A 55827-nucleotide genomic window follows, 5' to 3' on the forward strand; every position below is an offset into this window, starting at 1 on the left:
CACCAGCCTGCCGATACGGCAGAATAAAAACCACAACCCCCGGTGGCCCTATTTTCAGTTGGCAAAAGTGGCCCTGTTTTCAGTCGGCGTCAACACAAGTACCACGATTGCGTCTACGGACCCGCAGACCTTGCCAGGATGATCATCCACCGCGTCAACCTCTGCACCATCACCACCGCGAGCAAGTAGGAGCCGACACCATGAGCACAATCACCATTGACACCGTTACAGCCGCACACTCGTAGACGTATTCGCGGCTGAGGAATTCGCGTAAGACGTAGCATCCCGAATGAACTGCGCCGAGGTCGAGGCGGTTATCTCGATGCTCCGCGCAGTCGGCGGAGATGCGGCCGCCGCCACCTGGCTCGACGCCCACGCAGCCCAGGACGAGGACGGCGACGCCCACTATCAGCCCACGGCGTACGTTGTGCCCACCGATCCGATGGACGACCTACAGTGCGACAGCTGCCAGTAAACCCTACGGCCCATAGCTCTAGTCCCCCCTTGACTTTACCATCTAGTGGGGGCTAGACTATAGTTATGCCGAAGCCGCAGAAGTACCGGGACGTCACAAAGTTCCTCCGCTCTCGCGGGTGGGTCTTTCTCCGCAATGGGAAGGGTAGTCACGAAATCTGGGGAACCGAAGACGGAACAATGACGATCAGCATTCCGGCCCATAAAGAGGTTTCCGCTGGTGTAGTCAAGCAAATCATTGGGGCGTTCCCGGACGCACCGGAGAACTGGAAGAGGTAGGGAAACGATCATGGCAAATACATCGCGAACGCTCGCAGCTCGTGCGTACCGTGACGGCAAATGGTGGACCATCGAGTTCCCCGAGTTGTCGTCTCCTTCACCCGGAGGGGGAGAGCACCGCATCATGGCCGTAGGTCAGGCGCGGAATGTGAAAGAGATTCAGGCGGCAGCCGTTGACCTCGCTGCGGTCTGGCTCGATGTCGCCGAAAGCGAGGTCGACGTGCACGTGACGATCGAAATTCCCGGAGCCGCGGCCGAACTCTTCGCCCAGGCCAAGAAGAACGAAGAGACGGCCCGCCAAGCTGTCAGCGAGGCCGCACGTCAGTGGCGTGAGGCTGTGCGAGCGCTCACCGTTGACGGAGTCACGCAAGCCGACGCCGCCCGGATCCTCGATCTCTCCCCACAGCGAATTAGCCAGCTCACACACTGAGACGATGAAAGTGCGACAGCTGCCAATGATTCCGACAACACGCCCCTGTATACCTGCGCATACAGGTTTACAGGTCACGCGCATGGCGGGCGACTAGACGTCGTTCCTGTCACCGGAATTATCACCGGAACGGGGCTAACGAGAGCCGACGAACCGCGGGAAACCGCGGATCGCGATTTGCTGCGATCGCAGCCGGTGGACGATCCCGCGCTTTCGGACTTGGCGCTTTACTTTGTGATGATCCCCGCGGTGGTTATCTCGATGGCGCTCCTCACCATCACATTGCGCGTCGGTCAACGAGCGCACGGTAGATTTAACGCGCGACCGCTAGCCTCACCTGCACTTCCGTATTTCATCGCGTGTGTGTGTTTTCTGGTGGGGACTTTGGTCGGAACGGTGGTGTTTCTGACGACTGGGGGAGTGGAGTGACAAAATCGCGGCGCGCTTGGATTTACCCTATTCTTGGCGGGCTCTGCGTGGGCATTGGCGGCGTACTTCTGGGAGGCAGAACAGCTGCGATCTGCGGTGTACTGAGCGGGATTCTGGTTCTAGGGGGCTTCCTCTGGGGAATCACGACTCGGTGGCGCTAAAGCCGGAGATCACTGTCCTCCCCAAGCCTTAGAGACCTCGTCTGTCCGAATCTTTCAGATGAGGAGCAACCTTCGGATGCATCGCAGGGTTGTTTGAATCGCCCTGGATTTCGTTCCTAGGGTTTGTCTTGGGAAACGATCGTTTGCGGCACCCGACGGTGCGCAGCCGATCAGGTCCGAACTAGGTTCAACCCATGAGACTTAAGCCACCGCCCGCGGCCGCGAGCTGGAATCACCAAGACGCGCGGGTGGGTTTCGAGGTCGCCTTCTTCGACGGTCTGAAAGCAGGTCATCGTCTGACAGGTCACACGACCGCAAGCGAACCGTCTTCGCTGTGGTCAGTCGGCTACGACGTGACGGTAGATGACGCATGGAGAACCCTCGCGGTGCACGCAATGAACGTGACCACCGCTGGGATGCGCGAAGTGACGTTGAACCGCGGCGCGGGAGACAGGTGGACCGTTAACGGCGACCCGCGCCCGGTGCTTGACGGGTGCGTCGACGTCGACTTCGAGTCGTCCGCCGTCACAAACACTCTCCCCATTCACCGACTCGAATTCATCGTCGGCAAGGGAATCGATGTGCCTGCGGCATTCGTTCAAGCTGAAGACCTTCGCATTGAACGTCTTGAGCAGCGATACACCCTCACGGAGGTCACCCCGGAACGGTTGGTGTTTCACTATGAGTCGTCGACTTTTGATTTCGCATGCAAGCTGGAATACGACATGGCCGGGCTCGTCGTGAGATATCCGGGCATCGCCACCAGAGACGTGTAGACCTAACTGTCCGAAATTGATCGTTATGAGCAGGTCGACGAGCCCGCTTGAGAACCCTGATTTTCCGGTTGCCTCCACCTGTTGAGTTGGTCGATAAGTGGCGGGGTTCTGTGATCGCTCAGTGTCGCGGTCAGAGTCGGATCCGTCTTGAATCCCATGGGTGGCGAGGCACTTTGGCTAAGAGACAGCGGGAGGCCTCAACTCGAGTCGGCCGACGGCAATAGCGCCCGTAAGTGGACGTTTACCGCGACATTCTGTCCTTTTCGGCACGCGAGCGTCCGGCGGGTCAACAAGTCGCGGTCAACCGACAGAGTCCTGCCTTTGTCAGACGCTCAAAAAGGGATAGGTCCATACTTTGGTCGAGTCGTAGTTTCGAAACCAGAGGCCCGTGTCGTCCGCCGTCAGTAGACACAGAAATCGCAACCCGATGAGGGCACCTTGACGACACCCTTCCGCAACGGTGTTGAGCAGGTCATCAGCGGACGTGGGATTTTTCCGCGTGAACTCGTCGAAATTCTCGAGAACGAAAACTATTCCCGCGTGAGGCGAGACCCACTGCTCGTATCCATCGATCAGCCATTCGTCGAAGAATTCGCTGAGACCCTCCATCCCAGGCCAGGATGCGATTCCGAATGTGCTGTTGATGGTCTCGGTCAGCCCTCCATCGTCGACCCACAAGCGGGCATCGCTCACGACCAACCTGTAGCCCTGATTCGTGAGCCGACCGCACACTTCGGTTCGCACGCCTTCGTTGCGCAGGACCGTGACAAAACTGAACCTAGCCAATTTGTATGCGAGATCTTCTGAGTCGGAAATGTCGTAGGCCGCCATAGCGAGTGACGATACCCGAAGTCGAAGGAGGGGCCAGCGGCCGTTCAGCCTGCACAACTCCTAATGCGAAAGCGGAACGGTCCCCGGGACATCGCAACTCTCCAGTAGTGGATTCCTCATTGGCCGCCGAGAACCACAGAGTCTCAAGGAAGGCTCTGATGTCGTCGGCGAGTAAGTCAGGCTGTTCGTGCGGCGCGAAGTGGCCGCCTCGGGGCATGACCGTGTATCTCTTCACGTTGTAGGTGCGCTCGGCCCAGCTGCGGGGCGGGCTCGAAAGGTCGTGCGGGAAGAGAGCGACTGCCGTAGGAACCCGCACCCGATCGACGCGGGTGGAGAACCCTGCGGTGAACTCATAGTAAGGACGGAAGGAGGTGCCGATCGAGTTCGTGAACCAGTAGACGGAGGCGAGGGTGACGAGGTAGTCGTCGCTGAACGTCGTTGAGACATCCCCTCCGCAGTCGCTCCAGGCGCGATGCTTCTCGAGGATCCACGACAACAACCCTGTCGGCGAATCCGACAGCGCCGGGGCGAGAGTGAGGGGTCGAGTTTGTTGCTGGTGCTGATATGCGCCCTCTGTTGCGCCCCACGCGTTCACTCGGTTGAGATGCTGGCGCTCATCCGCGGTGATCGTCGCCTCGTCGACATGCAAAGGAGCGGCGACGGCCAAGAGATGGATGCCTGCGACCTCCTGGGGATGAGCCTGCGCGAGCCGTGAGGTGATCCCGGCTCCTAGGTCGCCGCCGTGCGCCGCGTATCGGCCGAAACCGAGGTGATCGCTCATCAGTTGGTGCCAAAGCTCGTGTGTCTGCTCGTCTAGGGTCGGCCGCGCGGGAGAGAATGGCAGCCCTGGAAGAGCCGGGATGACCACCGTTATGGCGCTGCTCGGGTTGCCACCGAAATGAGAAGGCGTTGCCAAGCGCTGGGCCAAATCAACCAGTTCAAGCGCGCTGCTCGGCCACCCATTCGTGAGCACGATGGGGAGGCCGCCCGGAACTTCTGCGTCGAACTTTAGATAGCTCACGGGGGCGGCTCCAACGTCGGCTTCGTGCCAGGGCAGTGCCTCAATCTGAAGGCGTTGTGAGTCCCAGTCAAACTCCTCGGCCCAATACGTGACCAGGCGACGCAGCTCCCTTTGGTCGGTGCCGGCTTCCCACGCCGGAAACGGCCACGGGGCAGGCCAACGTGCATCCCGGAGCCTTCGTCGCAGATCGTCGACGTCTTCGCTGCTGACATCCAAAGCAAAAGGGCTAGTCAAGATACTCGTCTCTGGCCGGTCGGGAGATTCGATTCATAGCCCAAATTCTGGCAGACCCGCTCGGCAGCACTGGCGCTCATCGCCAGCGCGGTAGGCCTCATTGCCTACGCGAGCGAAAGTCCGCGAAGCGATGAAAGCCCATCAAGGTTCTCGGAGTCAGTTCATATGACGAACGCCAAAGGACGTCGGGGAATTCAAACAGTCTTAGTGTGATTATTGGAATGGGTTGCTCAGATCGTTAATTACTTCGTACTGCTCGGTGCGATTTTATCGTGCTTATCGTGCTGGTGGTTATGCGAATCCGGCAAACACCGTCGGTCGATCTGTACCGCGGAACTGGCATGTAAGCGAACTCGAAACGGTTGATAATCGCTACAGTCGCGCTCCTATGCGCATCAGGCGCGATTGCTCTCCGCCTGACGAATGGGAAGTCTTAGACAGCTGTGGAGTGGCAGACCGCAAGCCGGGACCCCGTTCAGACACCTCTGCACTATGGCGATGACTTCAGAAAGATGGATGACGTGTACCGTCTGGATCGTGGCCAAATTTCGGTGGGAACGCTTCAAAACGTGGCAGGGAATTCTTGTCACGATCGGGGTACTGATGGTCACTGGAGGTTTCATTCTCTTTCTCCTGAACGTGCCCGGCGCAGGCTGGGTGGAGTTCGTTGGAGTGGTTCTCGCACTCGGGTTCAACCCGGAAGCCAGAAAGGCAATTCGAGATCTCTTCACCAGGTCAGACGCCCCAAAATGACGCGTTCCCCGTCACGGTAGGTCCAGTGGGGGTTTGGCAAACTTCGGCGATGGGTGTTGGATCCCTGGTGGAGTGAATACGTTCAGTCCTTTGTGTTCTGAGCTGCCGGCGATACCCACCGAGGGCCGAACATCGAGTTCGACGAATGCCCGCAAGTGGGACGGTGAGGGGATGCATCCCCACTCTCACAGAGATCGAGCGCCGACTTCAGAGACACACGGCTTGACGGCACTGACCTCTCTAAAGCGTTCTACGTGACTCAACCGCAAGTCAGCGCCGCACAAGGGAACCACGCAACCCTTCTGCCCTCGGATCTGGAAGTGCCCTCGCACTGGCAAAACGCATGAGCGGGCCAGCTGGCGCTTCGCTCGGTGTCGCATAACCTCAGTGCCTCAACTCCCATGGGATCCGAGCCACCCGACACCGCAGCAGCATCCTTCGGCTCGTTCGTAACACACCGATCATCGGGCTTCCGGTCGGACGGGTCGAACGCACGACCACATGTCCACGGACGGGCGACCAGGCCATGCGGCACGTCAGAGACGTCGACCAAACCGACAGCAGTCCCACCCGTCTCGACTGTCACCTATCGGTGCAGCAGGCCACTTTATTCACCATATATAAACGACCTGTTTCCGTGTCTTTAAACCAGGTTTCGTTCAGCTCTTGCGGTAGACGCCCCTCTTAGGGTCTACTTAACCGGACAAGCGGTTGAGTGGACAACAAGGAACTATCGACTATGCGAGTAGACCTGGAACATGGGCGGGGAGAACAGCCCCTGTATGTGCAGCTTGCGAACGCGCTGCAAGATTTCATCACCCTGGAGAAGCTCAAACCTGGTGACATCCTCCCGAGTGAAACGGTTCTCGCTAGCGACAACCGGCTGAGCCGTGCCACGGTCATCAAAGCTTTCGACACGCTCATCGACCGCGGTATCGTCACCCGCCAGCAGGGCAAGGGAACATTCGTCAACGCTCGGCCAATGGAACGACAGCTTCCTCAGCTCAACAGCTTCTCGGAGCACGTGCACGGACTTGGACTGGCTCCCGGAAGCACGCTTCTTACGTTGGAGAGATACGACGAGGGGATGCCTGGCCGACCGACCTCGCAGTTCGAAGATGACATGCCTCTGGTAGTGATCGAGCGTCTGCGTACCGTTGGCGAAAGCGCGGTCGGTATCCACCGCACGCTGGTGCCGGCAGATGTGGCCGATCTGATCGGTCTCACCGAGCACGCTGCAGCGCGCTCTGACTTTTCGTTCTATGAGGCGCTGAGCAAAGCCGGCGTGCACCTCAACTCGGGCGACGAATCGTTACGCGCGATCAATGCAGACGCGCGTGACTCAGAGATTTTAGGAGTAGACGAAGGCGTCGCGCTTATCGAAATCGTTCGCGCATCACGCGACACGACCGGTCGCCTCGTTGAGGTTGTCCGAGCCCGGTACCTCGGGACGCAGTACCTGTACCACATCACATTCGCGCCTACATCACCCGGAGGACTTCATGAAGAAACGACTAGCTTTGGTACTCGTACCGGTGGCGGCCTCGCTGCTGCTTCTGACCGCATGTTCGAATAGCGCCACCCCAAGCAGCACCACGGGATCATCGAAGCTCGGGCGGGCAGCGCTCGTGGTGGCCCAGGGCGGTCTCGGAGACGAGTCCTATAACGACCTCGCGTACAGCGGGTTCAAAAAAGCACTCGCTAGCAACAACCTCAAAGGATCCCCGATCGAATCGGCTGATGTCGTGGCGCAGGGTGAACAGATTCTTCGACGCGCCGGGGACGCGAACTTCGGCGTCGTGGTCGATCTTGAGTATTCCCATGCCGAGGTGCTCCCCAAAGTCGCAACCGCGTATCCGAAGACAAAGTGGGTGTTGGTCAATGCGGAGGCCAAAGGCTCGAATGTTGCTTCGGTCCTGTTCCAGGAACAGGAAGGGTCTTATCTCGCAGGGGCGCTCGCTGCAATCCAAACACAAAACACCAGTGACCCCAAGATCAACGCTCAGAACACGATCGGAGTAATCGGCGGGACTCAATCGGTTGGTATCGACAAGTTCATCGTCGGCTACATTCAGGGCGCGAAGGCCGTCGATCCAGACGTCAAGGTGCTTTCGGCCTACTCCAACGACTTCGCAGACCCTACGAAGGGCGCTCAACTGGCCAAGTCGATGTTCGACAAGGGCGCTGACATCGTCTACGCAGTGGCAGGGGGCACCGGCACCGGTGTTATCCAGGCCGCGAAAGATGCAAACCACTACGCGATCGGTGTCGATGCAGACCAGGACGCACTGGCTCCGGGCTTCGTTCTGACAACCATGGAGAAGAAGACGGATGTCGCCGTGCAGACGCTCATCGCCGACTACGCAAAGGGAAAGTTTCCCGGTGGAACGACGCTGAGCCTCGGTCTGAAGCAAGACGGGGTTGGCCTCTCGGACTTCAAATACACGAAAGACGCGATCGGTCAGGCCACGATCGACAAACTCGCAAAGATGAAGCAGGACATCATCGACGGAAAGATCAAAGTGTGGAACGTCGTAAATCAGGGCTACCCGACCTACTACCCCGGTAAGTAACCTCACTACCGGCCCCCCAGGTCAAGCGTTCGCCCAGATCACAGCCATCAGAAAGCACGGAGACATGAGCGCAATCGTGACCAAGCGCTCGTCGGGGTCCGGTCCGGCAGGGGTATCCTGCCGGATCGGAGCGCGGGGAGTGAGCCGTTCGTTCGGTACCGTGCGCGCCAACGTCGACGTCACCCTGCAGGTGCGACCGTCGACCATCCACGCTGTAGTCGGAGAGAACGGTGCAGGCAAAAGCACCCTGATGCGGATGCTCTACGGGCTCGACTTCCCTGACCAGGGTTCGATCATCGTGAATGATGAGCCAGTTAGTCTGGCGTCGCCACGGGAGGCGATCGCGCGAGGGATCGGGCTAGTGCAGCAAGAGCTTGCGATCATTCCCGAATTGACCCTGCTCGAGAACCTCGTTTTGGGAGACGAGCCTAAATCCGGCGTGAGAATAGATTGGAAAAAAGCAGCAGCTCGAGCCGCCGAATTGTCTGCTTCGGTGGGCGTCAACATCGAATGGGGAGCGAACGCGGCACACACCTCAATCGCCGTGCAACAGCAGGTAGAAATCCTTCGTCTGGTCTATCGCGGCGCGGACGTTCTCATTCTCGACGAACCCACCGCGGTCCTGGCTCCCGCCCAGGCTGACGAGTTACTTCGTTTGCTGTCCTCTCTCCGCGACGCTGGTCGCACCGTCATCTTCATTAGCCACAAACTCGACGAGGTAATTGGCGTCGCCGATTACATCACGGTGCTCAGATCTGGTCGGACTGTTGCGGAAAACGTTCGGGGTGAGATCGACAGGGACGGACTGGCTGCTCTCATCATCGGCGATTCCGACCTTCCAATCACCACTGTTAGTCACGGAATACCGGGTGACGTCGTACTGGTCGCCGCCGGTCTCTCGGCGAACGATGACCGAGGTATTCGACGCGTAGAAAACGTGGGATTCCGCGTGCGAGCGGGAGAGATTCTCGGAATCGCCGCCGTTGCGGGAAACGGACAGGAGGAGCTGGCCGAGCTGCTCATTGGCGTGCGTCGAGCCGCCACGGGAGCAATTCGAGTCGGCGAAAGAAACGTCGAAAGAGCAGGTGTGCGCGCTCGTCGACGCTCAGGAATCGCCTACGTAAGCGCTGATCGAAAGCACGAGGGTCTCGCTCTCGGCCTTTCGCTACGCGATAACGTGATCGCCACTCCTGGTATCTCCACTCTCGCGTCGGCGGGCTGGCTGCGAAAGTCGGCAGTGATGACGCGCGTTCGAGACATCCTTACTCGCGCCGCTGTCCGATTCGGTTCGGCCGCAGACCTGGCTTCCAGCCTCTCTGGGGGAAACCAGCAACGGCTCGTCATCGGTAGGGAAACTGCGAGTCGACCTCTCGTTTTGATTGCGAGTCAGCCAACCCGGGGGGTGGACGTTCGGGGTATCTCGTACATTCACGAACTCCTTCGACAGGCGCGAGACAACGGAGCCGCCATCGTCTTGTTCAGCGAAGAACTAGACGAACTTCGAGAGCTCTCCGACCGCGTGCTCGTGATGCATCGCGGCCGCGTAGCGGGCGAGTTGCCTGCCGGTGCCAGCCGCGCCGAAATCGGCCAACTCATGCTCGGCGACAGTGACGAGAGTGGATGATGACATCAACAACGAGCCATACGGCGCCTGTTTCTCCTGACGCCCCCAATGTGCGGGACTCCCTTACCGGTCGACTTCTCGTGACCTTTGTTCGCGTCGCCCGTCACGCGGGGCTTCCCGTCGTCATCGCTCTTATCGTCGGAGCGATCGTGTTGAGCGTCACGGGATACGACGCCTTCAACGTTTACGGCAGTCTCACCACCGAGGCCTTCGGTTCAGCGAGCAGAATCAATGCCACGCTCGCAGCCGCGACCCCGCTTCTCTTTACCGGCATAGCTGCAGCCTTCGCGTATCGCGCTGGTGTGTTCACCGTCGGGGTGGAAGGCAGCTTCGTGCTCGGCGGCCTCACTGCTGCTGTTCTCGGCGCAAACATGGGCGGCCTGCCGCCAGCGCTTGCCATTACCATCCCGCTACTGGGGGCTGCCGTCGCTGGCACTCTGGTTGCGCTGATCCCCGCCATCCTCCGAGCCTTCTGGGCCGTCGATGAGGTGGTGACGACCCTGATGTTCAACTTCATCGTCATCGGGCTAGCGGGCTGGAGCGTGCAAGCATTCTTCCAGCAGCGCGGTCAGGCCAACTCAGCCACCGCCTATGTCTCAGACAGCGCGGTGCTGCCGGCGCTTGCGCCGCCCGGTCAGGTCAACTGGGCACTCGTAATCGGATTGGCGTTGCTTATTGGGTACGCGGTGTGGATGAGATACTCGACCCTCGGGTTCGAGTTCCGTGCTGTGGGAAGCGCCCCGCGATTCTCCATCGCCCAGGGGCTTCGAGTAAGGAACGTACTTCTTTTAGCGCTTCTCGGAGCCGGGTTGATCGGCGGACTGGGCGGCGGCACTCACGCGCTTGGCATCGTAGGGCGCTACAGCGCTGGCTTCTCGGCGAGTTTCGGCTTCACGGGAATCGCTATCGCGCTTCTTGCCAGGTTCAATCCGATCGGGATTCTGGTCGGTGCAATCCTCTTCGGCGCGCTCAACTCTGCCGGGGCGACCGTGCAACTGTTCATCAACCTTCCGGTTCAGCTCATCGACATCCTGGAAGGCACCGTGATGGTGCTCGCCGTTGCCACCTTTATCGTTCCCGCGTGGTGGAAACGACGCGCAACCCGTTCGCGAGGGGGCAAAGCATGATTGACGATTTGATCGCATCGGCACTCGCCCTGACGGTGCCGATCGCGCTCGCCGCCCTCGGCGGTGCGATTCACCGGCGTTCCGGGATCGTCAACATCGGGCTCGACTCTCATATGCTTACCGGCGCATTCATCGGGGCGTTGATCAGCGGACTGTTCGGAAGCTGGATACTCGGCGCGATCGCGGGGATGCTGGCTGGGGGAGTCACCGGCCTCATCATGAGCCTCCTCATCACCCGCCTCAAAGGTAACGAAATCATTGTCGGGCTTGGCTTCAATATTGTTACTCTCGGAGCGATCGGCTACCTCCTTCGTGCTGTCTTCGGTGTCTCCGGAACCCTCCAGGTGCCTGGTCTCCAGCGACTACCGGCTCTGGATATTCCGGGCATTGACAAGGTCCCCGTGCTCGGCGCGATCCTCTCGGGCCAAACTCCGCTCTTCTGGGTCTGTGTGCTGCTCGTTCCCGTACTCGCGTGGAGCCTGCGCAACACCGCGTGGGGAATCCGGCTCCGAGCGACCGGAGCCTCGGAACCCGCAGCGACCTCACTGGGTTTACGAACCCTGCGGATCAGAGACAGCGCCGGAATCCTCGCGGGAGCATTGGCGGGCCTCGGTGGGGTTGCTCTCAGCCTCGGCGCCGTCGGACTTTTCAACGAGAACATGACAGCTGGACGCGGGTATGTTGCGCTCGCAGCCTTCTATTTCGGTCGATCTCGACCGCTTCCGACGGCGCTCGCCTGCGTTCTCTTCGGGTTCTTCGATGCCCTGCAAATCCAGCTTCAGACCGTCGGCGGCTTCTCTCCCGACATCATCGGAACCCTGCCTTACATCGCGGTCGTACTAGTTCTCGCCCTCACGGGCGTCCGTGAATATCGTCGATCCGCACGAAAGGTGAGCTGAGATGACAGAGCCAACACCAAGACCAACCGCACTAGTCCTCGTAGACGTAATTGCGTCGTTCTTCGATGAGCGGGAGGCGAACTTCTACCCGGCGGCGTCGAGCGTGCTCGAGCCGATCGCCCAGCTACTCGCTCAGGCTCGCGCCAACGGAACGCTCATCGTGCACGCCGTCGAGCGCCACTATCCAGGGCTCGACGATTTCGAATTCGCGAAACTGCCGCGCCATCACGAGATCGGCGCAAGTGACGCCGAGTTCGTGCCCGGATTCGAGCCCATCAATTCCGGCCGAGAGATAGTGGTGCCGAAGCGACGCTTCTCCGCCTTCTATGCGACCGACCTAGACCTGGTACTCAGAGAGCAGGGCATCCGTCGTGTTCTGATCGTCGGCGTGAAAACCAATGTTTGTATTCGTGCTTCGGCGCAAGATGCCTTCGCCGGTGGGTTCGAGGTCTGGGTACCGAGGGAGACAACCAACTCGAACCGTCCGCACCTCGCTGATGCCAGTCTTGAAGATATTGATCGATACATCGGCTATGTGCCGACGTTTGCCGAAGCGTTGGCGACGCTGTGAGAGCACTGGTTCCGACCGTCGCGGTGATCGGATACGCGAGCCTCGACTCGAGCACCTCTACTGCAGCGTTTCGAGGAATCGATGCGACGAGCATCCTCGACCGTCCAATTTACTCGACCACGCCGGGCCTCGGCGGAATCGCCCACCTCGCTCGAGCCGTCGTCGCAGCAGGTGTGCGCGCTGAAGCTGTCAGCTGGGTCGGAGCTGACAGCTCGGGTTCGCTCTGGAAAACAGGCCTCGACACGGACGGATCCGGAACTGGCGCGGTTGCCATATCGGGAACTCGAACGCCCGCTGCGACTCTTATCGAGGTCGCAAGCGGGGGCACCATCTGTCTTTTCGATCCGGGGGACTGCCATTCAGGCCAGCTCGCCGAACGACAGTTGGAGGTGATCGCAGAAAGCGACTGGGTTCTTCTCACTGTCGCGCCGCGCCAGATCACCGCCGAACTGCTCAGCGTTCTCCCTCACAATGCCTCTCTCGCCTGGGCGGTTAAACATGACGACGATGCCTACACGCCTGCCATGGTTTGTCAGCTCCTCGAGCGCGCTGACGTGGTCAGCTTCAGCAGAGGAGAACGCTCCTACCTCACTATTGACGACATCGATCCCGAGGGTCGAACCAGGCCAGGGGCGCTCGTGGTGGAAACGCGTGGGGCTGACGGAGTGTCTTGGTCGTTTTCGTCTCATGCGGGACCGACACGTCAGGGAACACTCCCCGTAGAGCGTATTGACGCCGCTGACCCAACCGGGGCCGGAGATACGTTCGTCGGCGACCTCATCGGACGAATTGCCGCTCTCGACACTCTCGAAGCGCTATCCGACGAACAAACCACCCAGATTGTCGCCCACGCCTCGAGAGCGGCAACCACGTTGCTTCGGGACAGAACGAACCCGGGCCAGAGGGCCACCGCACCACCGAAGGAGATTCACTGATGTCGAGTAACACTGCCTGGTACCTGCGTTGCGGACCAGATGACGTCGGCGAATCGGCGGTTCTCGTCGGCGACCGCGGACGCGTGCTGCTCGCGGCTGAATTGCTCGATGACGCGGTCATCCTGAATGAAGACCGCGGACTAACCACCGCCACCGGGTACTTCGCGGGTGAGCGGATCACCGTGAGTGCCTTCGGCATGGGCGCACCCATCGCCACCGTGGTGATGCACGAGCTCGCAGCCCTTGGCGTGCTGAGATTTGTTCGCCTCGGCACAGTGATGACAATAGGTGACACCCGACTCGGCGAACTTGTGGTCGCTCACGGCGCAGTGCGTAACGAGTCGACCTCGACGAGCTACCTGCCGATCGAATTCCCTGCTGTTCCTGACTTCGCCCTCACCCGAGAGGTCGAAAGGGCGGTCGAATCGAGTGGTGCACCGACCCGAGCTGGCATTTTCGCCACCTTCGACGGGTTCTACACGGAGATGTTCGAAACTGGGCACGGCTCTCAGCGAGTGTCTGACCGCTATGCCGAACTTGCCAAAGTGGGCGTGGTCGCTGCCGACATGGAAACCAGCGCCCTCTTCGTTGCAGCGCGCGCACTCGGCGTTGCCTCAGCGTCGCTGTGTCTCGCCAGTGTCTCTGGCGTCACGAACGAAAAGATGACCCACAGCGACCGACTGACCGCTGAGGCACTACTGCTTCGAACGGGGTTCGACGCGCTTGCCGCATCGATTCCGTCAGTCAAAATCACGAATCGATGAAAGGTACGACAATGACCATCGCACAGACCTACCTTGATGACGTCATCACCAAAATGACCTGGGTTCGAGATAACCAAGCCGGAAATATCACCGCAGCAGGAACGATCTGCGCCGACGCCATAGCCGGAGACGGGCTCGTCTTCACCTTCGGCACCGGACACGGAGCGTTCGCCGCGCTGGAGTCATTCCCTCGGACGGGCGGCGTAACGGGGTTCCGCCCGATCGTCGAGAGCTCTATCGCGATGATGCACCACGTACTCGGCGACCAAGGAACCGCGCAATACCGCTTTCTGCACACCCAAGAGGGATACGGCAAGGCGATCCTTCGTTCGCACCAGCTCAAAGACGGCGATGCCCTGATCCTCTTCAGCCACTCCGGCATCAACCCCGTCATCCTCGATATGGCCGTCGAGTTCAAAGAGCGCGGTCTGAAAGTGATCGGGGTTACGAGCATCCCGCACTCCTCGCAGGTGGCGAGCCGGCACTCCAGCGGGAGTCGACTATTCGAGATCGCCGATGTCACCATCGACACCGGTATCCCTCTCGAAGACGCCTCGCAGTTCATCGACGGACTCGAATATCCCGTCGGCCCCACCTCCACGTCGATCGCAGTCGCGGTATCCCACGCAATCAATGCGTCAACGACCGCAGAGCTCGTCACGCGCGGAATCACGCCGATGATCATGGTCAACACCAATTCGAATCGGACCACAGAGGCCCACCAGCAGAACGATCGGAACTACGCCGAGCTGTGGCGCCGCCTTCGCAGCCGCGAATTCTCGGCGCCGGTAGTCAAATGAACGACCGCGACCTTTATCTTGGCGGAGCGTGGACGAAGGCGATCGCAGGCGATGTAATCGACGTACGAGACCCAGCAACCTCGGAGCTGATCGGGCGTTCCGCGATCGCTTCGGCTGCGGATGTTGATTCCGCCGTTGAATTCGCCAAAGTGGCCCAGCCTGGCTGGGCCGCGCTTCCCTCGGCAGAGCGTGCGCGGATTATGCACCGGGCGGCAGATCTCATCGTGGAACGCATCGAAGACATTGCCGACCTCCTCACCCGGGAGCAGGGCAAGCCGACTCCGGACAGCGTCAAGGAGATCGCGTTCGCGGCTGAGGTTCTGCACTACTACGCCGAGGAGGGCCTTCGAGTCACTGGCAGCATCAGGGCCGTTCAACGAGCAGACATCCGCTCCCTCGTCGAATGGCTCCCGATCGGAGTCGTTGGAGCAATAGTTCCATGGAACTACCCGGTCGACCTCTACGCCTGGAAAGTCGCACCAGCGCTAGCCGCAGGAAATGCCATCATCGTCAAGCCGCCGCTCGAGGCGCCGCTCGCGGTCGGGCTCATGGTGCAGTGCCTGCACGACGCGGGCATTCCGGCCGGGGTCTTGGCCGACCTTCCGGGTGGGATCGAAGCGGGCGAGCGACTTTCTTCTCACCCCGGAATCGGGATGATCACGGCGACGGCATCGACTCGCACCGGGCAGGCGATCATGCGCTCGGCCGCAACGACGATGAAGCGGGTATCCCTAGAACTCGGCGGACAGAGCCCGTTTATCGTGCTCGATGACGCCGATATCGCTGAAGCGGCCGTCGCGGCTGCTCGCCGATCGTTCTCGAACGCAGGCCAGATCTGCATTGCCGTCAATCGCATCCTGGTCGCGGATTCGGTGGCCGAGGAGTTTGTCGAGGCCGTTTCTGAGCAAGCCCGCGCTATTCGGTTGGGCCACGGGGTGGATGCCGGAGTCACCGGCGGGCCGACGACCACACACGCTGTGATCGAAACCGCTCAGGCGCATATTGCGGATGCCCTCTCGCTCGGCGCGACCGTCGTTTCCGGAGGCCGACGACTCACGGGAAGTGCTTTCGACCAGGGATCGTTCTTCGAGCCCACGGTGCTGGATAACGTTCCGCTCGGAGCAAAATCGATGAATGAGGAAACATTTGGCCCCGTCGTAGCCGTGCATCGCTACGCCGCTGGTGCAGACGTCGCGGCAATCGCAAATGACAGCCCGGCCGGGCTCGCAGCATACGTCTACGGCGGCGACCTCGACCGTGCCTGGTCGGTAGCCGAACATATCGAAGCCGGGGGTGTCGGGGTGAATGTCAACGACATCACCGAGTTGCAGGCTCCGTTCGGCGGCTGGAAAATGTCTGGATTCGGTCGTGAACTAGGGCCGGAAGGGTTGCACGGGTTCATGCAGCAGCGACACATCCGACTTCGTCGGAGGTACTGAGTAATGACCACGCCGCTTCAGCAGCTGATTGGTGGTGCGTGGCTTCCCGGGTCCGGGGATCTGATCGAAAGTCGAAGCCCCTCGAGACCGGGTGATGTCGTCGCGAGTGGTCTAGGAGCTGCTTCTGTTGACGTCGACAAGGCCGTGAGCGCCGCTCGCGATGCTCGGACATCATGGGCGTCAACCACCGCTCATGATCGCGGGGCCGTACTCGCGCGTGCGGCGGAGATCGTCGCAGCATCAGCATTGGAATGGGGCGCCGAACTGGCATGGGAAGAGGGAAAGACCCGCGCGGAGGGTATCGGTGAGGTGCGGCGAGCCGGCCAGATACTCTCGTTCTTCGCCCACGACGCCGACCGTGAATCTGGCGAGCTCTACAACTCACCGCGGAACGGCGAGCGAATCATGGTTCTGAGAAGGCCGGTCGGAACCGTCGCAATAATCACTCCTTTCAACTTTCCGATCGCTATCCCCGCCTGGAAAATTGCGCCTGCTTTGGCCTACGGCAACACGATCGTGTGGAAGCCGGCGGGGCCGGTGCCGCTCCTCGCTCTGCGATTGGCAAGCGCCCTCGTTGATGCCGGGCTTCCGGCGGGAGTTCTCAACCTCCTCATCGGAGACGCTGCTCTCGGCGCAGAGATTGCCGAGCATTCCGGTATCGAGGCGATCAGTTTCACCGGGTCGACCGTCGTCGGACGCCAGCTTGCCTCTCGGGCGGCCCTTCGCGGCATTCCCGTTCAGGCCGAAATGGGCGGTAAGAACGCTGCCATCGTGCTCGAGGACGCCGATGTCGAGCGCGCCGTCAACCAGATTATGGCGGGAGCCTTCAACTCCGCGGGTCAAAAATGCACGGCTACCTCTCGCCTCGTAGTTGCAGAGCCGATAGCGGATGAACTGATCGCCCGCTTGATCGAGGCAGCCGACCAGCTCGTCATTGGAGACCCGCTCGGTGACGGTGTGCAGCTTGGTCCCGTCATCAGCGCGGCGGCAGAATCGACGATCCTCGAGGGGATTGCTGAAGCAATCGATGAAGGAGCGGTCTCGCTCGGCGTCTCCGCGTTCACGCTCAATGTTGATTTGCGCGAAGGCCATTTTGTCGCTCCCGCCATCCTCGACTGCACCGGAACCCAGGCGACGCTGTGGAACCGCGAACTGTTCGGGCCGGTACTCGCCGTGAAACGAGTCCACTCCGCGGGCGAAGCGTTCGCGGCAGCAAACGAGGGCGACCTCGGTCTTTCTGCAGCGGTGTTCACGGGCAGCCTTTCCCACGCCATGGAAGCGATGGATCAGCTGGATGTCGGCATGTTGCACCTTAACTCCGAGACCGCGGGCGCAGATCCGCATGTGCCTTTCGGCGGTTCGAAGGGAAGCAGCCTCGGGCCAAAAGAGCAGGGTCGCGCTGCGCGAGAGTTCTTTTCGAACACCACCACGGTCTATCTGCGAGCGGGCGCATAATGCCAACCGCACTCGGAGGCATTCGGATCCTTGATTTCAGCAGGGTGCTCGCTGGCCCCTACGCCACGATGATGCTCGCCGATTTTGGTGCCGACGTGCTGAAGATCGAGCGACCGGAAATCGGGGACGAGACCCGTGCCTGGGGTCCGCCGTTTGACCGGGACGGCACCACGACCTACTTCAATTCCGTCAACCGAAATAAGGCCTCGGTCGAGGCCGACCTTCAAAACGACGACGAGATAGAAATGCTCTTGGAGCTGGTTCGGACCTCGGATGTAGTCGTCGAGAACTTTCGCGCGGGCACGATGGATCGCCTCGGCCTCGGTTATGAGCGGCTGAGCGAGCTCAATCCGCGCCTCATCTACTGCTCGATTACCGGATTCGGCAGCGCAGACGGCGCGGCGCTCGCAGGCTTCGATCTCCTGGTCCAGGCTGTGGGTGGTCTGATGAGTGTGACGGGAACGCAAGCGGGAGACCCAACGAAGACTGGAGTGGCGGTGGTCGACGTGATCACTGGGCTCCATGCGGTCACCGGGATCCTTACCGCACTGATTGCTCGTGGGACGACAGGGTGCGGTCAGCGCGTGGAGGTCAATCTCATGTCGAGCTTGCTGTCTGCACTCGTTAACCAGGCATCCGGCTACCTCGGTGCGGGCGTGGTGCCCGGAATAATGGGCAACAGGCACCCGAGTATTGCGCCCTATGAAGCTTTCAATACCTCCGATCGACCATTGGTGGTGGCTGTGGGCACAGACAGGCAGTTCCGCGCTTTCTGCGGTGGGCTCGGAATGCCAGAACTCGGCAGCGATCCACGATTCACCACGAATGAGCGGCGCGTGAAGAATCGAGAACCCCTCGGAGCCCTCATCACAGAGCGGTTGATCGGGGAGAATGCCGATCACTGGTTTCAGGTGATGGTCGAGCACGATGTTCCCGCAGGCCCGATCAATTCGATTGCGGAGGCGTTTGAGTTCGCCACGCGCCTCGGGCTCGCTCCAACGGTTGAAATCGCCGGGCAGGTGCAAGTAGCCAACCCGATCACCCTGTCGGCGACTCCGGCCGCCTATGTCACACCGCCGCCTCACCTCGGCAGCACGTCCCTCTCATTACTCAAGACAGAAGGCCAATGATGACGCCCACAACCTCCACGGATCGCGTTACCGGTCGATCCGCGATTTCGTCAGTGTTCACTGTCGATGATCTCCTCAGCGAGGCTGAAATCGGCTGGCAAACCCGTGCGCGAATGTTTGCCGAACAACGGATCAGCCCGACCATCGAGACGGATTTCGAAGACAGGCACTTCCGATCGGAGCTCATCGCTGAGCTGGGTGCTGGAGGCTTTCTCGGTATGCACATCACGGGCTATGGTTGCGCTGGTGCCGGCGCCGTGAGTTACGGGCTCGCCTGCCTCGAACTCGAGGCGGCAGATAGTGGATGGCGCACCTTCGTTTCGGTGCAGGGTTCGCTCGCAATGAGCGCGATAGCCAAATTCGGCTCGGAAGATCAGAAAAAAACCTGGTTGCCTGCAATGGCAAGCGGCCAGGTTGTCGGATGCTTCGCGCTCACCGAGCCGACGGGAGGCAGTGATCCGGCCGCTATGACAACCCGGGCCGAACGTGATGGAGCCGACTGGATCATCACCGGCGACAAGCGATGGATAGGGCTTGCGAGCCTCGCCACAATCGCCATCGTGTGGGCGCAGACCGCTGAAGGAGTCCGCGGTTTTATCGTGCCCACCGATACGCCAGGATTTTCGGCGACGCCGATCACCAACAAGCTCGCGATGAGGGCTTCCATCCAGTGCGATGTTCAGCTCGACGGCGTACGGGTCCCGGAATCCGCGCGTCTGCCGCTCGCCGAGGGTCTGCGTGGTCCGTTCTCCTGCCTCAACGAGGCGCGCTACGGGATCATTTGGGGGGTGATGGGAGCCGCGCGCTCCTGTCTGGAAGTTGCGGTGGATCGCGCGGTGAGCCGCGACGTATTCGGCGGCCCGATCGGACGTTTTCAGATCACCCAGGAGAAGCTCGCAACGATGTTGCTCGAATATGAGAAGGGCGTGTTACTGGCCCTCCACATCGGCCGAAAAAAAGAGGCAGGAACTCTCACCCCTGCCCAGATCAGCGTCGGGAAGCTCAACAACGTTCGCGAAGCGATCGCAATTGCGGGCCAGGCCCGATCAGTCCTCGGGGGCGACGGGATCACCTCGGACTTCCCTGTGATGCGACACATGGCTAATCTCGAGGCCGTACGAACTTACGAAGGAACAGACGAGATCCATGCGTTGGTCATCGGGCGAGCGCTTACCGGGCTTGACGCGTTCAAATAGGTCGTCGCGCACGAGGAATTCTGCGGGCGAGGTTTTAAACTCGGAGCGTGGGGTTCACCGGCCTGGAGAGGACCAATCGATCCAGATTTCCCCCGAGAACTCCGAGAACCTCATCCGGCGAGAAGATCTCGGTGAACCAGTCCGGTGTTTCCATCGCTTCTCTCATCCCGAGGTGGTCGAGGGCGACGGGAAAGTCTGACCCCCAAAGCAGCCGACTCGGGCCGAAGGTCTCCGAGATCAACGCCACTGTCGGTTTTACCTTCTCATGGGGAAATTCTGGATCCGCGTCATACAGTCCCGATACCTTTACCGCAACGTGGGCGAGATCAGCGAGTCGGAGCAGCCGGGCAAGGGCATCATGAAGCTCCGCTGGGGGAAGATCTACGACCCGGCGGGGGCTCCCGAGGTGGCTGACGAGCACGAGGCATCCGTCGAGCAATCGAATTGCGGTGCCGTGGCGTGCGAGCGATTGCGGAGTCGCGTTGATACTGACGGTTCGGCCCTCGAGGGCGATGTCGGCGAACCTCTCGACGAGGTCTTCCTCGATGTCGTCCAAGTAGAGCGAAATGCCTGCGAAGGCCTCGACATCCTCGCCAAGAGACGCCTCACCCTCGTCCCCAACACCGAGCAGGAGGTCAGCGAACAACCAGCCCTCGAACTCAGTGCCTAAACCCACCAACCGAAGGAAACACGGCTACACCACCACCAGGGACTTGACCCGCCGAGAAGGTCCACACCCGACAGGTCGCAGCCTCGCAGGTCTGCGGCGATGAGGTAGGCGCCTCTGAGGTGACAACCCCGACGATCCAAGAGCCGACGATCAGGGCGCCGACTTGGAGAAGGATTCGTGTTCGGCGTTTCTGGTACCTGTCGTCGGTGACACCGTCGGCGAGTTGGGCGGCAGCGGCCCACCGGGAGGCGCTGTCGTTTTTCAGGTCGGTCATGGGCTCTCCGTCGTTCGGGTTGACAGGATGTGCCGAACTATACGCCGGGCAAAGGCGCGAGGGCACCACCGGCAGCTGTAGAGCCAGCGGACATTTGCGCAGGTCAGACATAGACCTTCGCGCCACTGGCAGCCCTGAGCCATCCGACCCACATAACAAGCGAGGAATCAAATCAATTGCGAACATTCACCTGTGCGAAGTCCCCTTCACGACGCAGTACCCGGCTTCACTGGCCGGAACCCGCCCGTGGTCGGCCCCGAGGCCAACTCTTCGAAGTGCGCGTGGATCTACTTTGTGAATCGGTTCGATGACCGGCGAGAGGTCAAGAGGGCGTCGTACTTGGCCCCTGACGGCATGGGGCGTTCATCGGCCGGAAGGGCGCTCAGCACCGCGACGAGGTTCGATTCTGCAGCAATGTCAACGTCTGAGGGGAGGCCACTTGCCTGGTCTGCGCGGAGGTAGGCGTAAACCGTTTCGCGGCTAATGCCGACCGTGCGGGCGAGGACAGTTTTGGGTACGCCCTCGGCGGCCTTGTCGGTATAGGTCTTGGCGACAGGGATCCGCCAGGGTCCGCCAAGTGGCACAAGACGCCGCGGCGGCGTTCGCGCGCTCCTGCGCAAGACGCCCGGTCACCGGGCAGTTTCTCGGGACACCCAAAAATGCACGCGTTCGAACGCTGCTGTCGCGATGGACGCTTTCTCGTGCGGGGTCCTTGATTGACAAGCGGACCCTGGCAATCCCTGTGCATGGATGCGCGTGCGTCGTAGATTAGTGAGACGGCCTGCGTTCGTGACGAGCGTCTGCCCGTTTCTGGAAAGGTAAGGAGGCAGCGTGTTTCTTCGAAACGGACACCGGCAGGACTCCGGAAAAGATCTCAGCGCCTTCGGACTTGTCATAACGGGGGTGGCTCTCATCGCGGTGGGCGCGTTGCTGTTGGGTTTGGGTGCCATAGGCGTATTGCTGGTTGGCCGTGCCGCGTTTGCGGCCGTGCTTTTGCCGCTGGCCGGCATCGCCCTCGTTGTCGCCGGGATCGTCGCCTACGCTCGACGCGACACATCCCGCCCTCCCTCGGATCCAGACAAGCGGTAGCGTGCTGTCGTACTTGGTTCCCTTGAGAGTACCCCTCATCGGATTGGCGAAGCCAAATCGGCCTCCAAGAGCAACTTGAATTTGGCCCGCTGGTCGTCCGGTTGGCGGACAGCTAAATCAAGTCGCCTTCTGCGCTGCTGCGGGGATGCGTTCATCCGTCGCTGGCTTTGCCCCATGGCAGCAGTGACCGTAGCGAACCCGTAAACGCGGTGTGAGTGCAGTTTGCGGTGGTTTGAAACCGATCGCAGTTTAGATTAGCGCCACTTGGTGGTGAGGCCCCAGATAAGGCCACCGAGTGTCACCAGGCCACCGATCACACCCCAGACCACAGTTTGGGTCCCGCCGAGGATGAGCCCGCCTCCAACAACGCACAGCCCTCCAAGGATTGGGTAAATCCATGCTCGCGGTGATCTGGTCGCGTAAGGGTTCTCGTCGCCAAGGTCCGCACTGTTCCTGCTACGGCCACGGCGAGAAAGCAAATGCACACGATAAAGAACGGACGCGCGGGTAAGGCAAACAGAGGCGCGTTCGTTCTCCCGTGAGCTCGCGCGCCAACACTTAGAGCAACGGTGAAGACCACCATTGCGACAGCCACCGCCGGGATCATGACAAAGTAAAGCGCCATGTTTGAAAACGACAAAGCTTCGCCCTTCCAGTGAGTCGAGGGACACCACTTTTCGGTGCTGACTAATTTTCTAGTTCAATAGAAGATCTCATATACGACGTAAATGTAGCCGAGTCCCGCCAGCGCTCATTCCGCCATGCCTAACCCTTTCTCGTCAAGTGCAGAGATCGCGAGCCCGACGACCGGGACGTATCTCGCTGAGACCGAGAAAGGTTGCACGAAGCACGCATCAACTGGGACGAGTTGGCAGGCAAACGTCGGCCACTGAAGGTTCCGCATACGGACACAAAAGCGCTGTGCAGTCGACTTCGGACATTTGTGCACTCGACTACGGAATGTGACAGTGGATGAAGAAGTCCGGGGCGTGCGATTTTGGGGCTGATTCGGTGGGCCCGAAAATCCACATCGGCTGACGTGAAATCCCCACACTGAGGGCTCTCGATCAAGCATCATCAGCGCGGTTCATTCGTAGAAGAGACTCGAACCCAACGTGACCCTGGTTCGTGGACGATCAAGAGGAAGCTGAATAGTTGCGCTTGCCACGCCATGAGGAGAGGAGGCGCACGGGAGAGCACCGCTGTTTCGGGACACGGCACCAACTTAAGTGGCGCAACGAGAAGTCAAGTGGCACGGGACACGCCTCTCCACAGAAAAGTGGGCGGGCGCCAACAGCACCGATGAATGTGCCCGGCGAGAGCCCATGAACAGAGCCAGGCGGCGAGCCTCAGGCGTGGCGGTCGCGCAACTCGTCGCGTACCGCAGTCGGCACATCCACGCCGAAGAGCGCGGTGACGGCATCGCTGAAGGCCTGGCCTTCGCCAGAGCGCGCGAGTTCGCGTGCGCGCACCGAAGGGGTGTGCAACAGCACCCCGGTGAGGTGGCGAAGCGCTGCCTCGACGCGACCGTCCTCGTCACCGCGGGCCCGCGCCCGTTCGATCTCGGCGTCGAGACGTTCGAAAACGTGGCTGCGCAGCGCGACGACGGCCGGAGTGAGAGCCTGCTCCGCGGTCAGCGCGGCGAACTCGGATGCCGCTTCGCTCACGAGCGCGCGTGCATCGCTCGTGGCGTTCAACTCTTCGAGTGGGGCGTGGATGCTAATGGTCTCGAGGTCGAGCAGCTCGACGCCGTCGATCCCCGCAACGGCAGGGTCGACATTGCGAGGGAGACCAAGGTCGATGACGATACGGTGACGACCGGCGGCCAGCACGGCGGCGGTGATCACCGGTGTCTCCGACGAGGTACAGGTGATGACGACATCCGCTGCTTCGAGCGCTTCGACGAGCGAGGTGCTGGCGGTGAGCCCGAGGCGAGCGGCGAACCTGGCCGCACGACCGGAGGGAGAGAAAACGGTGAGCTGCTCGGCGCCGCGGTCGCGCAGCGCGGCGACTGTGGTGCCGGCATACTGACCGGTGCCGACGATGAGCACTCGCGCCTCTGACCAGTCGGCGATGCGGCTGGAAGCGAGTTCGAGGCCGAGGCGAACGAGAGAACGCCCTGCGCCGCCGATGGCCGTCTGGTTCTTCACACCGCGTGAGGTTTTGGCGGCGTTCTGGAAGAGTCGTTCGAGCCCGGAGGATGTGGTGCCTGCGGCGCGCGCCTGGATCAGCGCACGACGCACCTGGCCGGCGATCTCGTCCTCGCCGACGATCACAGACTCGAGTCCGGAAGACACCGCGAAGAGGTGCTCGGCCACCGGGTCGCCGCACAGCACGGTCACGGAGTTGCGCAGGTCATCCGGGTCCACTCCGCTCGCCTCACCGATCACCTGGACGGTGGTGGCCACAGCGACGGCGCTGGCCGCGGTGAGCGGTTCGTCGATCTCGAGGTAGGCCTCGAAGCGGTTGCAGGTGGCGAGTACCACGGCTCCCGAGACGAAGTCGCTCTTCTCGACGAGAGTGCCTGCTGCCGCGGGTGCACCGATCGAAAGCTTCTCGAGAAGGTCGAAGCTCGCGTTGTGGTGATTGGCGGTGAGACACAGAAGCACCGGCTAAGCCTACGACTGGCAGGCGTGACAGCGCAGCGCGAGGAGCTGCCAGGCAACCTCGCACATACTTAATCACGTGAACCTCCCAGCAAACCACCCCCTTCTCGACGGTCGAACCGCCGACTCCCCGCTGATCCAGGCCTATCGGGGAAACCGCCCGGAGAAGCTGCCGGTGTGGTTTATGCGTCAGGCCGGCCGTTCACTGCCCGAGTACCGCGAACTGCGGGTCGGAACCGCGATGCTCGACGCCTGCCTCGACCCCGCGCTGTCGAGCGAGATCACCCTCCAGCCGGTGCGTCGACACCAGGTGGACGCCGGCATCTTCTTCAGCGACATCGTCGTACCGATCAAGCTCGCCGGCGTCGACGTGAGCATCGTTCCCGGTCGCGGCCCGGTGCTCGGCGCCCCGATTCGCAGCGAAGCGGATGTCGCGGCCCTCCGACCCCTCGACCCTCAGGCGCTTGCTCCGATCGCCGACGGTGTGGCTCGTTCCGTAGCGGAGCTGGGCAGCACCCCGCTGATCGGGTTCGCCGGCGCACCTTTCACCCTCGCCGCGTATCTCGTCGAAGGCGGGCCGTCCAAGGACCATCTCCGCGCCCGCACCCTCATGCACGCCGATCCGGACACCTGGAACGCACTGCTCAGCTGGGCGGCGGACGTCACCGGCGCCTTCCTCCGGGCCCAGGTGCTGGCAGGCGCCAGCGCCGTTCAGCTGTTTGACTCCTGGGTGGGGTCGTTGTCGGTCGCCGACTACGAGGAGCGTGTGGCGCCCTACTCGGCGCGCGCGATCTCCCACGTGAGGGATTTGGGCGTTCCGATCGTGCACTTCGGGGTCGGCACCGGCGAACTGCTGCCGTCGATGCGCGCCATCGGCGTCGATGTGATGGGCGTCGACGACCGCATCCCACTGGACGAGGCATCCGCACGCCTCGGCTCCGACGTTCCGCTGCAGGGCAACATCAATCCAGCACTGCTGGCGGCGCCGTGGCCTGTTCTCGAGGCCCATGTGCTCGACGTGATCGAGCGAGGCAGAGCCGCTCGCAGCCATGTACTCAATCTCGGCCACGGCGTGCCGCCGGACACCGACCCCGACGTTCTCACCCGCATCGTGGAGCTCGCCCATGCCTAGTGCGGTCGTCGTCGGCGGAGGTATCGCCGGACTAGTGATCGCACGAGAGCTCGCGATCGGCGGTGTGAGCGTGACGCTGCTCGAGGCATCCGACCGGCTCGGCGGCAAGGTGGCGCGTCACATCGTCGCGGGAATCGAGTTGGATGCCGGCGCCGAGAGTTTCGCGACCCGCAATGGCACCGTCGCGGCTCTCGCCACCAGCCTCGGTCTCTCCGTCGAGTTGCCGAACCCTGCTGGAGCGTGGTTGCAGGCCTCGCCGGACCGGGCCTTCCCCCTGCCGAAGACGGGTCTGCTCGGAATCCCCAGCGTCCCCCTCGCCGCAGACGTGATCGCGGCCGTCGGCATCGGCGGGGCACTCCGAGCCCAGCTCGACGAGCTGATGCTCGGTTTCGTCGCGTCACAGGAGCGCAACTTCGGCGAACTCGTTCGGCGCCGGATGGGCCGTGTGGTGCTGGAGCAGCTGGTCGCACCCGTCACGCTCGGCATCCACTCCCGGCATCCGAACGATCTCGACGTCGACGTCGTCGCGCCTGGCCTGCGTGCAGCGCTACTCGACACCGGTTCACTCGCCCACGCGGTGCGCACCCTGCGTGCCGCCGCGCCCGCCGGGTCAGCGGTTTCCGGCGTCGAGGGCGGCATCTTCGAACTCGTTGACGCGCTCGCCGACGACCTCAGCGCGCGCGGCGTCGACCTGAGGCTCTCCTCGCCGGTCGGCGAGGTCGACGCCCTCGGTGCCACACTGACCACCGGGGAGATCGTGGATGCCGACACCGTCGTGCTGGCGACAGCCCTCGCCGCGCCGGACCAAACCACGATCACACCGACCACCATCACGCTCGCAACCCTCGTGCTCGACGCACCGCAGCTGGACGGCGCACCACGTGGCACGGGGCTGCTTGTCGTACCCGGCACCGAGGGCATCCGCGCGAAGGCGCTCACCCACTCTTCGGCCAAATGGCGGTGGCTCGCCGATCGACTCGGTGCGCATCGGCATGTCATCCGGCTCTCCTACAGCGGCGTGTCGCCCGAAGCATGGCGCGAACAGGCACGCAGGGATGCCGAAAAGCTGCTGGGCGTCGAGATCGCGGCATCCAGCATTCAGGGTTTCGATTCCGTCGAATGGTCGCAGCCCGCCACCGCGCCACCGTCGATCCCCGGCGTGACGCTGGTCGGCGAGGGTGTCGCCGGCACCGGACTCGCCGCCGTCATCGGTCGGGCGCAGCGAGAGGCTGAACGTCTGCTGGGAGACTCAAAGCCCTAGCGAGGGAGGACTACCCTTGAAATTGGGCTCCTGACGGGTACATTCCCCAGGGGGCATCCCTCACAGACGTTTCCGTCTTCGGGCGTGAACAGGAACGGAGCAATCATGCGAGGCAAACTTCTTCTCGTCGTCGGACTGGGCATCGGTTGTGTCCTCGGCAGCCGCGCTGGCCGCGAGCGTTACGAGCAGATCAAGCGTGCGGCTGGCAAGCTCTGGGATGACCCGCGCGTGCAGAGCCAGGTGAAGCAGGTCGAAGATTTCGCCAAAGACAAGGCCCCAGAGGTTGTCGAATTTCTCAGCGACGGTGCCAAGAAGGTCGTTTCCCAGGTGAGCGGTAAGCCGGTCGCGGCGAAGGCGCCTGCCACGCGCAAGTCGCCGAGGTCCAGCACCGCGAAGACCAGCACCGGTAAGTAGGTCGGTCGTGAGCGACGAAAGCGTCAAGAAACGGTCCCTGTTCACGCTGCTCTCGGATCTTCCGCGCCTGCTCATCGAGTTGGTGAAAGAGGAACTCGACCACCTCAAGACCGAGATGGTCGGCAAGCTTAAGCACGCGGGTATCGGTATCGGCCTGTTCGCCGGAGCCGCGTTCTTCGCGTTCTTCCTGTTCTGTGTGTTGATCGCCGCGGCGATTCTCGGCCTTGCTGTGATCCTGCCCGGCTGGGCTGCCGCCCTCATCGTGGCCGGCATCCTGCTGGTGATCGTGGTGATCCTCGTACTCATCGGCCTCGCGCAGGTGAAGAAGGGCGTACCTCCAGCACCCACCGAGACCATCAAGAGCGTGAAACAGGACGTCAACGCCATCAAAGGCATCGGAAAGCGAGCTAACCCATGAGCCTTCCCATCGAAACCAGGATCTCCACGGCGCGGGCTGAACTTGAAGAGACCCTCGACGCCATCGAAGACAAACTGAACGTGCCCAAGCAGGTCGGCAACCTCACCAGGAAAGCGAAGAAGGCGTACCGGGAGAACCCCGTGCCGTGGATCATCGGCGCGACGGCAGCGGTGATCGCCGTCGGAGGGCTCATCGCATGGGCCGTCCTCACCGACGACTGATCACCTCCCCAGTTCGCACACAGGAAAACAACCCACAGAAGCAGCGCCGCTTTTTGTTCTCGCCCGGTGGCGAGAGAGGATAGACGGCATGAGCACTACCCCGATCCCGAGCGGGTACTCACAGACTGGAAACACCCAAAGCGGATACACGCTGTGGGCCGTCTTCCGCCGTGACGCCGCCAACCCTGCCGGCAGTGATATCGAATCGCTGGCCACCACCATCAGTTCCATCGAGGAGCGCGGTGTAGTCGTTCGCGGCTTCTACGACGTCTCCGCTCTACGGGCGGACGCCGATCTCATGATCTGGCTTCACGATGGCGAGCCCGAGTTGCTCCAGTGGGCGCTGCGTGAACTGCGGCGCACGCCGCTGCTGAAGACGCTACTCCCCACCTGGAATGCCATGGGTGTGCATCGCGATGCGGAGTTCAGCGCCAATCACCTGCCATCGTTCATGCGGGGCAAAGATCCGGAAGCCTGGGTCACGGTCTACCCCTTCGTACGTTCCTACGAGTGGTATTTGCTGCCGAACGAGGAACGCAGCGCGATGCTCGCCGATCACGGGCGCAAGGGCAGCGAGTATCGCCAGGTGCTGGCCAATACCGTGGCATCCTTCGCCCTCGGCGACTACGAATGGATCCTCGCGCTCGAGGCGCCGCAACTGGTGGACCTCGTCGACCTCATGCGGCATTTGCGTCAGACGGATGCGCGGCGGCACGTGCGCGAAGAGATCCCGTTCTATGCGGGGCGCCGAATCTCGCTGGAGCAGATTCCTGAGGTCTTGTTGTGAATCCCGCGGTCGTGCTTGGAGCGACGGATGCGGCATCGACGGGGGCCGAGCACGTCGTTAAGGCGACCGCCTACGACGCCATCTTGTTGGCGAGTTTCGGGGGGCCTGAGGGGCAGGACGACGTCATCCCGTTCCTGCGAAATGTGACCCGCGGGCGGGGTATTCCGGAGGAACGGCTCGAAGAGGTCGCGCACCACTATCGGGCGTTCGGCGGGGTCAGCCCGATCAACGACCAGAACCGCGAGTTGAAAGCCGCTCTCGAGGCCGAGTTGGCCCGTCGCGGAATCGACCTCCCGGTGCTCTGGGGCAATCGCAACTGGAACCCCTACCTCCGTGACGCCCTGACGGAAGCCAACGCACGCGGATTCACCAGGCTGATCGCCATCGGCACGAGCGCCTACAGCTCCTACTCGAGTTGCCGACAGTATCGCGAAGACTACGCGAAGGCGCTCGCCGATACCGGTCTCGAGGGCGCCATCCAGATCGACAAGGTGCGTCAGTTCTTCGACCATCCCGGCTTCGTCGAACCCTTCATCGAAGGTGTTCGAGACGCTCTGGCCCAGATATCTGCTGCGGGTATCCCTCTCGACCAGACCCACGTACTGTTCTCCACCCACTCGATCCCCTCGACCGATGCCGCGAAGAGCGGTCCACCGGAGCGGGGTTTCGGCGCCGGGGGTGCCTACGCTGCCCAGCACCTCGCTGTTGCCGAGGTCGTGATCGCCGCGCAGGAGCATGCTGCCAGCTGGGATCTCGTCTACCAGAGTCGCAGTGGCCCGCCGAGCATGCCGTGGCTCGAGCCCGACGTGAACGACAGGATTACGGAGCTCGCCGGCGAGGGCACCAAGGCCGTCGTCATCGTGCCGCTCGGATTCGTCAGCGACCACATGGAAGTCAAGTGGGATCTCGACACGGAGGCGATGGAGACATCCGAGAAGCTGGGTGTGATGGCCATCCGCGTTCCCACACCGGGCGTGCACGCTGCGTATGTGTCGGGGCTGGTCGATCTCGTGCTGGAGCGTCGTGACGGTGTGCCGCTGGACGAACGTCCCGCGCTGACATCCCTCGGCCCGTGGTATGACGTGTGCCGCCCCGGCTGCTGCGAGAACGTGCGACTCGGTTTCAAACCGGCCCTCGCGGGGGTTGCGCCGTGAGTTCCGCACCCGGCAGCATCCGCATCGGCACTCGTGGCAGTGCCCTCGCCATTGCGCAGACCGGCGCGATCGCCGAATCGATAGCGAAGACATCCGGACTCCCGCTGGAGATCGTCACGATTGCCACCGAGGGAGATCACTCGAAGGCTCCGCTGGCCAGCCTCGGAGGCACTGGCGTGTTCGCGAGTGCACTGCGTGAAGCGCTGCTGCGTGAGGAGTGCGACCTCGTGGTGCACTCCCTCAAAGACCTCCCAACAACCCCCTACGCCGGTCTCCGCATCGGAGCCATCCCTAAGCGCGCTGACGCCCGGGATGTGCTCTGCGCCCGTGACGACCTGACCCTCGACGGTCTCGAACCCGGTGCCCGCGTCGGCACGGGCTCTCCTCGCAGGGCCGCCCAACTTCGCGGCTCGCGTTCGGATGTCGAGGTCGTCGACATCCGCGGCAACGTCGACACGCGCCTGGGCCGAATCGGTACCGATCTGGATGCTGTCGTGCTCGCCGCCGCCGGACTCTCCCGTCTCGGCCGTCTCGACGCGGTGACCGAGTTCTTCGAGCTCGGCCGCTGGGCAACCGCCCCAGGACAGGGCGCGTTGGGTATCGAGGTGCGCGACTCCTACAGTTCGGACTTCGCGGCGATCCTGAAATCCATCGACCACACCTCCAGTCGCCTGTGCGCCCTCGCCGAGCGAGCGGTTCTCAGACGCTTCGAAGCCGGGTGCGCTGCGCCGATCGGGGCGTCCGCGGTCGTGGACGGCGAGATGCTGTTTCTCACCGCGACGGTCTACGTGAGTGACGGATCGGGTTCGCTCACCAGTTCGCACGCGCTCGTGATCGAGGGGAGTGCTGCAGAGCGAGCACTGCTCCCTGACGACCTCGGAGATCGCGTGGCCGACGAGTTGCTACGGCTCGGCGCCGCGGATATCGCCCCGTTGGGAGTGTCTTCATGATGGCCTCGCGCGAGTCGAAACCGCTGGCCGGATGGCGCGTACTCGTGCCGCGCGGAGGCAAATGGGGCGACGGGGTCGCCGCCACCCTCCGCTCCTATGGCGCCGTGCCGGTGATCGCCCCGATGATCAACTTTGCGAGTTCCGAAAACGCCAGGGAGCTCTCCGACGCCCTCAAGCGCCTTGAGCACGGCAAGTTCGACTGGCTCGTGATCACCAGCGCCACGACTGTCGACGTGCTGATGAGCCAGCAGGTGACCGTGCCGCCGACCACCCGCATCGCCGCCGTCGGAGAGACGACGAGCGCAGCGCTGGCCCTCGCCGGCTACCGGGTCGACTTCGTGCCGGAGAGCGACAACTCGGCCCGCGGGCTGGTGAAGGGCTGGCCGCTGTCCGACATCGTCGGACGGGTGCTGATCCCCCAGTCCGACATCGCGGAGCCGACGCTCGTGGCGGGGCTTGCGAAGCTCGGGCTCGACGTGGAGTTCGTCTCGGCGTACCGCACGGTCGGGGTGCCCGTAGCGCAGCATGTGGCAGCGGATGTGGCATCCGGCCGGATCCGCGCCGTGCTCCTCACCTCTGGCAGCGTTGCCCGCCAGGTTCAGGCACAGCTCGCTCCTCTCCCGGAAGAAACCGTGGTGGCGGCTATCGGGCCGCGCACCGCTTTCGATGCCCGCGACGCCGGTATCACCGTGCACCTCATCGCCGAGTCACGCTCGGTGGCCGCCCTGGTCGAGGGGCTCGTCGAGTATGCGATCGCGGAGCAGGAACGGAACGGCGATGATTGACGGCCCACGGGATCGTCCACGCAGACTTCGACGCACCCCGGCCATTCGTCGGCTGATGGCGGAGACCCGCCTCCACCCGGCGGAGCTGATCCTGCCGATGTTCGTGCGTGAAGGCCTCGATGCCCCCGAGGCGATCAGCTCGATGCCGGGCGTGAGCCACCACTCCATCGACGGTCTGCGTCGCGCGGTCACCGAAGCCGCGGAGGCTGGTATCGGAGGAGTGATGCTGTTCGGCATCCCGGTTTCCAAAGACGCGACCGGTTCCGGAGCCACGGACGATAACGGCATCCTCAACCTGGCTACGCGAGCGGTGATCGAGGAGGTCGGGGAGTCGATAGTGGTACAGACGGACCTCTGCCTCGACGAGTTCACCGATCACGGGCACTGTGGGGTGCTGGATGCCGAGGGAAATGTCGACAACGACGCCTCCCTCGAGCGTTACCGGGACATGGCCATCGCGCAGGCGAACGCCGGCTCGCACCTGCTCGGCCTGAGCGGGATGATGGACGGTCAGGTAGCCGTGGTTCGAGACGCCCTGGACGACAACGGTTTCATCGACACCGCCGTGCTCGGCTACGCGGCGAAATACGCTTCCGCGTTCTACGGGCCGTTCCGTGAGGCCGTGCAGTCCTCACTGCAGGGCGATCGGCGCAGCTACCAGCTCGACCCGGCCAACCGCCGCGAAGGTCTGCGCGAGATTCTCGCCGATGTCGACGAGGGCGCCGATGTCGTGATGGTGAAGCCGGCCATGAGCTACCTCGACGTGTTGGCGGATGCCGCGGCCACGAGTCCGGTGCCAGTCTGGGCCTACCAGGTTTCCGGCGAGTATTCGATGATCGAGGCTGCGGCGGCCAACGGCTGGATCGACCGCCGCAGGGCCATCGAGGAGTCGGTGCTCAGCATCCGTCGTGCCGGCGCGGACGCCGTGCTCACCTACTGGGCCGTCGAGCTCGCGGAATGGCTGCGCTCATGACCTCGAACGAGCACTACTTCACCAGAGCGAAGCTGTCGATCCCCGGCGGCGTGAACTCGCCGGTGCGCGCCTATGGGTCCGTCGGGGGCACACCGCGGTTCCTGGTATCGGCGCGCGGTGCCTACGTCACGGATGCCGAGGGGCGCGAATACGTGGACCTGGTCAGCTCGTGGGGTCCGGCGATTCTCGGGCACGCGCATCCGGTCGTGGTGAAGGCGGTTCAGGATGCCGCGGCGCGCGGGCTCTCCTTCGGGGCATCCACTCCAGGAGAGACCGAACTGGCCGAGCTGGTGCGCGAACGGGTGAGGGTCGGCGACCAGCGTGCCGTCGAGAAGATCAGGCTCGTCTCGACAGGTACCGAAGCTACCATGACCGCGATTCGTCTTGCGCGCGGTGTCACCGGGCGCGACCTGCTGGTGAAGTTCGCCGGGCACTATCACGGCCACTCCGACGCACTGCTCGCCGAGGCGGGTTCGGGTGTCGCGACACTGGCGATGCCGGGGTCGGCCGGGGTTACCGCCGCAACCGCAGCCCAGACCCTTGTGCTGCCCTACAACGACCTGGATGCGGTGCGCGCCGTCTTCGCCGAGCATGGCCAGAACATCGCCGGCGTGATCGTCGAGGCCGCGGCCGCCAATATGGGCGTGCTGGCTCCCGACCGCGGCTTCAACCGCGCCCTCTCGGCGATCACTCGCGAGAATGGCGCCCTGCTCATCCTCGACGAGGTACTCACCGGCTTCCGGGTCGGTCCCGCCGGCTGGTGGGGGCTCGAAGCGGCACGGGTGGTTCCGGACGGCGCCGGCTGGACGCCGGACCTCGTCACCTTCGGCAAGGTGATCGGCGGTGGCATGCCGCTCGCAGCCCTCGGTGGCCGGGAAGATGTGATGGACCAGCTCGCCCCGCTCGGCCCCGTCTACCAGGCCGGCACCCTCAGTGGAAACCCCGTCGCCGTCGCTGCCGGCATCGCCACGCTGCGGAACGCGGATGCCGCGGTCTACAGTCGGCTCGACGCGGTGGCCGACCAGCTCTCGTCGGCGGTGTCGGCTGCCATGGCCGCGGAGGGTGTTGAGCATTCCGTGCAGCGCGCCGGAAACCTGTTTTCCTTCGCGTTCACCTCCGCCCCACCTCGGAACTATGCCGATGTGAAGGCACAGGACAGCTTTCGCTACCCGGCTTTCTTCCACGCGATGCTTGATGCCGGCGTATCGCTGCCGCCGTCGGTGTTCGAGGCGTGGTTCGTCTCAGCGGCTCACGACGACGCGGCGATCGCCCGCATCCTCGAGGCGCTGCCGGCGGCTGCCGGGGCCGCGGCTGCGGCACGTCCCGCTCGCGACTAGCTTCCGTCGCGCACCCGTAGATGTCACCGCGTCAGCTGCGCCCTGTCTGCGCGCCGGTTTGTTATCCGCGCGCACGTTGCAACATCCGCGCGGATAACAAACCGGCGCGCGGCTGCGGCTGACCGATCAGAACGCGACCGCCACGAAGATCGAGCCGATCGCCAGGAGAGCAGTATTCATGCTCGACAGTGTGGCAGAAAACAGTGGCGCAGAAAGGTGCCTGCTCAGGCGTGGACGTCGACGACAGTGCGTCCGCGCACGCCACCGGCGAGAATCACGTCAGCCCGTCCGATCGCATCCGCGAGGTCGATGGTGGAGGTCATCGAATCCAGCAGGTCGAGGTCGAGGTCGGTCGCCAGGCGGTCCCACGCCTCCTCGCGCAGCGGTGTCGGCGCGAAGACGGAGTTGATCCCGGCGAGAGTGACCGCGCGCAGAATGAATGGCATCACCGTTGTCGGCAGATCGGCGCTCTGCGCGAGACCACAGCTGGCCACCGTGCCGCCGTACCGGGTCTGGGCCAGCACATTGGCGAGGGTGGGCCCGCCTGCCGAGTCGACGGCCCCGGCCCAGCGCTGGCTCTGCAGGGGTTTGCCCGGCTCCCCGATCCGGCCGATGATCTCGGCGGCGCCGAGGGAGCGCAGGTAATCGGCCTCTTTCTCGCGACCGGTGGATGCCACGACGCGGTGTCCGAGTTTCGCCAGCAGTGCGATCGCAACCGATCCGACGCCACCTGCGGCTCCGGTGACCAGCAGGTCGCCATCCGTAGCTCCGCCCTTCTCGAGCGCGAGCACAGCGAGCATCGCGGTGAACCCTGCCGTGCCGATGGCAGCTGCACGCTTGGCGCTGATCGCCTCGGGGAGCGGCACCAGCCACTCGCCCTTCACCCGCGCACGTTCGCCCAGGCCGCCGTTGTGAGTCTCTCCGATACCCCAGCCGTTGACCAGCACGTGATCGCCGACCGCCCAGTCCGGACTTTCGGATGCCGCGACAGTGCCCACGAGGTCGATGCCCGGTATCAGCGGGCTGATCTTGGCGACCCCCGGGCGGCCTGCGAGGGCGAGACCATCCTTGAAATTGAGACTGGAGTACTCGACATCGATGGTGACGTCGCCGTCACCGAGTTCGTCATCCGTCACATCGTCGCGAAGAGTGGCCGTGGCATCCGTTATCTGAAGGGCTCGAAACATGGTGCCAACGCTACTCGCGGCTTCCGTGCGTGCAACCGGGTTCAGCCGAAGAGGATCGCGGCCTCGTCGTAGCGTGACTGCGGCACGGTGTTGAGCTTGCCGAGTGCGTCTTCGAAGGCCACGTGGGTGATCGTGGTTCCGCTGAGCGAGACCATGCGGCCCCAGCGGTTGTGCACGACGGAGTCGACGGCGGCCATACCGTAGCGGGTGGCGAGCACGCGGTCGTAGGCGGTGGGTGTTCCACCGCGCTGGATGTGGCCGAGGGTGGTCGCGCGAGTCTCGATTCCGACGCGGGCCTCGATCTCCGGCGCGATCAGCTCGCCGATGCCGCCCAATCGTGGACGGCCGAAGGCGTCGAGTCCGCGCTCGGAGTGGGCATCGTCCATGGTGTCGAGGTGGAAACCCTCGGCGACGACGAGCAGCGGTGCGCGACCGCGGTCGACGACCGACTGCACCCAGGCGGCGATCTGGTCCATGCTGGTCTTCTGCTCGGGGATAAGGATGGCGTGTGCACCGGCTGCCATCCCCGAATGCAGGGCGATCCAGCCGACGTGGCGGCCCATGACCTCGGCGACCATGCAGCGTCCATGCGAGTCGCCGGTGGTGCGGAGACGGTCCATCGCGTCGGTGGCGATCTGCACGGCGGTATCGAAGCCGAAGGTGTAGTCGGTGGCGGAGAGATCGTTGTCGACGGTCTTGGGCACGCCGACGATCTTGATGCCGGCATCCGTCAGTCGCTTGGCGGCGGCCAGGGTTCCTTCGCCACCGATCGCGATGAGGGAGTCGACGCCGAGACGTTCCATGTTCTCTTTGACCCGGTCGGCGCCACCGTCTGCCTCGAAGGGGTTGGTGCGTGAGGTTCCCAGGATGGTGCCGCCCTGCTTGGCGATGCCCTGGATGTCTTTGCGCTCCAGCGGTACCACGTTGCCTTCGATGACGCCTCGCCAGCCGTCTTTGAACCCGACGAACTCCTGGTTGTAGATCTGGGTGCCTTTGAGGACAGCGCCACGGATGACGGCGTTCAGGCCGGGACAGTCGCCGCCACTGGTGAGGATTCCGATGCTCATGAATACATCATTCCGTAGGTTTCACCCCGGAATGATCACCGGCGACCGCTAGAGGTCGATCGTTCTGTTCTCTCCGATGTCCGGCTGGCCTCCGGTGACGGCCGCTTTGGCGATTTTGAAGAGGATCACGGGTTTCGGGTCGTCCGTCGTCCAGTACTCGGCGGTGTCGGCGTGCACCTTGATGAGGGCGATGGTCGGATCCGTCTTGCCCTCGGGAAACCAGGCCTCGACGCTCTTCGTCCAGAGCTCTTCCACCTTCGCGCTATCGTGTTCCACAGTCGCGGTTCCGGCGATCGAGAGGTAGCCCTTTCCGGACTCCATAGCCACGTTCACCTCCGGGTTGGCGAGGATCTCCGTGGTCTTGGGCGATGGATCCTGGGTGAAAAACCACAGGTCGCCATCGAATTCGATCTCCTGCACGGCGAGCGGACGGCTTACGAGTTGTCCGCCTTCGTTCACTGTGGTGACCAGTGCGATATGGGCGGCCTTCACGAGCTCGGCGACTTTGGTGCGTTCTTCGTCAGTTGTGTTCATGCGCGGCACAGTACGCCGGTCATGCTCGATCGGACACCACTCCCAGCGGATGCTCGGCACAGGCCGTGGTCGACGCATGCTCTTCGCACACCACCAGCTGCACCCGGCAGCCGAGATCGCTGCAGTTCTGCATGTGGTTCGTGGGGGAATCGCAGCGGTAGCAGCGCCCGATGACAGTGGCCTTATCGCTGAAGTCCATGGACATCCGATTGTCGAAGACGTAGAGCGAGCCCTGCCAGAGCCCGTTGTCGCCGTAGGTCTCGCCGTAGCGGGCGATGCCGCCGTCGAGCTGGTAGACCTTCTCGAAGCCGCGGTTGATCATGAGCGAGCTGAGCACCTCGCAGCGGATCCCGCCGGTGCAGTAGGTGACGACCGGCTTGTCTTTGAGGTGGTCGTATCTGCCGCTGTCGAGCTCGGCCACGAATTCGCGGGTGTTGCTGACCTGTGGCACCACCGCATCCGTGAACCTGCCGATCTCGGCCTCGAAGGAGTTGCGGCCGTCGAAGAAGACCACGTCTTCGCGTTCGACGAGTTCGTGCAGTTGTTCTGGGCTGAGTTTCGTTCCGCCACCGACGACGCCGTTCTCGTTGACCTTCAACTCGCCGGGTGCCCCGAAACTCACGATCTCGTCGCGCACGCGCACGCTGAGGCGGGGAAAATCGTCGCCGTTGCCCTCGCTCCATTTGGCGTCCATCTCAGAGAACGGTGCATACTCGCGTGTCTTGCGCAGATAGCGCTTGACGTTCGTGAGCTCGCCGCCGACGGTTCCGTTGATGCCGTCCGGGGAGATCAGAATGCGGCCGCCGAGGCCGAGCGACTCGCACAGGTCGCGCTGCCAGAGCCGTATCGCCTCGGGGTCGGCGAGCGGCGTGAACTGGTAGAACAGCAGGATCTTCGGCACGGCCACTGATCGATTCTAAATCGACGAGCCTTCGCGGCGGCTGCGCGCAGGGCTCGAGGTGGGTCGTTGCGCTTCCACCGGTTCGGGCGACTGTCACCGCGCCGACGTAGTCTGCTGTGCATGGGACTGGCTCTGGCGACGGATGCGGAGCCGCTCCGCACCACCTACGCCCCGGCCGCACCGCTCGACCTCACGCTCACGCTGCGCCCCCTGAGTCGTGGCAAGCAGGATCCGACGATGCAGTGGTATCCCAACGGCGTCTGGCTCACCATGCCGACCCCTGAGGGCGGCGCCACCCTGCACCTGTCACAGCGCGGAGCGCTGATCGACGCTGTGGCCTGGGGCGTCGGCGCCGAGTGGGCGATCGCGAGCGTTCCCGAGCTGCTCGGGCAGAGTGACGAATCGGGCGACTTCGATGTGTCGACCAACGTGTTCCTGCACGATGCGCATCGCCGCACCTTCGGGATGCGCCTGCTGCGTACGGGCCGGGTGTTCGAGATGATGGTCGCCGCGATCCTCGAACAAAAGGTCACCGGCAAGGAAGCGCGACTGGCCTGGAGCACGCTGATCCGCAAGCACGGCCAGCCAGCCCCCGGTCCCGCGCCGGCTGGGATGCGGGTATTCCCGTCGCCCTACGCCTGGCGCATGATCCCATCGTGGGAGTGGCACAGGGCGGGAGTGGACTCGAAGCGTTCGCGCACGGTGATCGCCGCGGCATCCGTCGCCACCGGTCTCGAGCGCACGCTCGCACTCGGCCGAGGGGGCGTGGATGTGCTTGCCAGGCTCCGCAGCGTGCCGGGCGTCGGTGTATGGACCGCCGCCGAGACCAGCCAGCGCTCCCACGGCGACGCAGACGCGGTGAGCGTCGGCGACTATCACCTGCCGGCGGTGGTCGGATGGGCTCTCATCGGCAAGCCGGTCGACGACGACGGCATGCTCGAACTGCTGTCACCATGGCCGGGCAACCGCCAGCGGGTGATGCGGATCATCGAGTCGAGCGGATTCGTCAAGCCGAGGTTCGGGCCGCGTATGGCGATACCGGAGCACCGCAGCCGCTAGCGTGCGCATAGCCCCGCGACTCCGCGCCACTTGGCACTAAACGTGGTCTGGGTGTCGCCAGCCCACGGTTGCTGCCAAGTCACGAGCTTCGCGCCGCGTACAGGGATACCGGAGCGTCGCAGCAGCTAGCGTGCGCTGGAGCTGGTGCTTACTCCTGCGACTCCGGGTCGTCGGGTTCGGCGTCAGCCTCTGGCTCGGCGTGCGAGCCGAGCGGGCCACCGCCGAAGTCCGCCGAATCCGCTTCGCCCGCCGACTTCAGCAGTTCATCTGCCTTCGCCTTGGCGGCCGCAGCCTCTTCCGGATTCTCGGCCTCGGGACCGCCCTGGTTGGCAAACTGGTCGAAACCGGCCATGGCGACGCTCCCATCCTTGTGTGCTGACGGGTATGAGCCTAGCCAGCCGGAGGACCGTAGGCAAAGAGACCGGTCGGATCCCACTGCATCCTGAGGCTGGACAGCCGCTCGCTGATCGCCGATGGCCATGCCTTACCGAACTGCTCGGCATCACTGCCGTCTCCGGCGAAATTGATGGTGGTCTCCGGCGAGATCCACGGTGCTATCGCACTCATGACCTGGTTGGCGACCGCCGGCAGAACCTGGGCGAAGAGGTCGGGATTCGGCACTCCGACAAGCGACAGCGTGTATCCGGATGCCCGACCACCGACCGCAGAACCCTCAGGCACATCGACGAAAGTACGGCCTCCGAGCTGCCGGATCTCCACGACGATGAACGGCACCTGCTGGTCGGGACCAACGGTAGCGAGCAGTTCTGTGGCGAAGTCCTGGTCCAGATCGTTGAGCAGGCCGCCGGTGACCCAGCCGGGACCGGGTTCGGTCAGGTCGTTGTGGATGGTTCCCACCTGGGAGGCGGGCAGCACACCGATTGTGTCGATGATCGCCGGCGCGAGTTCGCGCAGCGGTGTGGCGAGACGCTTGCCTTCGGTTTCACCACCGGGGTAGGCGAAGCGCAGGTTGAGCACCGTGCGCCCGCGTAGGGGTTGCGGAATTGCGTCGAAGTCGGGCAGGCGCATGATCGCGAACGACGTGGTGACTGTGGCATCGGCGCTCGCGCTCCAGTCGATCCATGACCGCAGCACCGTCTCGATGTGCGGGGTGTCGAAAAAGATCGATCCCGCATAGAGCGCAGTGAGCGGAACGAGTTCGAACTGCATCTCGGTGACGACGCCGAAGCCGCCCTTGCCTCCGCGCAACGCCCAGAAGAGGTCGCTGTTCTCCTCCGCGTCCGCGGTCACGATCGAGCCGTCAGCCGTCACCAGCCGGAAACCGCGGGCGTAGTCCGAGCTGACACCGTGGCTGCGGGAGAGGGGCCCGACTCCACCGCCGAGGGTGTAGCCGATGGCGCCAACATTGCCGGATGCCCCGGTGATGGCCGTGAGCCCGAGCGGCTCTGCGGCGGTCAACACCGACCCCCAGCGCACACCGGCGCCGATGCGGGCGATACGGCTGCCCCCATCAACGGAGAGGGCATAGAGCCGCTGCGTGGTGATCAGCAGGCCGTCGGTGATAGCGGATTCCGCACCGTGTCCTGTGGCCTGCATGCGCACGCGCAGGTTGTGGGCGGCGGCGAAGCGCACCGCCTCGACGACGTCGGCCTCGCTGGTGGCGCCGACCGCGACGTCCGGAGTGCGGATGAAGGCGCGGTTGAACGCTGAGACCTCTTCGGCGAAACCACCGTCTGATGTGCCGAGTACTGGTCCGGCGACGATCGCACGGAGATCTTCTAAGGGGAGCGGCGCCTTCATTCCCGCAGGCTACAGCTGGCCACCGACAGGCGGAAGGTATTCTGGAGGAACATGAGAAGAACGGAAGGAGGAGTCCCGTGTCCCAGACGATGACGACGAGTGGCGACCTGACCTCCCTCTCTTTGCGTGAGCGTAAACGCGAGGCCACCCGGGAGGCCCTGGAGAGCGCAGCGCTCAAACTGGTGAGCGAGCGTGGCATCGACGGCGCGACCATCGACGACATTTGCGCCGTCGCAGGTTTCTCGCATCGCACCTTCTTCAACTATTTCCGTTCGAAGAGTCGGCCCTCATCGCCGGCCTCAGCCTTTCGCTGGAGGGCCAGTTCGTCGAAGACTTCGTCAGCTCGCATGGCGACGTCTACGCCGATCTCAAGCGCCTTCTGCTGCACCTGGTGCGCACTAGCCAGGAGCGCGGCTCAGAATGGCGCGACAGGGTCATGCTGCTCGCTGATAATCCTGCGCTGATAGCCAGCCGCCGCGACAACCAGGTCGAGTTAACGCGCGAACTCGTGGAGGTCATCCGCCTGCGCCTGCCTGGCGAAGACAGGGCGGAGACGCTGGCGGGGATGGTCATGATCGCAATCTCCACGGCTGCGCGCCGCTGGAGCGTGGTGCGGGCAGACGTGCCGTTCGACGAGGTGCTTCGCGACTCCTTCGAGGTCGTGGACGAGGTTGCGCGGAATGTCATGGGCGTCGCGCCAGTTACTGCTACGGACTGACCCGCGCTCACCACCACAGGAGAATCATGACTATTGGCGTCACCGCTGCCACCGGACAACTCGGCCGTCTCGTCATCGAGCAGCTACTCAAGACCCAACCGGCCGAGAGTCTCGTCGCCATCGTTCGCGATCCGCAGAAGGCTACCGACTTCGCCGAACGCGGAGTGACGGTACGCCAGGCCGACTACGAGGATGCCGCGGCTCTCCGTACGGCACTCGGTGGTGTCGACCGGCTCCTGCTGGTGTCCGGCCCCGAGGTCGGCAACCGTCTGACGCAGCACGGCCGCCGTGGATGCGGGTGTCGGGTTCCTTGCCTACACGAGTGCCTCCCATGCCGACGACAGCCCGTTGCCAGTCGTCCCTGAGCACCGCGCCACCGAGGCGCTGATCCGCGCATCCGGCCTGCACTTCAGCCTGCTGCGCAACAACTGGTACAGCGAGGGCTATCGAGCCACCGTGGAGAAAGCTCGCGAGACCGGTGTCATCGAGGGTGCGGCTGGCGATGGCCGGGTCGCCAGCGCCTCGCGGCGGGACTTCGCCGAGGCCGCCGCCGCGGTGCTCACCGGCACTGGACACGACAACACCGTTTACGAGCTGGCCGGCGACACGGCCTGGAGTTTTCCCGAGCTCGCGACGATCGTCTCGGAGATCACCGGACGCCCGGTGGAGTATCGCAACCTGAGCGTCGAAGACTACGAGGCGAGCCTGGCGGCGACCGGGCTCCCGGCCGACATCGCCGGTTTCGTGGCGGCCATCGACGGCGCGATCGCCGTTGGCGCTCTCGCTGACGCGAGTGGCGACCTGTCGCGGTTGATCGGGCGTGCGACGACGCCGGTCAGCGAAACGCTGCGCTGAGCAGGAGCAAGGAGCAGGAGCAAGGGCCAAGGCAAGGAGCAAGGGCCAAGGCGCTGAACTAGAGCGCACCCTCCAGCACGGCCATAGCCGCATTGTGGCCGCCGAGGCCACTCACGGCGCCGCCGCGTCTGGCTCCTGCGCCGCAGAGCAGGATGCGGTCGTGGCTGGTCGCGACGCCCCATCGCTCTGCGGCGGTCGCGAGAGCCGTGTCGTCCTCCACGAATGGCCAGTCGAGCGGGCCGTGGAAGATGTTGCCGCCGGGCATGCCGAGGGCGGCCTCCAGGTCGAGAGTGGTCTTCGTTTCGATGCACGGCGCGCCCGTGGCATCCGTCATCAGCAGGTCTTCGATTGGTTCGGCCAGCACCGAGTTGAGCGTATCGAGCACGGAGCGGGTCATCCGGTCGCGCATCGCGTCGTTGTTCGCGGACGACAGCAGCCGGTCGGGCGTGTGTAGTCCGAAGACGGTAATGGTGTGTGCGCCGCTGGCCGCGAGCTCCGGCGAGAGGATGCTGGGGTCGCTGAGCGTGTGGCAGTAGATCTCCGCGGGCAGCGGATTCGGCAGCTGCCCTGCGCTCGCCGCCTGGAAGGCCGCTTCGAGCTGCGTGTACCCCTCGTTGATGTGAAAGGTGCCGCCGAAGGCCGCAGCGGGATCTACCCTGTCGTCGAGAAGCCGAGGAAGCCGTCTGAGCAGCAGGTTGACCTTTACCTGCGAGCCCTCCGGTCGCGCGGGGCCTGCCTCCCTGAGCAGCCGGAAGAGGGCGTGCGGTGCGACGTTGGCGAGAACCGTGCCCGCTCCGATGACGGACTCCCGCCCGTCACGCAGGTAGCGCACCTCGCCATCCGGTGTGATCGAGGTCACCTCCGCGCTGGTCAGCATGGTCGCTCCGGCCGCACGTGCGGCTCCCGCCAGCTGGCTGGTGACCGCGCCCATGCCGCCCACCGGAACGTCCCAGTCCCCTGTACCTCCGCCGATCACGTGGTAGAGGAAGCAGCGGTTGGCGGCCAGCGTCTCATCGTGAGTTGACGCGAAGGTGCCGATCAGGGCATCCGTCGCCACGACGCCGCGTACCAGGTCGTTGTGGAAGGTGTTCTCGATGACCTCGCCGATAGGCCGCTCGACCATCTGGTGCCAGAGCGTGTCGTCGGCGAGGAGGCGCCTCGCCTCCGACCGGGTGAGCAGCGGGTCGCAGACGGTGGGAAAGACTGACCGGGCCAGCTTCGCGGTCTGGCCGTAGAAACGGTGCCAGGTCGACGCGTCGGCACCGATCGATGCGAAGGATGCGGCGGTGCCCTCGGCGTCTGCGTTGTCGACGAGCAGCCCGCGACCCGAGTGGCCGTCCGGCGTGTAAGACGAATACCGCCGCCGCTCAAGCCTGATGTCGAGCCGTAGTTCACGGATGATGCGGGCCGGTAGCAGGCTCACCAGGTAGGAGTATCGCGACAGCCTGGCATCCACACCCTGGAAGGCCTGTGCGGAGACGGCGGCGCCGCCGAGCTGGTCGAGCCGCTCGATCACTGTTACCGTCCTGCCGGACTGTGCGAGGTAGGCAGCCGCGACGAGGCCGTTGTGGCCGCCGCCGACGATGACGACGTCCTGTCGGGTCACGCTGTCTGCTCGGCTGGGGGGGCTACCGTCTCGGAGAGGGCTGCTGGCTCGGAGAGGGCTGCCGCGGCAGCTTCGTCGGCCGGCGCGTCTTCGTCGGCCGCGCAGCCGATCGCCCCGACCACCCGCGTCGACAGGTTCTTCAGCCGCTCGGCTTCGTCATCGTCGAGCACGTCGAAGAAGTAGCGACGGATGGCGGCCGCGTGACCGCGCATCGCTCCGAGAACTGCGCGGCGCCCCTCTATGGTCAGCCCGATCCACGAGCCCCTGGCGTCCATTTCACACTCTGCGCGGGAGAGTAGACCGCGTTTCTCCATGCGGGTGACCAGGTGAGAGACCCGGCTCTTCTCCCAGCCGATGGCACCGGCGATGTCTTTGACGCGCATCTGACGCCCTGGCGACTCGTTCATCGAGAGCAGCACCTCGTACTCCGATGCTGACACCTGCGAGTCGCGCTGGAGCTGCAGGTCGAGCGCGCGATCGAGATTGCGCCGCATCGAGTAGAAGGTGCGCCACACCTCAAGTTCGGATTCGGTGAGCGCGGACTGTTCAGCCATGCTTCATTCTAACGAGTTGATGACACGTCATCAACTATGACCGACTTCGAGAATACCAGGGTCCGGCCAAACAGGGCCGCCCGCCAACAGGACCATCAGTGCTGGTGAGCCGCCCAACAGGACGACTCACCGAGTGTGAGTCGCGGCATCCTGTCGGGCGGCGTGCAGACCTCGGGCGGCCTGCCGGCTTGGGCGGCGTGCAGACCGGTGCCTGCCGGCTCGGGCGACGTGCAGACCTCGGGTGAACGTGCCGGCTTCGGCTGGACCTTCTCAGCCGAACGTGGCGTCGAGAGCCGCCGCGAGGTCGGCGATCAGGTCGTCCGCCTCCTCCAGGCCGATCGAGAACCGGAGGTGCCCAAGCCTGCGGAACGGCTCGGGGTAGGCCGCGACACGGGGGCCATCGGTTCCGACGTGCACGATGAGCGACTCGTCGTGGCCGAGCGAAACTGCCGACGTGATCACGCGCAGGTTCGAGACGAAACGGTTCTGGGCATCCGAGTCGCCGTCGACCGCGAAAGCCATCATCGCGCCGTAGCCGCGCCCGCCGAACTGCCTGGTCGCCAGTTCGTGCTGCGGATGCGACGCGAGCCCAGGGTAGGCGACGTAGGCGACCCGCGGGTCGGCCTCCAAAAACTCGGCGACCCGCGCCGCCGACTCAAGGTGCTGCCGGAGTCGCAGCGGCAGGGTGACCGAGCCGCGCATAATGAGCCAGGCGTTGAACGGGGAGATCACTCCGCCGACATCCACCATGGCGTCGGATTTGATGCGCTGTACGAGTTCACGTGAACCGATCACCGCGCCGCCCATCGCATCGCCGTGTCCGTTGATGTACTTGGTGAGGGAGTGCACGACGAGGTCGGCTCCGTCGGCGAGCGGGCGGTAGAGCGGCGGCGGGCTGAAGGTCGAGTCCACCGAGAGGAGCGCGCCTGCCTCGTGCGCGATGCGGGCGATGGCCGCGACATCCGTGACCTTGGTTGTGGGGTTGGCGATCGCCTCGATGTGCACGAGTCGCGTGGCGGGGCGGAGGGCGGCGGCCACCGCGTCGAGGTCCGTCGCATCGATGAAGGTGGCCGTGATGCCGTACTTCTCGGGGAACAGCTCCGTGAACAGCCGGAATGTCGCCTCGTAGGTCACGTCGCCGACCACCACGTGGTCGCCGCTGCGCAGCTGTGTGAAGAACACCGCATGCAGCGCGGCGACGCCGGAAGCCAGCACCACCGCATCTTCGCCGCCCTCGAGAAGTGCCAGCTTCTGCTGCAGTCCGAGCTGGTTCGTGCCGGAGTTGCGGGTGTAGAGCGGGATGTCGGTACCCGACCAGCTGACGCCGGACGGGTCGTCGGGCAGGGCGTAGGAGTTCGCCATCACGATCGGCGTGCGGATCGCTCCGGAGCCCGCGTCGATCTCGTTGCCCGCGTGAACGGCCTGGCTGAGAAGGGAGAGGCTGGCCGGATCGTGTTTGTCGGGGCGTGAAGTCATGTGTTCAGCGTAGAAGAGTGTGGATCTACAGCTCGCTCTGTGACGGGGTACACGACACAGCGGGCGCAAGTAGTCTCGTTACATGCCGCAGTCCGTTCCCGAATCGTCCGCGAGCCCCGATTCGCTCGCCGACGAGGCCGTTCTCACGGTCCGTCGCTGGCTCACCGAGAGTGCCGATGTCACGCCCGACAGGTCTGCTGCGCGCCTCGCCGGCGTACTCAAGGACCCACGAGGACTCGATTTCACCATTGGCTTCGTCGACAGCGTGGTACGCCCGGAGGATCTCAGGGTCGCCGGCCGTAACCTGGAGAAGCTCTCGCGGGCCATCCCGTCCTTCCTGCCCTGGTATATGCGCATCGCCATTCAGCTCGGCGGAGGGTTCGCGCCGCTCATTCCGTGGCCGATCGTGCCGATCGCTCGTCGTGTGCTGCGCGGAATGGTCGGGCACCTCATCCTCGACGCGACCCCCAAGCACCTCGACAGGAGCATGGGAAAGCTGCGCAGTGCCGGCATCCGCCTCAACCTCAATCTGTTGGGTGAAGCCGTGCTCGGCGACGATGAAGCCGACCGCCGTCTCGCGGGCACCCGCGAGTTGCTTGAGCGCGACGACGTGGACTACGTGTCCGTCAAGGTGTCGTCGGTGTCCAGTCAGCTGTCGATGTGGTCCTACGACGAGACCGTCGAGCGGGTAGTGCGGCGGTTGACGCCGCTCTACGAACTCGCCGCGGTATCCGCCACCCGCAAGTTCATCAATCTCGACATGGAGGAGTTCCGCGACCTCGATCTGACCATCGCGGTGTTCACTCGCATCCTCGAGCAGCCACGGCTCAAGAACCTCGAGGCCGGGATGGTGCTGCAGTCCTACCTGCCGGATGCGCTGCGAGCGCTGCAGGGGCTCACCAACTGGGCGACCCAGCGTCGCGCGGCTGGCGGTGCGGGCATCAAGGTTCGCGTGGTCAAGGGCGCGAACCTGGCCATGGAGAACGTCGACGCGACCATCCACGGCTGGCCGCTGGCCACCTACTCGGTGAAGGAGCACACCGACACGAACTACAAGCGTCTGCTGCACTGGGCATTCACACCGGAGCACACCGACGCCGTACGGATCGGGGTGGCCGGCCACAACCTCTTCGACGTGGCCTACGCCTGGCTGCTCGCCACACAGCGCAGGGTCGACGCCCGCGTCGATTTCGAGATGCTGCTCGGCATGGCCACCGGACAGGCGGATGCCGTCAAGCGCGACGTCGGTGGCCTGCTGCTTTACACACCAGTGGTGCAGCCGGGTGAGTTCGATTCCGCGATCTCGTACCTCATCCGTCGGTTGGAGGAGAACGCGTCGAGCGAGAACTTCATGTCCGGCGTCTTCGAGCTGGCGGATGACGACGCGGTGTTCCAGAGGGAGGCCGACCGCTTCCTCAGCTCCGTGGCTCGGCTGGGCGACGGAGTGCCGGCATCTCATCGGCTGCAGGATCGTACGGTTCCGCTTCCCCTGCCACCTGTCGACACAGCCCCGCGCGAGTTCCTCAACGAACCCGACACCGACCCGGCCATCGCAGCCAATCGCGGCTGGGGTCGCGGCATCCTTTCTCGTGTTCCGTCGTCACGACTCGGGATCGACGGCATCGCCGCCGCGAAGATCACCGACCTCGAGACCCTGCAGCGAGCGATCGCCAGCACGGCAGCGGCCGGCGCGGAGTGGGGTCAGCGACGCTCGGATACCAGGGCGACCGTGCTGCACAGCGCCGGCGATGCGCTGGCGGCGGCGCGCGCAGAACTCATCGAGGTCATGGCGAGTGAGACCGGCAAGACGATCTCCGAGGGCGACGTCGAGGTGAGCGAGGCCATCGACTTCGCGCACTACTATGCCGAGCAGGCCCGCGCGCTCGACCGTGTCGAGCATGCGGAGTTCGTGCCATCGAAGCTCATCGTGGTCACGCCGCCGTGGAACTTCCCAGTCGCAATCCCGGCAGGCTCTGTGCTGTCCGCGCTCGCCGCAGGCTCCGGCGTCATCATCAAGCCTGCGCCCCAGGCACGCCGCACGGCTGCCGTTCTGGTCGAGGCGCTCTGGGCCGGAGGGGTTCCGCGCAGCGTGCTGACCCTCGCCGACATTGACGAGGGTGATCTCGGTCGGCAGCTGATCTCCGATCCTGCTGTCGACAGGGTCATCCTCACCGGTGCGTGGGAGACGGCAAAGCTGTTCCGTTCCTGGCGCGCCGATCTGCCACTGCTCGCCGAGACCAGTGGCAAGAACGCCATCGTCGTCACTCCCAGCGCCGACCTCGACCTGGCTGTTGCGGATGTGGTCAAGAGCGCCTTCGGTCACGCCGGCCAAAAGTGCTCTGCCGCGAGCCTGGTGATCCTGGTTGGATCGGTCGGCAAATCGGAACGGTTCCGCCGCCAGCTGCTCGACTCCGTCTCGACCCTGCGCGTCGGCTACCCGCAGGATCCGACCACGGTCATGGGCCCGATCATCGAACCGGCGGGCGGAAAGCTGGAGAAGGCTCTCACGACACTGGATGTCGGCGAGACCTGGCTGGCCAAGCCGAAGTCGCTCGACGAGAGCAACCGCCTCTGGTCACCCGGCGTGCGTGACGGCGTCACGGCCGGGTCGGAGTTCCACCTCACCGAATACTTCGGCCCCGTGCTTGGCATCATGCACGCCGACACCCTCGAGGCGGCCATCGAGCTGCAGAACGCTCCGGCCTACGGACTCACGGCAGGCATCCATTCGCTGGATGCCGATGAGATCGCCACCTGGATCGCCACCGTGCAGGCCGGCAACCTCTACGTCAACCGCGGTATCACCGGGGCTATCGTGCGCCGCCAACCCTTCGGCGGCTGGAAGCGGTCGACCGTCGGGGCGAGCGCCAAAGCGGGTGGACCGAACTACCTCGCCACTCTGGGCGACTGGCAGCCGGTGTTCTCCGAGCCTGGCAAATCGGTCGTTCTGCGCGGACTGAGCCCCAGGGTCACCGGGTTCATCGAGGCGGCCCAGCCCGGCATGGAGTTTCTCGAGTTCGACCGCGTTCGGTCCGGCGCGGTGAGCGACCAGCAGGCCTGGGACGAGGAGTTCGGCGTTGCCCGTGACATCTCGAACCTTCTCGTCGAACGCAACGTGTTCCGTTACCGGCCGGTGCCGGTGACCATTCGGCTGGCCGAGGGCGCGTCTCCCGCGCAACTGGTGCGCGTGGTCGCGGCTGCGACGAGGGCCGGCGCTCCCATCGCCATCAGCTCAGCTGTTCCGGTGGCTAGTGGCCTCATCCGTCTCTTCGGCAGTGGGCACCCGACGGTGGCCGTGCGCGAAGTGATCGTGGAGACGGATGCCCGCTGGCACGCCAGGCTGCAGTCCGGCGAGGCCCGCATCGGCAAGGGCAGCTCGAGTCGCATCCGCCTGATCGGCGGTGACCGGGCCGCCCTCTCGCTGGTGCTCGAGGGGGATCCGGATGTCGCGATCTACGCCGGCCAGGTCACCACAGCCGGTCGCATCGAACTCTTGCCGTTCCTGCACGAGCAGGCGATCAGCATCACTGCCCACCGTTTCGGCAACCCCGACCCGTCCACCGCAGTCGTTCTCTAAAGGAGCATCCATGATCCCCTCACTCCCGCTCAACAACGGAACCTCCATTCCACAGATCGGCCTCGGAACCTGGCCGCTGAACGACGAACAGGTCGCACCGGTGATCGTCACGGCGGTCGAGGCTGGCTATCGGCACATCGACACGGCGGCGAAGTACGGCAACGAGACGGGCGTGGGTGTCGGCATCCGGGACAGCGGTCTCGCTCGTGAAGAACTCTTCGTCACAACCAAGCTCGACGGCGAGTTCCAGGGCGACGATCGTGCGGTCGCGGGACTGGACGCATCCCTCGAGCGACTCGGCCTCGACTACGTGGACCTGCTGCTCATCCACTGGCCGCTGCCCGCACGCGGGGAATTCGTATCGACCTGGCGTACGTTCGAAAAGCTGTTGGCGGCGGGAAAGGCGAAGGCCATCGGTGTCTCCAATTTCAAGCCCGCCCATATCGCGAAGCTCGTCGCGGAGACGGATGTGCCGCCCGCGGTCAATCAGGTGCAGCTCAGCCCGTATACGCCTCGGCTGGCCGAGCGCCAGGTGAACGATGAGCACCGGATCGTGACAGAGTCGTGGAGTCCGATCGGCGCGGGCAACGACCTGCTCGTCGCACCCGCGATCGCAGCGATCGCAGAGCGCGCCGACAGGACGGCGGCCCAGATCGTGCTGCGCTGGCATGTGCAGCAGTCCCTGGTGGCGATCCCCAAGTCGGCGAACCCGGAGCGTATTCGCGAGAACCTGGACGTCTTCGACTTCGAGCTGACCACCGCTGACATCGACTCGATCGCGGCGCTCGACAAGGGCCCTGCGGCCGGCGTTGACTCCGACCACGAGGGCCACTGAGGTCACGCTGGTGTTCCAACCCCGCGCCGTGGCTTGTCACTTTCGGTGGGTGCGGGGCCGACAGACCACCGAAAGTGACAAGTGACGGCGTGACTACGGACGACAACGGATCAGCGGATGACGCGGGCCGGCGACAGGAACGGATCGACGCGGCATCCGCCATGCCATTGCTCGTCGAGCGGCTGTCAGCGCTGCGAGATCGCTCGGGGCGAGTGATGCTGGGGATCGTCGGCGCACCGGGTGCAGGCAAGTCCACGCTCGCCAATGACCTGGCTACGGCTCTCGGTGAGGATGTCGCTGCCGTCGTTCCAATGGACGGCTTCCACATCGCCTCCGCAGCGCTACCGGGCCCCGAATATCTGGAACGCCGCGGCGCCATGGACACCTTCGATGTCGGAGGCTATCTGTCCATGCTCAAGCGGCTCAGGATCGACACCGAGGACGTGATCTACGCACCCGCCTTCGAGCGCGCCCTCGAAGAACCGATGGCGGGCGCGATAGCCGTTCCTCGCAGTCTGCCGATTGTCATCACGGAGGGGAACTACCTCCTCTCCGACGAGACGCCGTGGAATGAGGTGCGCGCCTGTCTCGACGAGACCTGGTTCGTCGAGACGGATCACGCCACCCGCTTGGAACGCTTGATCGCCAGACATGTGCTTTCCGGCAAATCGCTCGAGCAGGCCACGCGGATGGCCACGGGGTCCGACGAACACAATGCTCGAGTGGTCGCCGATACCCGGTCCGCCGCCGACCTGGTCATCGCATCGGTGGCTCGCCGCCGCTAACTGCGCAGCGCCGCCTCGACCAGCGCGAGTGCGTCCGACGCGGAGACGCCCAGCTGGCGAGTCTGCTCGGCGTAGTCGTGGGCTGCACGTTGCGCCTCACGCTGGGCGGCGTCGCCATACTCGCTGATGTAGGAGCCGTTCCTCCCGCGGGTTTCGATCACGTGATCCCGTTCGAGTTCTCGATAGCAGCGCGCAACGGTGTTGGCGGCGAGGCCGAGCTCTTCGGCCAACCCGCGCACCGTCGGCAGTTTCGCGCCGGCCGCGAGCATCCCGGACCGCACCTGTTCGAGTAGCTGCACCCGAAGCTGTTCGTAGGGCGGCACCGAGGATTCGTGGTCGATTGACAGCGGCATGGATTCCCTCCCCGGACTGGGCGACGTAGCACTACACAACTATTGCCTGACAGGGAATCTTTACAAAATTCGTGAACTTCGCGTCATAACCACCGTGGTCGGCGCTCTCGCTTAACGTGCCCACTCTTTCTCGATACCCGCGAGTAATAAATGTCGACCCACCGGAGGGCGAATCCCGATGAAGCGAACGCACGACGATTACACCCAGGCGGACACGCTGCTCGAGCGTGTCGCCGAGGGTGACCAGGCCGCTTTCGCTGAACTCTTCGACGAACTCGCTCCCCGGGTCTTGCGCCGGATCGTCTCCGTGCTGCGTGACCAGGCGATGTCAGAAGAGGTTATGCAGGATGTCTTCCTCGAGACCTGGCAGAACGCCGCACGATACGACGTGAGCAAGGGCGGTGCCGCCGGCTGGATCCTCGCCAGAGCGCACGCCCGCGCCGTGGACCGGGTGCGCTCAGCTCAGGCCGAGCGCGACAGGGACCTAAAGGTCGGGATGCGCGACTACGCGCCGGAGCTCGACTCGATTCCCGAGACGGTCGAGTTGCAGATCGAGAGTGACAGGGTGAACACCGCGCTCGAGGTGCTCTCCGAGGTGCAGCGCCAGGCGGTTGTGCTGTCATTCTACCGCGGCTATAGCCACAGTCAGATGGCGGAGATGCTCCACGTGCCAATCGGCACCGTCAAGTCGCGAGTTCACGACGGTCTTCGTCACCTCCGCGAGGAGCTTGACGTCGCCTCCTAGCTCGGCGAGTTCGTGCAACCTCCTCGACGACGGTCGGAACTCAGGACTCCCTCGCCCGGTGGATCAGCTTCGACAGCACGATGGCGCTGCGAGTGTGGTCCACGTTGGGAGCGACGCGCACGCGCTCGAGGGCCAGCTCGAGCGAGGGGATGTCACGCGAGCGCATATGGACGATGGCGTCCGCGCTGCCCGTGACTGTGCCGGCATCCACCACCTCAGGGACCCCGGAGAGGATGCGACGCAGCTCCTCCGGTGCCACCGTGCCACGGCAGAAAAGCTCAACATAGGCCTCGGTGGCGAGCCCGTCGACGGCCGGGTCGACCTGGATGGTGAAACCACGGATCACCTTGTCGGCGACGAGACGGTCCACGCGGCGTTTAACTGCGGAGGCCGACAGACCGATGACCTCGCCGATATCGCCGTAACCGGCGCGGGCGTTCTGGCGGAGAAGGTCGATGATGCCGTAATCGAGGCTGTCCATCGCACCACTGTACGGTGTTTTCTTGTGCCCGTCTGAGCAAGTATGGAGATTTTATGCACCCTACGCTCCAAAATATCCGATGCGTGCGTGTGACACTGGAATGACCCCCACACCAGACTTCCAGAAGGAGCCACGTGTCGACCACACTTCCTGCGCCAGCGACCAGCATCGTGCGCACACCGAGCAAGCGCACCATCCTGATGTGCCGCCCCGACTTTTTCACCGTCAGCTATCGGATCAACCCGTGGATGCATCCGGAGGCCCCCACCGACACCTCGCTCGCGGTGCGCCAGTGGGAGACCCTCTACCAGACCTACCTCGACCTCGGCTTCGACGTGCACCTCATCGACCCGGTCGACGGCCTGCCCGACATGGTCTACGCGGCCAATGGCGGTTTCGTGATCGATAACATCGCCTACGGTGCGAGCTTCACCTACGCGGAACGCCAGCCAGAAGGCCCCGCATACATGGACTGGTTCGCCGCCAACGACTTCGATGTGCGGGTTCCGGAGAACATCAACGAGGGCGAAGGCGACTTCCTGCTCGTCGGCGACATCATCCTCGCCGGCACCGGATTCCGCAGCGCAACCAACAGTCACGAAGAACTCGCCCGCATCTACGGCCGCGAGGTCGTCACCCTCGAACTCGGCAACCCGAGCTTCTATCACCTCGACACGGCCATCGCCGTGCTCGATCCAGCCCCCGGATTCACTGCGCCCGACGGTTCTGGCCCAAACATCGCCTACCTGCCCTCAGCCTTCAACGAGACCGGCCTCGCCATCCTGCGCGAGCGGTTTCCGGATGCCCTGCTCGTGAACGAGGAAGACGCGGCCGTCCTCGGCCTCAACTCCTTCAGCGACGGGTACAACGTCGTGATCGCCTCGCGCGCCAAAGATTTCGAGCGCCAACTGCGCGAGCGCGGCTACAATCCCATCGGCGTCGACCTCAGCGAACTCCTGCTCGGCGGCGGCGGCGTCAAATGCTGCACGCTGGAACTCCGCCGATGAGCGTTGTTCGGGGGGCGGCCGCGGAGGCGTCGCCGACCTCCGCCCAGAGAGGCCCGACCACACCAGAGGCCGGTGACGCCTCCGCAACCACCAACACAATCAGCGGCGTAGCTGGCCAGGCAATTAATCTCGAGAACGAGCACATCGCTCACACGTACAGTCCGCTGCCGGTCGTCGTGGCTTCGGCGGAGGGCGCATGGGTCACCGATGTCGACGGGCGACGGTATCTCGACTGCCTCGCGGCGTACTCTGCGGTGAACTTCGGGCACGGGCATCCGCTGCTGGTGGATGCCGCGAAGAAGCAGCTCGACAGGGTGACGCTCACCAGCCGAGCCTTTCACAACGACCAGCTCGGGCCTTTTGTCACCGCTCTCGCCAGGCTGGCCGGCAAGGACATGGTGATTCCGATGAATACCGGCGCCGAGGCTGTGGAGTCGGGCATCAAGCTCGCCCGCGCCTGGGGTTACCGGGTCAAGGGTGTCGCCGCGAACCTGGCCAACATCATCGTGGCCGACGGCAACTTTCATGGGCGCACCACCACGATCGTCAGCTTCTCGGATGACCCGACCGCAACCACCGACTTCGGTCCGTTCACCCCGGGGTTCCGTTCCGTGCCCTACGGTGACGCTGCCGCGATCGAGGCGGCCATCGACGAAAACACTGTCGCCGTGCTGCTCGAACCGATTCAGGGCGAGGCGGGCATCATCGTGCCTCCGGCCGCCTACCTGCCGGCCGTTCGTGAGATCACGACGCGCAACAATGTGCTCTTCATTGCGGACGAGATCCAGTCCGGCCTCGGACGCACCGGCGCCACCTTCCAGTGCGACAACGTCGGGGTGGTACCCGACCTCTACCTGCTCGGCAAGGCGCTCGGTGGCGGGATCGTACCCGTCTCGGCCGTGGTCGGGAATGTGGATGTGGTCGGGGTGCTGCACTCCGGGGAGCACGGTTCCACGTTCGGCGGCAATCCGCTTGCGGCGGCGGTCGGTCGCGCAGTGATCTCGCTGCTCGAGACGGGGGAGTATCAGCAGCGCTCCCGCGTGATGGGTGAGCGTCTCACGACCGGACTCGAGCGGTTGGTCGGGTGTGGTGTGGTGGCGGTGCGATCGGCCGGGCTTTGGGCCGGCATCGATATCGACCCGGCGTTGGCGAGCGGTCGCGGGGTGTGTGAACTGCTGATGTCGCGCGGAGTGCTCGCGAAAGACACGCACGGGTCCACTATCCGCTTCGCTCCGCCGATCGTGATCTCGGCGGAGGACATCGACTTCGCCGTGGACCAGCTGGAGGCCGTGCTCCGGGAACTGCGCGCGTAGACCCCCCGGAACCTCGACGCCTGGGGAATCGTCCATCACGACCTCGTCGGTTGCATAACTCCTGCACTGTGGAGGTGGCCACGGTCTCGGGCCCGCGCTACCGGGTGACTTTTCGCCACCGGCTGCAGAGTGCAGGAGTTATGAAAAGGGGACAGGTCTTCGTCGGATGTGGGTACGGCCGCTACCCGCTTTCTGCGGCGATCGTGCTGCTTCTGCCTCCGGAGCTCGGGCCGACGGGGTACCGATGACCGTGGTCCTGGTCGCTGTGGTGACTTCAGCTCTCACCGCGACGAGTATGGTCGACAACATACGCCGATCGGCCCGGGGGGCACCGCAATGAATTTCTTTCCCGCATCGACCGCAACCCCTCTGAGGGGTGGACTGACGCTTCGTTGGGGAGTGCTCGCTCCCGGTCGCATCGCGGCCGACTTCGTCCAGACACTGCACCAGAACTCCGACCAGCGGATGCACGCAGTCGCGTCGCGCTCCTTCGAGCGCGCGGCCGCCTTCGGTGCTCGATTCGGCATCGAGCGCGTGTACGACAGCTACGAGCAGCTGGTCGCGGATCCCGACATCGACATCGTCTATGTGGCCGCTCCACACAGCGAGCACCGTGCGCTCGCACTGCTTGCGATCGCGGCTGGTAAGCACGTTCTGGTGGAGAAGCCGATCGCCTTGACCGCCGCTGAGGCGGGGGAAATCGCGAATGCGGCGCGGTCTGCCGGTGTGTTCGCCATGGAAGCGATGTGGGCGCGTTTTCTGCCACAGACGACCGTGATCGCGGCGCTGATTGCCGATGGGATTCTCGGCGATGTCGCGCTCGTCGCGGCGGACTATGGCTCGATCTTCGACTTCGACCCCGCGAGTCGGGCGTTCGATCCGGCCCTCGGTGGCGGGGCGCTACTCGACCTCGGCGTGTATCCGATCTGGTTCGCGCACTTCGTGCTCGGACGCCCCAGCCGAGTGGTGGCGAGCGGATCGATCACCTCGACCGGGGTGGACGGCCAGGCCGCCATTTTGTTCAGCACCGAGAGCGCGGAA

58 protein-coding genes and 1 pseudogene (1 of these 59 only partly in view) are annotated in these 55827 nt (G+C 64.0%); 42 read left to right on the forward strand and 17 right to left on the reverse strand.

Annotated features, from left to right (window positions below):
- Positions 1-289: 289 nt before the first annotated feature.
- From ABIB56_RS14580 to ABIB56_RS14595, 4 genes are all read left to right on the forward strand, one after another.
- A complete protein-coding gene (locus ABIB56_RS14580) occupies positions 290-475 on the forward strand; it encodes a hypothetical protein (RefSeq protein ID WP_354569953.1) in 186 nt (61 codons plus the stop codon).
- Between the two features lie 65 nt (positions 476-540).
- On the forward strand, positions 541-753 hold the full coding sequence (locus ABIB56_RS14585; RefSeq protein WP_354569954.1) for a type II toxin-antitoxin system HicA family toxin: 213 nt from the start codon (positions 541-543) through the stop codon (positions 751-753).
- A 10-nt stretch (positions 754-763) separates the two neighbouring features.
- Positions 764-1183 (forward strand): hypothetical protein, encoded by a 420-nt coding sequence (locus ABIB56_RS14590; protein ID WP_354569955.1) that lies wholly within the window; start codon positions 764-766, stop codon positions 1181-1183.
- Between the two features lie 784 nt (positions 1184-1967).
- Positions 1968-2549, forward strand: coding sequence for a putative glycolipid-binding domain-containing protein (locus tag ABIB56_RS14595; RefSeq protein ID WP_354569956.1), 582 nt, complete (start codon positions 1968-1970; stop codon positions 2547-2549).
- A 324-nt stretch (positions 2550-2873) separates the two neighbouring features.
- On the opposite strand, the gene ABIB56_RS14600 is transcribed toward ABIB56_RS14595, so the two are convergent.
- Both ABIB56_RS14600 and ABIB56_RS14605 read right to left on the reverse strand, forming a co-directional pair.
- Complete coding sequence (locus ABIB56_RS14600) at positions 2874-3242, reverse strand: hypothetical protein (RefSeq protein WP_354569957.1); 369 nt, start codon at positions 3240-3242, stop codon at positions 2874-2876.
- An 85-nt stretch (positions 3243-3327) separates the two neighbouring features.
- Positions 3328-4635 (reverse strand): epoxide hydrolase family protein, encoded by a 1308-nt coding sequence (locus tag ABIB56_RS14605; RefSeq protein ID WP_354569958.1) that lies wholly within the window; start codon positions 4633-4635, stop codon positions 3328-3330.
- Positions 4636-5172: 537 nt separating this feature from the next.
- Between ABIB56_RS14605 and ABIB56_RS14610 the strand changes: the two genes are divergently transcribed.
- From ABIB56_RS14610 to ABIB56_RS14675, 14 genes are all read left to right on the forward strand, one after another.
- Complete coding sequence (locus ABIB56_RS14610) at positions 5173-5388, forward strand: hypothetical protein (RefSeq protein ID WP_354569959.1); 216 nt, start codon at positions 5173-5175, stop codon at positions 5386-5388.
- Positions 5389-6127: 739 nt separating this feature from the next.
- Positions 6128-6964: a GntR family transcriptional regulator gene (locus ABIB56_RS14615; RefSeq protein WP_354569960.1), complete on the forward strand. Its 837-nt coding sequence runs from the start codon at positions 6128-6130 to the stop codon at positions 6962-6964.
- Positions 6891-7961 carry a BMP family lipoprotein gene (locus ABIB56_RS14620; RefSeq protein ID WP_354569961.1) on the forward strand — a complete coding sequence of 357 codons (1071 nt, stop codon included), beginning with the start codon at positions 6891-6893 and terminating at the stop codon, positions 7959-7961. The genes ABIB56_RS14615 and ABIB56_RS14620 overlap by 74 nt, the downstream gene beginning before the upstream one ends.
- Before the next feature lie 64 nt (positions 7962-8025).
- A complete protein-coding gene (locus ABIB56_RS14625; RefSeq protein WP_354569962.1) occupies positions 8026-9585 on the forward strand; it encodes an ABC transporter ATP-binding protein in 1560 nt (519 codons plus the stop codon).
- 80 nt (positions 9586-9665) lie between these two features.
- A complete protein-coding gene (locus tag ABIB56_RS14630; RefSeq protein WP_354569963.1) occupies positions 9666-10712 on the forward strand; it encodes an ABC transporter permease in 1047 nt (348 codons plus the stop codon).
- Positions 10709-11611, forward strand: a complete 903-nt coding sequence (locus ABIB56_RS14635; RefSeq protein WP_354569964.1) for an ABC transporter permease — start codon at positions 10709-10711, stop codon at positions 11609-11611. Before ABIB56_RS14630 ends, ABIB56_RS14635 begins: the two co-directional genes overlap by 4 nt.
- Before the next feature lies 1 nt (position 11612).
- Positions 11613-12182 (forward strand): cysteine hydrolase family protein, encoded by a 570-nt coding sequence (locus ABIB56_RS14640; RefSeq protein ID WP_354569965.1) that lies wholly within the window; start codon positions 11613-11615, stop codon positions 12180-12182.
- Complete coding sequence (locus ABIB56_RS14645; protein WP_354569966.1) at positions 12179-13117, forward strand: PfkB family carbohydrate kinase; 939 nt, start codon at positions 12179-12181, stop codon at positions 13115-13117. The genes ABIB56_RS14640 and ABIB56_RS14645 overlap by 4 nt, the downstream gene beginning before the upstream one ends.
- Positions 13117-13881 carry a nucleoside phosphorylase gene (locus tag ABIB56_RS14650; RefSeq protein ID WP_354569967.1) on the forward strand — a complete coding sequence of 255 codons (765 nt, stop codon included), beginning with the start codon at positions 13117-13119 and terminating at the stop codon, positions 13879-13881. The genes ABIB56_RS14645 and ABIB56_RS14650 overlap by 1 nt, the downstream gene beginning before the upstream one ends.
- An 11-nt stretch (positions 13882-13892) precedes the next feature.
- Positions 13893-14681: a sugar isomerase domain-containing protein gene (locus tag ABIB56_RS14655; RefSeq protein WP_354569968.1), complete on the forward strand. Its 789-nt coding sequence runs from the start codon at positions 13893-13895 to the stop codon at positions 14679-14681.
- Positions 14678-16120, forward strand: coding sequence for an aldehyde dehydrogenase family protein (locus ABIB56_RS14660; RefSeq protein ID WP_354569969.1), 1443 nt, complete (start codon positions 14678-14680; stop codon positions 16118-16120). Before ABIB56_RS14655 ends, ABIB56_RS14660 begins: the two co-directional genes overlap by 4 nt.
- Before the next feature lie 3 nt (positions 16121-16123).
- A complete protein-coding gene (locus ABIB56_RS14665) occupies positions 16124-17575 on the forward strand; it encodes an aldehyde dehydrogenase family protein (protein WP_354569970.1) in 1452 nt (483 codons plus the stop codon).
- Positions 17575-18705, forward strand: a complete 1131-nt coding sequence (locus tag ABIB56_RS14670; RefSeq protein WP_354569971.1) for a CaiB/BaiF CoA transferase family protein — start codon at positions 17575-17577, stop codon at positions 18703-18705. Before ABIB56_RS14665 ends, ABIB56_RS14670 begins: the two co-directional genes overlap by 1 nt.
- The gene (locus ABIB56_RS14675; protein ID WP_354569972.1) at positions 18702-19901 is read left to right on the forward strand and encodes an acyl-CoA dehydrogenase family protein; all 1200 of its coding nucleotides are present in this window, start codon (positions 18702-18704) and stop codon (positions 19899-19901) included. The genes ABIB56_RS14670 and ABIB56_RS14675 overlap by 4 nt, the downstream gene beginning before the upstream one ends.
- A gap of 34 nt (positions 19902-19935) precedes the next feature.
- Here ABIB56_RS14675 and ABIB56_RS14680 read toward each other — a convergent pair whose 3' ends face one another.
- From ABIB56_RS14680 to ABIB56_RS14690, 3 genes are all read right to left on the reverse strand, one after another.
- Positions 19936-20577, reverse strand: a complete 642-nt coding sequence (locus ABIB56_RS14680) for an amidohydrolase family protein (protein WP_354569973.1) — start codon at positions 20575-20577, stop codon at positions 19936-19938.
- Positions 20568-20813 (reverse strand): pentapeptide repeat-containing protein, encoded by a 246-nt coding sequence (locus ABIB56_RS14685; RefSeq protein WP_354569974.1) that lies wholly within the window; start codon positions 20811-20813, stop codon positions 20568-20570. The genes ABIB56_RS14680 and ABIB56_RS14685 overlap by 10 nt, the downstream gene beginning before the upstream one ends.
- 319 nt (positions 20814-21132) lie before the next feature.
- Entirely contained in the window at positions 21133-21429 is a 297-nt protein-coding gene (locus ABIB56_RS14690) for a hypothetical protein (protein ID WP_354569975.1), read from the reverse strand.
- A gap of 247 nt (positions 21430-21676) precedes the next feature.
- Between ABIB56_RS14690 and ABIB56_RS14695 the strand changes: the two genes are divergently transcribed.
- Positions 21677-21934 carry a hypothetical protein gene (locus tag ABIB56_RS14695; protein WP_354569976.1) on the forward strand — a complete coding sequence of 86 codons (258 nt, stop codon included), beginning with the start codon at positions 21677-21679 and terminating at the stop codon, positions 21932-21934.
- A gap of 1349 nt (positions 21935-23283) precedes the next feature.
- Here ABIB56_RS14695 and ABIB56_RS14700 read toward each other — a convergent pair.
- Positions 23284-24543 (reverse strand): glutamyl-tRNA reductase, encoded by a 1260-nt coding sequence (locus tag ABIB56_RS14700; protein ID WP_354569977.1) that lies wholly within the window; start codon positions 24541-24543, stop codon positions 23284-23286.
- Between the two features lie 76 nt (positions 24544-24619).
- On the opposite strand from ABIB56_RS14700, the gene hemE reads away from it, so the two are divergent.
- From hemE to hemL, 11 genes are all read left to right on the forward strand, one after another.
- Positions 24620-25672, forward strand: a complete 1053-nt coding sequence (gene hemE, locus ABIB56_RS14705) for a uroporphyrinogen decarboxylase (protein WP_354569978.1) — start codon at positions 24620-24622, stop codon at positions 25670-25672.
- Positions 25665-26933, forward strand: a complete 1269-nt coding sequence (locus tag ABIB56_RS14710) for a protoporphyrinogen/coproporphyrinogen oxidase (RefSeq protein WP_354569979.1) — start codon at positions 25665-25667, stop codon at positions 26931-26933. Before hemE ends, ABIB56_RS14710 begins: the two co-directional genes overlap by 8 nt.
- Positions 26934-27038: 105 nt before the next feature.
- Entirely contained in the window at positions 27039-27347 is a 309-nt protein-coding gene (locus tag ABIB56_RS14715) for a YtxH domain-containing protein (protein WP_354569980.1), read from the forward strand.
- A 7-nt stretch (positions 27348-27354) separates the two neighbouring features.
- On the forward strand, positions 27355-27765 hold the full coding sequence (locus ABIB56_RS14720) for a phage holin family protein (RefSeq protein ID WP_354569981.1): 411 nt from the start codon (positions 27355-27357) through the stop codon (positions 27763-27765).
- Positions 27762-27986, forward strand: a complete 225-nt coding sequence (locus ABIB56_RS14725; RefSeq protein WP_354569982.1) for a DUF3618 domain-containing protein — start codon at positions 27762-27764, stop codon at positions 27984-27986. Before ABIB56_RS14720 ends, ABIB56_RS14725 begins: the two co-directional genes overlap by 4 nt.
- An 88-nt stretch (positions 27987-28074) precedes the next feature.
- Entirely contained in the window at positions 28075-28773 is a 699-nt protein-coding gene (gene hemQ / locus ABIB56_RS14730; RefSeq protein WP_354569983.1) for a hydrogen peroxide-dependent heme synthase, read from the forward strand.
- Positions 28770-29927 (forward strand): ferrochelatase, encoded by a 1158-nt coding sequence (locus ABIB56_RS14735; RefSeq protein WP_502917614.1) that lies wholly within the window; start codon positions 28770-28772, stop codon positions 29925-29927. The genes hemQ and ABIB56_RS14735 overlap by 4 nt, the downstream gene beginning before the upstream one ends.
- Positions 29924-30877, forward strand: a complete 954-nt coding sequence (gene hemC, locus ABIB56_RS14740; protein WP_354569984.1) for a hydroxymethylbilane synthase — start codon at positions 29924-29926, stop codon at positions 30875-30877. Before ABIB56_RS14735 ends, hemC begins: the two co-directional genes overlap by 4 nt.
- Entirely contained in the window at positions 30877-31662 is a 786-nt protein-coding gene (locus tag ABIB56_RS14745) for a uroporphyrinogen-III synthase (RefSeq protein ID WP_502917615.1), read from the forward strand. The genes hemC and ABIB56_RS14745 overlap by 1 nt, the downstream gene beginning before the upstream one ends.
- The gene (hemB, locus tag ABIB56_RS14750) at positions 31655-32635 is read left to right on the forward strand and encodes a porphobilinogen synthase (protein ID WP_354569986.1); all 981 of its coding nucleotides are present in this window, start codon (positions 31655-31657) and stop codon (positions 32633-32635) included. Before ABIB56_RS14745 ends, hemB begins: the two co-directional genes overlap by 8 nt.
- Positions 32632-33972, forward strand: a complete 1341-nt coding sequence (hemL, locus tag ABIB56_RS14755; RefSeq protein WP_354569987.1) for a glutamate-1-semialdehyde 2,1-aminomutase — start codon at positions 32632-32634, stop codon at positions 33970-33972. The genes hemB and hemL overlap by 4 nt, the downstream gene beginning before the upstream one ends.
- 224 nt (positions 33973-34196) lie before the next feature.
- Here hemL and ABIB56_RS14760 read toward each other — a convergent pair whose 3' ends face one another.
- Genes ABIB56_RS14760 through trhO form a run of 4 tightly spaced genes read right to left on the reverse strand, consistent with a single transcriptional unit; the run spans position 34197 to position 37667 of the window.
- Positions 34197-35159, reverse strand: coding sequence for an MDR family oxidoreductase (locus ABIB56_RS14760; RefSeq protein ID WP_354569988.1), 963 nt, complete (start codon positions 35157-35159; stop codon positions 34197-34199).
- Positions 35160-35200: 41 nt separating this feature from the next.
- Entirely contained in the window at positions 35201-36226 is a 1026-nt protein-coding gene (locus tag ABIB56_RS14765; RefSeq protein WP_354569989.1) for a 6-phosphofructokinase, read from the reverse strand.
- 48 nt (positions 36227-36274) lie between these two features.
- Positions 36275-36760: a pyridoxamine 5'-phosphate oxidase family protein gene (locus ABIB56_RS14770; RefSeq protein ID WP_354569990.1), complete on the reverse strand. Its 486-nt coding sequence runs from the start codon at positions 36758-36760 to the stop codon at positions 36275-36277.
- Positions 36761-36779: 19 nt separating this feature from the next.
- Entirely contained in the window at positions 36780-37667 is an 888-nt protein-coding gene (gene trhO / locus ABIB56_RS14775; protein WP_354569991.1) for an oxygen-dependent tRNA uridine(34) hydroxylase TrhO, read from the reverse strand.
- Positions 37668-37781: 114 nt separating this feature from the next.
- On the opposite strand from trhO, the gene ABIB56_RS14780 reads away from it, so the two are divergent.
- Positions 37782-38720: a DNA-3-methyladenine glycosylase family protein gene (locus ABIB56_RS14780; RefSeq protein WP_354569992.1), complete on the forward strand. Its 939-nt coding sequence runs from the start codon at positions 37782-37784 to the stop codon at positions 38718-38720.
- A 148-nt stretch (positions 38721-38868) separates the two neighbouring features.
- Here the strand turns inward: ABIB56_RS14780 and ABIB56_RS14785 are convergent, their stop codons facing one another.
- Complete coding sequence (locus tag ABIB56_RS14785; RefSeq protein WP_354569993.1) at positions 38869-39072, reverse strand: hypothetical protein; 204 nt, start codon at positions 39070-39072, stop codon at positions 38869-38871.
- A gap of 38 nt (positions 39073-39110) precedes the next feature.
- Positions 39111-40481 carry an FAD-binding oxidoreductase gene (locus ABIB56_RS14790; RefSeq protein ID WP_354569994.1) on the reverse strand — a complete coding sequence of 457 codons (1371 nt, stop codon included), beginning with the start codon at positions 40479-40481 and terminating at the stop codon, positions 39111-39113.
- 89 nt (positions 40482-40570) lie between these two features.
- Between ABIB56_RS14790 and ABIB56_RS14795 the strand changes: the two are divergent.
- The 4 genes and pseudogenes from ABIB56_RS14795 to ABIB56_RS14810 all read left to right on the forward strand — a co-directional run.
- Positions 40571-40705 (forward strand): annotated as a pseudogene (locus ABIB56_RS14795) (TetR family transcriptional regulator); the annotation flags it as partial.
- On the forward strand, positions 40705-41199 hold the full coding sequence (locus tag ABIB56_RS14800; RefSeq protein ID WP_354569995.1) for an acyl-CoA-like ligand-binding transcription factor: 495 nt from the start codon (positions 40705-40707) through the stop codon (positions 41197-41199). The pseudogene ABIB56_RS14795 and the gene ABIB56_RS14800, both read left to right, overlap by 1 nt.
- Positions 41200-41225: 26 nt before the next feature.
- On the forward strand, positions 41226-41564 hold the full coding sequence (locus tag ABIB56_RS14805) for an NAD(P)H-binding protein (protein ID WP_354569996.1): 339 nt from the start codon (positions 41226-41228) through the stop codon (positions 41562-41564).
- A complete protein-coding gene (locus tag ABIB56_RS14810; RefSeq protein ID WP_354569997.1) occupies positions 41548-42054 on the forward strand; it encodes a Rossmann-fold NAD(P)-binding domain-containing protein in 507 nt (168 codons plus the stop codon). Before ABIB56_RS14805 ends, ABIB56_RS14810 begins: the two co-directional genes overlap by 17 nt.
- 58 nt (positions 42055-42112) lie before the next feature.
- Here the strand turns inward: ABIB56_RS14810 and ABIB56_RS14815 are convergent, their stop codons facing one another.
- From ABIB56_RS14815 to ABIB56_RS14825, 3 genes are all read right to left on the reverse strand, one after another.
- On the reverse strand, positions 42113-43660 hold the full coding sequence (locus ABIB56_RS14815) for a phytoene desaturase family protein (protein ID WP_354569998.1): 1548 nt from the start codon (positions 43658-43660) through the stop codon (positions 42113-42115).
- Positions 43657-44214 (reverse strand): MarR family winged helix-turn-helix transcriptional regulator, encoded by a 558-nt coding sequence (locus ABIB56_RS14820; protein WP_354569999.1) that lies wholly within the window; start codon positions 44212-44214, stop codon positions 43657-43659. The genes ABIB56_RS14815 and ABIB56_RS14820 overlap by 4 nt, the downstream gene beginning before the upstream one ends.
- 270 nt (positions 44215-44484) lie before the next feature.
- Entirely contained in the window at positions 44485-45690 is a 1206-nt protein-coding gene (locus tag ABIB56_RS14825; RefSeq protein WP_354570000.1) for a trans-sulfuration enzyme family protein, read from the reverse strand.
- Between the two features lie 82 nt (positions 45691-45772).
- Here ABIB56_RS14825 and ABIB56_RS14830 point away from each other — a divergent pair, with 82 nt between their 5' ends.
- The 3 genes from ABIB56_RS14830 (at position 45773) to ABIB56_RS14840 (ending at position 50887) form a co-directional block, all read left to right on the forward strand.
- Positions 45773-49267, forward strand: a complete 3495-nt coding sequence (locus tag ABIB56_RS14830) for a bifunctional proline dehydrogenase/L-glutamate gamma-semialdehyde dehydrogenase (protein WP_354570001.1) — start codon at positions 45773-45775, stop codon at positions 49265-49267.
- A gap of 10 nt (positions 49268-49277) precedes the next feature.
- Positions 49278-50102 (forward strand): aldo/keto reductase, encoded by an 825-nt coding sequence (locus ABIB56_RS14835; protein ID WP_354570002.1) that lies wholly within the window; start codon positions 49278-49280, stop codon positions 50100-50102.
- A gap of 74 nt (positions 50103-50176) precedes the next feature.
- Positions 50177-50887 (forward strand): nucleoside/nucleotide kinase family protein, encoded by a 711-nt coding sequence (locus ABIB56_RS14840; protein WP_354570003.1) that lies wholly within the window; start codon positions 50177-50179, stop codon positions 50885-50887.
- Here ABIB56_RS14840 and ABIB56_RS14845 read toward each other — a convergent pair.
- A complete protein-coding gene (locus tag ABIB56_RS14845) occupies positions 50884-51240 on the reverse strand; it encodes a GntR family transcriptional regulator (RefSeq protein ID WP_354570004.1) in 357 nt (118 codons plus the stop codon). The two genes, ABIB56_RS14840 and ABIB56_RS14845, sit on opposite strands and share 4 nt — an antisense overlap.
- Before the next feature lie 178 nt (positions 51241-51418).
- Here ABIB56_RS14845 and ABIB56_RS14850 point away from each other — a divergent pair, with 178 nt between their 5' ends.
- Complete coding sequence (locus tag ABIB56_RS14850) at positions 51419-51985, forward strand: sigma-70 family RNA polymerase sigma factor (protein WP_354570005.1); 567 nt, start codon at positions 51419-51421, stop codon at positions 51983-51985.
- Between the two features lie 40 nt (positions 51986-52025).
- Here ABIB56_RS14850 and ABIB56_RS14855 read toward each other — a convergent pair whose 3' ends face one another.
- Positions 52026-52466: an Lrp/AsnC family transcriptional regulator gene (locus tag ABIB56_RS14855; RefSeq protein ID WP_354570006.1), complete on the reverse strand. Its 441-nt coding sequence runs from the start codon at positions 52464-52466 to the stop codon at positions 52026-52028.
- A 134-nt stretch (positions 52467-52600) separates the two neighbouring features.
- Between ABIB56_RS14855 and ddaH the strand changes: the two genes are divergently transcribed.
- The 3 genes from ddaH to ABIB56_RS14870 all read left to right on the forward strand — a co-directional run.
- Positions 52601-53473 (forward strand): dimethylargininase, encoded by an 873-nt coding sequence (gene ddaH, locus ABIB56_RS14860; RefSeq protein WP_354570007.1) that lies wholly within the window; start codon positions 52601-52603, stop codon positions 53471-53473.
- The gene (rocD, locus tag ABIB56_RS14865) at positions 53470-54786 is read left to right on the forward strand and encodes an ornithine--oxo-acid transaminase (RefSeq protein ID WP_354570008.1); all 1317 of its coding nucleotides are present in this window, start codon (positions 53470-53472) and stop codon (positions 54784-54786) included. The genes ddaH and rocD overlap by 4 nt, the downstream gene beginning before the upstream one ends.
- Positions 54787-55122: 336 nt before the next feature.
- Positions 55123-55827, forward strand: partial view of a Gfo/Idh/MocA family protein gene (locus ABIB56_RS14870; protein WP_354570009.1) — the 5' portion only. The gene runs 318 nt beyond the window's last position; only the first 705 of its 1023 coding nucleotides appear in the window; it begins with the start codon at positions 55123-55125; its stop codon lies beyond the right edge, outside the window.

It is taken from the genome of Glaciihabitans sp. UYNi722, from assembly GCF_040549465.1.
Classification (GTDB): Bacteria; Actinomycetota; Actinomycetes; order Actinomycetales; family Microbacteriaceae; genus Lacisediminihabitans.

What these genes read in the sequence shown, in the direction of transcription:
- ABIB56_RS14580 (WP_354569953.1), top strand. Translation starts at nt 290, where the DNA reads ATGAACTGCGCCGAGGTCGAGGCGGTTATCTCGATGCTCCGCGCAGTC.
- ABIB56_RS14585 (WP_354569954.1), top strand. Translation starts at nt 541, where the DNA reads ATGCCGAAGCCGCAGAAGTACCGGGACGTCACAAAGTTCCTCCGCTCT.
- ABIB56_RS14590 (WP_354569955.1), top strand. Translation starts at nt 764, where the DNA reads ATGGCAAATACATCGCGAACGCTCGCAGCTCGTGCGTACCGTGACGGC.
- ABIB56_RS14595 (WP_354569956.1), top strand. Translation starts at nt 1,968, where the DNA reads ATGAGACTTAAGCCACCGCCCGCGGCCGCGAGCTGGAATCACCAAGAC.
- ABIB56_RS14615 (WP_354569960.1), top strand. Translation starts at nt 6,128, where the DNA reads ATGCGAGTAGACCTGGAACATGGGCGGGGAGAACAGCCCCTGTATGTG.
- ABIB56_RS14620 (WP_354569961.1), top strand. Translation starts at nt 6,891, where the DNA reads ATGAAGAAACGACTAGCTTTGGTACTCGTACCGGTGGCGGCCTCGCTG.
- ABIB56_RS14625 (WP_354569962.1), top strand. Translation starts at nt 8,026, where the DNA reads ATGAGCGCAATCGTGACCAAGCGCTCGTCGGGGTCCGGTCCGGCAGGG.
- ABIB56_RS14635 (WP_354569964.1), top strand. Translation starts at nt 10,709, where the DNA reads ATGATTGACGATTTGATCGCATCGGCACTCGCCCTGACGGTGCCGATC.
- ABIB56_RS14640 (WP_354569965.1), top strand. Translation starts at nt 11,613, where the DNA reads ATGACAGAGCCAACACCAAGACCAACCGCACTAGTCCTCGTAGACGTA.
- ABIB56_RS14650 (WP_354569967.1), top strand. Translation starts at nt 13,117, where the DNA reads ATGTCGAGTAACACTGCCTGGTACCTGCGTTGCGGACCAGATGACGTC.
- ABIB56_RS14655 (WP_354569968.1), top strand. Translation starts at nt 13,893, where the DNA reads ATGACCATCGCACAGACCTACCTTGATGACGTCATCACCAAAATGACC.
- ABIB56_RS14660 (WP_354569969.1), top strand. Translation starts at nt 14,678, where the DNA reads ATGAACGACCGCGACCTTTATCTTGGCGGAGCGTGGACGAAGGCGATC.
- ABIB56_RS14665 (WP_354569970.1), top strand. Translation starts at nt 16,124, where the DNA reads ATGACCACGCCGCTTCAGCAGCTGATTGGTGGTGCGTGGCTTCCCGGG.
- ABIB56_RS14670 (WP_354569971.1), top strand. Translation starts at nt 17,575, where the DNA reads ATGCCAACCGCACTCGGAGGCATTCGGATCCTTGATTTCAGCAGGGTG.
- ABIB56_RS14675 (WP_354569972.1), top strand. Translation starts at nt 18,702, where the DNA reads ATGATGACGCCCACAACCTCCACGGATCGCGTTACCGGTCGATCCGCG.
- ABIB56_RS14710 (WP_354569979.1), top strand. Translation starts at nt 25,665, where the DNA reads ATGCCTAGTGCGGTCGTCGTCGGCGGAGGTATCGCCGGACTAGTGATC.
- ABIB56_RS14715 (WP_354569980.1), top strand. Translation starts at nt 27,039, where the DNA reads ATGCGAGGCAAACTTCTTCTCGTCGTCGGACTGGGCATCGGTTGTGTC.
- ABIB56_RS14725 (WP_354569982.1), top strand. Translation starts at nt 27,762, where the DNA reads ATGAGCCTTCCCATCGAAACCAGGATCTCCACGGCGCGGGCTGAACTT.
- hemQ (WP_354569983.1), top strand. Translation starts at nt 28,075, where the DNA reads ATGAGCACTACCCCGATCCCGAGCGGGTACTCACAGACTGGAAACACC.
- ABIB56_RS14745 (WP_502917615.1), top strand. Translation starts at nt 30,877, where the DNA reads ATGGCCTCGCGCGAGTCGAAACCGCTGGCCGGATGGCGCGTACTCGTG.
- hemB (WP_354569986.1), top strand. Translation starts at nt 31,655, where the DNA reads ATGATTGACGGCCCACGGGATCGTCCACGCAGACTTCGACGCACCCCG.
- hemL (WP_354569987.1), top strand. Translation starts at nt 32,632, where the DNA reads ATGACCTCGAACGAGCACTACTTCACCAGAGCGAAGCTGTCGATCCCC.
- ABIB56_RS14760 (WP_354569988.1), bottom strand. Translation starts at nt 35,159, where the DNA reads ATGTTTCGAGCCCTTCAGATAACGGATGCCACGGCCACTCTTCGCGAC.
- ABIB56_RS14765 (WP_354569989.1), bottom strand. Translation starts at nt 36,226, where the DNA reads ATGAGCATCGGAATCCTCACCAGTGGCGGCGACTGTCCCGGCCTGAAC.
- ABIB56_RS14770 (WP_354569990.1), bottom strand. Translation starts at nt 36,760, where the DNA reads ATGAACACAACTGACGAAGAACGCACCAAAGTCGCCGAGCTCGTGAAG.
- ABIB56_RS14780 (WP_354569992.1), top strand. Translation starts at nt 37,782, where the DNA reads ATGGGACTGGCTCTGGCGACGGATGCGGAGCCGCTCCGCACCACCTAC.
- ABIB56_RS14785 (WP_354569993.1), bottom strand. Translation starts at nt 39,072, where the DNA reads ATGGCCGGTTTCGACCAGTTTGCCAACCAGGGCGGTCCCGAGGCCGAG.
- ABIB56_RS14790 (WP_354569994.1), bottom strand. Translation starts at nt 40,481, where the DNA reads ATGAAGGCGCCGCTCCCCTTAGAAGATCTCCGTGCGATCGTCGCCGGA.
- ABIB56_RS14805 (WP_354569996.1), top strand. Translation starts at nt 41,226, where the DNA reads ATGACTATTGGCGTCACCGCTGCCACCGGACAACTCGGCCGTCTCGTC.
- ABIB56_RS14820 (WP_354569999.1), bottom strand. Translation starts at nt 44,214, where the DNA reads ATGGCTGAACAGTCCGCGCTCACCGAATCCGAACTTGAGGTGTGGCGC.
- ABIB56_RS14825 (WP_354570000.1), bottom strand. Translation starts at nt 45,690, where the DNA reads ATGACTTCACGCCCCGACAAACACGATCCGGCCAGCCTCTCCCTTCTC.
- ABIB56_RS14830 (WP_354570001.1), top strand. Translation starts at nt 45,773, where the DNA reads ATGCCGCAGTCCGTTCCCGAATCGTCCGCGAGCCCCGATTCGCTCGCC.
- ABIB56_RS14835 (WP_354570002.1), top strand. Translation starts at nt 49,278, where the DNA reads ATGATCCCCTCACTCCCGCTCAACAACGGAACCTCCATTCCACAGATC.
- ABIB56_RS14845 (WP_354570004.1), bottom strand. Translation starts at nt 51,240, where the DNA reads ATGCCGCTGTCAATCGACCACGAATCCTCGGTGCCGCCCTACGAACAG.
- ABIB56_RS14850 (WP_354570005.1), top strand. Translation starts at nt 51,419, where the DNA reads ATGAAGCGAACGCACGACGATTACACCCAGGCGGACACGCTGCTCGAG.
- ABIB56_RS14855 (WP_354570006.1), bottom strand. Translation starts at nt 52,466, where the DNA reads ATGGACAGCCTCGATTACGGCATCATCGACCTTCTCCGCCAGAACGCC.
- rocD (WP_354570008.1), top strand. Translation starts at nt 53,470, where the DNA reads ATGAGCGTTGTTCGGGGGGCGGCCGCGGAGGCGTCGCCGACCTCCGCC.